Raw genomic sequence first — 55,579 nt, 5'->3', positions numbered from 1 at the left:
TGCGTCGGCCGGCGGCGAAAGCACAGAGCCCGGGTGCGAACCGGGTGGTTCCACGACAAACCGTCCGGGGTGCGACCCGGGGGGTTCGACGACTGCCCGTCCGGGGTGCGACCGGAGTGGGACCGGCAAGGGAACGGCCCGGGGTGCGCCGGGCGGCACGACCGGCAGCGAGGGCCGGGTGGCGGATCAGAGGAACGCCCGGCCCTCACCCCGGTACGTGGGCACGGTGGCGACCACCACGTCCCCGTCCACCAGGTGCAGCGCGTTGACGTGCTCACAGAGCTCGCCGGCCTTGGCGTGCCGGAACCAGACCCGGTCGCCGACCCGCAGGCTGGCCGCCGCGGCGCCGGTCAGCGGGGTCTGCACCTCGCCGGCCCCCTCGGGGCCGAGCAACTTCAACCCGGCGGGCAGCCACGGACGGGGCAGCCGGCTGTCGGCGGCGGGGCCGGAGGCGATCCAGCCGCCGCCGAGGACCGTCGCCAGGCCGGGCGCCGGCCGGCGGACCACCGCGCAGGCGAAGAAGGCCGCCGGGACGGGCCGCCAGGCGCGGTAGGCGTCGAACAGCGTCGGCCCGTACAGGCCCGATCCCGCGGTGACCTCGGTGACCGCGGGATCGGCGCTGGTCGCGGCCACGCTGCCGGTGCCGCCGCCGTTGACGAATTCCAGGTCGGCGTGGTCGCGTACCGCGGCGACCGCCGCCGCCCGCCGGGCCAGCAGCTCGCGGTACGACCCGCGCTGGGCCACCCGGATCGCCGTACCCAGCAGGGCCTGTCCGGGGGGCGCGTCGCCGAGCCCGGCGATCTGTGCCTCGTACGACATCAGGCCGACCAGCCGGAAGCCCGGCCGGTTGGCGACGGCGGCGGCGAGGGCGCCGGCGGCCCGGGCGCTGTGCACCGGGGACCGGCGGACGCCGACGTGCACCCGGCCGCCCAGCGGTCGCCAGGAGGCGTCCAGGTCGAGGCAGACCCGCAGGGCCGGCCGGCGGCCGGGCGGGCACACCTCGTCGGCCAGGTCGAGCTGGTCGGTGCCGTCCACCATCAGCGTCACCGCGTCGGCGAGCGCCGGGTCGGCCGCCAGTTCGGCGAGGCCGCCCCGGTCCGCGGTGGGGTACGCCACCAGCACGTCGGTCGAGACGCCGGCCCGGGCCAGCCAGATCGCCTCGGGCAGGGTGAAGGCCATCACCCCCCGCCAGCCGGGCCGGTCCAGCGCCCGGGTCAGCAGCTCCCGGGACCGCACGGACTTGCTGGCGACCCGGACCGGTTTGCCGCCGGCCAGGCCGGCCAGCGCGGTCGCGTTGGCGTCGAAGGCGGCGAGGTCGACCACGGCGTACGGCGGGTCGAGGTGGGCGGTCGCCCGGTCCAGGCGATCGCGAAGTCTGTCACTTTCGGTGGCCACGTCTGCACGCTAACTGTCTGGGCGTCAATGCGAAATACCCTCGCGTCTGTCCGGGCTGCGGCCGGCGGTGCCGGCGGCCTACGCTCGGCGAGCAGGCGAATGTCGCGGGTGGGGCCGCTCCCCACCGGGACTAGAGTGTTCCACCGGGGATGCCCAGCTCTGGGCCGGCACGTGGAGGTACGGCCATCGAAAGCCAGAAGAACGGCGAGTCGTCCGGCGTGTCGTCGCCCGGTAGCCAGACCGACCGGTCCGGCGCCGCCGCGATCCGCTCGGTGCTGCGCATCCGGCCGTTCCGCCGGCTGTGGATCGTGCTCGGCGCGGCCTCCTTCGGCGACTGGCTCGGCCTGCTCGCCACGTCGGTCTTCGCCGCCGCGCAGGTCTCCGGCAGCACGGCGAAGGGCGCCGCCTTCGGCAGCCTGATCGCCGTCCGGCTGCTGCCGGCGCTGCTGCTCGGCCCGGTGGCCGGCGTCTTCGCCGACCGGTTCGACCGGCGCTGGACGATGGTCATCTGCGACCTGCTGCGCTTCGTGCTCTTCGCCTCGATCCCGCTGCTCGCGCTCACCGGCGCCAGCGGCGGGGTGGTGGTCAGCTGGGCGGCGGTCGCCACCTTCCTGATCGAGACGGTCACCCTGCTGTGGATCCCGGCCAAGGAGGCCGCGGTCCCGAACCTGATCCCGCGGGCCCGGCTGGAGACCGCCAACCAGCTCACCCTGATCACCACGTACGGCCTGACCCCGATCGCCGCCGCGATCGGCCTGGCGGCGCTCGACCGCAGCGTGCGGGGCCTCACCGGCGGGGAGATGCCCGGCTGGGCGGAACCGGCCCAGCTGGCCCTCTGGTTCAACGCCTTCTCCCGGCTGGCCACCGCGCTGGTGGTGGCGTTCGGCATCAAGGAGATCAGCCAGACCCAGGCCGGCGAGCGGGAACGCACCGAGCACAGCATGATGAGCCAGTTCACCGAGGGCTGGCAGTTCATCAGGCAGACGCCGCTGGTCCGCGGCCTGGTGCTCGGCATCTTCGGCGCGTTCGCCGGCGGCGGCATCGTCATCGGCACGGCCAAGTTCTTCGCCGCCTCGCTCGGCGCCGGTGACGCCGCCTTCTACATGCTCTTCGGCGCCATCTTCATCGGGCTGGCCATCGGCATCGGGGCCGGGCCGATGATCGTCCGGGACATGTCCCGGCGCCGGTGGTTCGGCATGAGCATCGTGCTGGCCAGCGCCTCCGTGCTGGTGCTCGCCTTCGCCATCCACCTCTCCATGGCGATCCTCGGCGCGATCCTGGTCGGCGCGGGCGCCGGCATGGCCTTCCTCGCCGGCACCACGCTGCTCGGCGGCGAGGTCGCCGACGAGGTACGCGGCCGGGTCTTCGCCGTGGTGCAGATCGGCACCCGGCTGGTGCTGATCCTGGCCATCGCGCTGAGCAGCCTGCTGGTCGGCGTCGGCGGGTCGCGCCAGCTGACCATCGCCGACCTGGGCGTCTCCGTCTCCTCGACCCGGCTGCTGCTGCTCGCCGCCGGCGCCGCCGGCATCTTCGCCGGGATCAGCGCCTTCGGCCAGATGGACGACAAGAAGGGCGTGCCGGTCCTGGCGGACCTCTGGGGCTCGATCCGGGGCCGTCCGCTGATGCCCGCCGAGCCCTTCGTCTCCAACGGGCTCTTCGTGGTCTTCGAGGGCGGCGAGGGCGCCGGCAAGTCCACCCAGCTCCTCGCGCTCGCCGAGCGGCTGCGCGAGCAGGGCCGGGACGTGGTGGTGACCCGGGAGCCGGGCGCCACCGGGGTCGGCGAGCGGATCCGCTCGCTGGTGCTGGACAACGCCGGCGCGGAGGCGCCGTCGCCGCGCGCCGAGGCGCTGCTCTACGCCGCGGACCGGGCGCACCACGTCGCCACCGTGGTCCGCCCGGCGCTGGTCCGGGGCGCGGTGGTGATCAGCGACCGGTACGTCGACTCCTCCCTGGCGTACCAGGGCGCCGGTCGTACGCTGCCGGTGCAGGAGGTCTCCTGGCTCTCCTCGTGGGCCACCGGCGGCCTCAAGCCCGACCTGGTGGTGCTCCTCGACGTCGACCCGCACACCGGGCTGGCCCGGGTCGAGGCGCGCAGCGAGGGCGCCGACCGGCTGGAGGCCGAGTCGATCGCCTTCCACGAGCGGGTCCGGTACGCCTTCCTCGACCTGGCCGCCGCCGACCCGAAGCGCTACCTGGTGCTCGACGCCTCCCGTCCGGTCGAGGAGATCGCCGACGCGGTGGCCCGGCGGGTGGAGGAGTTCCTGGTCGACCCGGCCGCCATCGTGCACCCGCGCCCGGCGCACGGCCCGGACACCACGGTGCAGCCGGAGTTATCCGACGCGGAGCTGGTGACGATGGAGCCCCCCAGCTGATGCCGGACGCCTTCGCCGACCTGGTCGGGCAGGACGAGGCCGTCGACACGCTGCGCCGCGCCGCCGCCTCGGCCGCCGCCCTGCTGCGCGCCTCCGCCGCCGGCCCTGCCGCCGCGGCCGAGCCCGACGAGCTGGACGCGCTCGCCGAGGCCGCCGCGGAACCGGCCGCGCCCGGGCGGGAACCGGGGGCGGGGATGACCCACGCCTGGATCTTCACCGGGCCGCCCGGCTCCGGCCGCTCGGTGGCCGCGCGGGCGTTCGCCGCAGCGTTGCAGTGCGTGCACGGCACCGGCTGCGGCGCCTGCCCCGGCTGCCACACCACGCTGACCGGCACCCACGCCGACGTGCGGCTGGTGGTCCCGGAGGGGTTGTCCATCGGCGTCAACGAGATGCGCGCGCTGGTGCTCCGGGCGGCCAGCACCCCGTCCGGCGGGCGGTGGCAGGTGGTCATCGTCGAGGACGCCGACCGGCTCACCGAGGCGGCCGGGAACGCCCTGCTCAAGGCCATCGAGGAGCCGCCGCCGCGGACGGTCTTCCTGCTCTGCGCCCCGTCCACCCACCCGGACGACATCTCGGTGACCATCCGGTCGCGCTGCCGGGTCGTACCGCTGCGGCAGCCGTCGGCGGCGGCGGTCGCCGAGGTCCTCGTACGCCGGGACGGGATCGCGCCCGACGTGGCGGAATGGGCCGCGGCGGCCGCGCAGGGGCACGTGGGCCGGGCCCGGCGGCTGGCCCGCGACCCGGAGGCGCGACAGCGGCGCGACGCGGTGCTCGCGGTGCCGCGCCGGCTGACCGGGGTGGGCGCCGCGTTCGACGCGGCCTCCGCACTGATCGAGGCGGCCGAGGCGGAGGCCGCGGCGTCGGTCACCGAGATCGACGAGGCGGAACGGGCGGCGTTGCAGACCGCGCTCGGCGCGGGTGGCACCGGCCGGGGCGCGGCCGGTGCGATGCGCGGCGCCGCCGGCCAGCTCAAGGACCTGGAGAAGCGGCAGAAGTCGCGGGCCACCCGGGCCCAGCGGGACGCCCTGGACCGGGCGCTGGTCGACCTGGCCGGCTTCTACCGGGACGCGCTCACCATGGCGCTGCGGGCGCCGGTCGCGCCGGTGCACACCGACACCGCCGCGCTGGCCGGGGCGGGCGCGCAGAAGTGGGACGCCGAGGGGGCGCTGCGCCGGCTGGAGGCCGTGCTGGAGTGCCGGGCGGCGATCGAGGCGAACGTGAAGCCGCGGATCGCGGTGGAGGCGATGATGCTCGCCCTCTGGAAGGGTTGACACCCCTCCCGTTCATCCACAGGTCATCGACAGGCGCGATTGAGGTGCGGTACGGTCCGGTGTGCCGTGGTGACCGTGGCGGCACGCTCAGTGAGGGGTCTGCCGGGAGGAGTCCGCCGATGCCGCGCGGGGAGATCGACGAGGCCTGGATCGAGGAGGCGGTGCGGCGCTACCGGCGCATCGAGTCCCTGCAGGCCGAGTTCGACCAGGCGGTGGCCACGGTCGAGGTCACCGTCCGCTCGCCCGACGGGCTGGTCGAGGTGGTGGTGACCGCCGGCGGGCGGATCACCGACGTGCGCTTCCTCGGCCCGCTGCACGCCCGCAGCCCGCGGGACGTCGCCGGCTCGGTGCAGGCCGCGGTGACCGCCGCCGCCGACGCCGCCCGGTGGGCGCGGGAGAAGCTGCACAACGAGACCTTCGCGGCGTACCGGCCGCTCGCGGGGGCGTGACATGGAGACCCTGCACGCCCTCGCCGCCCGGCTGGACGAGGCGAGCGCCACCCTGGCCGGCCTGTCCCACGCCGTCACCGCCAGCGACCCGGCCCACCCGGCCTTCGGCGCGCAGGCGGCCGGCCGCCCCGGCGAGATCGGCCGCGCCCTGCACCGGCGGTGGACCGCGGCCACCGACGACCGGGCCCGGGAGGCCAACGCCGCCGCCGCCCGGCTGGCCGCCGCCGCGGCCGCGCTGCGGAGCGCCGCCGACCGGTACGCCGCCGTCGACGACACCGCCCGGCGGCGGCTCGCCGGGGAGGGCTGATGGACGCCCTGGACCGCCTCGCCGAACCGGGCCTCGACCTGCTCGCCCGGGTGGACACGCTGCTCGCCGCCGGCGCGCCGGAGGGGCACCGGCTCTGGCCGCTGCTGCGCCGCATGCAGGTGCTCCCCGGCGACGCCGTGCGCGAGTTCCTCGACCTGCATCCCGCGCCGCTGGCGACCGCCGGCCACGTGGTGCGCCGGCTCGTCCGGGCGTACGACGACGCCTGCGCCACGCTCACCGACCCGGTCGCCTGGTCCGGGCCGGCCGCCTCGGCGTACGACGAGGCGCGCGGCGCCCTGCTCCGGCATCTCGACGAGGGGCCGGAGAGCCTGGTGGGGCGGCTGGAGTCGACCGCCGGCTACGCCGACGCGCTCGCCGACTGGGTGGAGGGCAGCCGGCTCGCCCTGGCCCGGGCGCTGGCCGACGTGCTGCGGTCCGCCGAGGCGGTCACCGTGCTCGCGGCCACCCGCTCGCCGGGCGACGCCGGCCCGGTCGGTGCGTACGTGGCGGCCGAGATCGCGGCCCGGGTGCTGGGGGTGCTCGGGGTGGCGTACGACGGCGCGGAGACGCTGCTGCGTCAGTGGTCGCCGAGCCTGGTCGAGACGACCTGGCGGGAGCATGCGGTCGCCACGCCCCGGTACGGCGGGACGACCCGGATCGGGCGCTGAGCCGGCTCGACGACGGACGCAGCACGGGCCACGGCGCCGCGCGCCGGCCGGCGTGACCGGGCTCCGGCGGCGACGCCGTGGCCTTCCCCTGCACCCCCCGCAGGTCTGCCTTCACTCAACGCCGTCGGTCGCCGTTTGTCCCGGGTGTCGGTCGGGATTCAGCCGTCCGGGCGAGGATCAACGGCCCGGCGGGGTGGGGGCCCGTCGGTCGAGTCGACGATCGTGGATCGCTGCGCGCCGTGACCGTCCGGCGACGCCCGGCCGGGCCGGACCGGCCGCCGCATCGTAGGGTGAGGGGCATGGGCATGCTCTGTGCGGTCAGCTTCAACCGGTACGGGCGCCTCTACTACCTGGACCCGGGCGAGCTGCGTCCGCAGGTGGGCGACCGGGTGCTGGTGCCCACCGACGACGGGCCTGAGGTGGCCGAGTGCGTCTGGGCCGCGCAGTGGGTCAGCGAGGACACCGACGGGTTCCCCAGGCTGGCCGGGCTCGCCCAGGAGGAGGACCTGCACCGCGACGAGCTGCTGCGCCGGCGCAAGGCCGAGGCGAAGGTCGCCGCGAAGCGGCTCATCCGGGAGCACGGCCTGCCGATGAAGGTGGTGGCGATCGACCACGTGCTCGGCGAGCCGGAGACCGGCAGCGACCGGACCACCGTCTACTTCACCGCGCCACACCGGGTCGACTTCCGTTCCCTGGTCCGCGACCTCGGGGCCACCCTGCGCTGCCGGGTGGAGCTGCGGCAGCTCTCCGCCCGGGACTCGGCGCGGGTGCAGGGCGGGATCGGCTCCTGCGGCCGTGACCTGTGCTGCGCGACCTTCCTCAACGACTTCGAGCCGGTCACCATCCGGATGGCCAAGGACCAGGACCTGCCGCTCAACCCGCTGCGGATCTCCGGCGCCTGCGGCCGGCTGATGTGCTGCCTCAAGTACGAGCACCCGCTCTACCAGCGGTTCCAGGAGTCAGCCCCGGCGATCGGCAGCCGCGTCACCACCCCGGAGGGCGACGGCAAGGTCGTCGGCCACAGCGTCCCGAAGGACTCGGTGACGGTCCGCCTGGACGCCGACGGCTCCCGCTGCTCCTGCAGCCGAGCCGCCGTCTGCGCCCCCCGCCAAGCCCACGACCAGCAATACACCCCCTAACCCCACCCCTCCCCGCCCGCTCCGCCCCACCCCCTGCCTCGGTGATCATGAAGTTGTTGTCGCCCGCGTCGGCGTGTCGCAGCAACAACTTCATGATCAACGCTGTGGGGATGGCGGGGTGGCGTGGTGTCAGGTGAGGGTGATGGGGGGTTCGGCCAGGCGGTAACGGAGGGGGGTCTTGGGGGTCAGCCAGGAGGCGGTGGGGGAGTCGTCGGGGTTGAGTTGCCAGGCGTGGGAGACCTTGTCCACGGCGATCGGGTAGAGGGTCAGGGTGCCGTCGGGGTCGATGCGCATGCGCAGGAAGGACTTCGAGTCCTCGATGCCCTGGCCGGCGAAGAGCTCGTTGACGTTCACCCCGAACGCCCCCGCGACCAGCAGGTACAGCGCCACCACCTGGCTGGACACCAGACCGATCACCGGACCGTAGACGACCGCCGCGGCGACCGCGGGCAGCGGCCACGGCCAGTCGTACAGGGGCAGTTCCAGCCAGGCCCAGGTGGCCGCGGCGGCCAGCGCGACGTGCGCCAGACCGTGGCCGACGCCGAGGATCCAGTGCCGGGCGTGCCGTTTCCCGCCCGCGCTGGGCGGCTTGGCGAAGAACGCCGCGCTCAGCAGCGTCACCACCAGCATGAACACCAGCGGTACGCTGAGCAGCCGCTGCTCGGTGGTGCCCACCCGGTTCGCCGTGACCCCGGCCATCGCCAGCATCAGCAGCGTGTGCAAGGTGCCGAGCAGGGTAGTGAAGCCCGGGTTGCGGAACGGCAGCCGGGCGAAGATGCCCCAGCCGTAGCGCCGGGAACGGTCCTTGTCGGGATAGCGGGCCACCAGGTCGTACGGGCGGGTGCGGCTGGCGCGGCGGGAGAGCGTGTCCCGCGGCGGCACCTCCAGCTGCTCCGGCAGCTTGTGGGTCGGGTAGAGGTAGGCGCCCCCGCCACCGCAGGTGATCAGCTGCCGGTCCGGGCCGGTGTAGCGGGCGTAGTGGTGCAGGTCGCCGGAGACCAGCAGCCGCACCTGGGCCCCGGTCGGCGCGATGATCGTACGGATGAAGTAGTCGATCGAGTCGTACGCCGTGGGGTGGTCCGCGGCCTTGACCCAGGTCGGCGCCGGCACCGCCAGGATCACCCGGGACCGCGGGGTGAGCTTGCGGGCCACCTCATCGAAGTAGGTGAGCTGCGGGTCGTCCAGGTACGACCCGGACTGGTCGTCGAGGCCGAGCAGCCACCAGCCCGCAGGGAGCTCCAAGGCGAAGTACGACCGGGACTGGCCGGTGCCCCAGCCGGCGAAGTGCCGGTCCCGGGAGCGGACGAAGAGCCGCAGGAAGGCGGTCAGGCCGTCGTACCAGTCATGGTTGCCCGGGACCGCGAAGAGCGTGGGGCGCTCGGCCGGCGCCACCGGCAGCGCCGCCTGGTAGGGCCCCTTGCACCGGTCCTCGTACGCCTCGTAGGACGCCGACGGATAGACCTGGTCGCCGCCCATCACCAGGGTCTGCGCCCGGGGCAGCCGGTGCCCGTCCACCGTCAGCTCCGGCTGGGCGAGCAGGTAGGCCACCGAGTAGGTCGCGTCGAAGCCGTCGCCCAGGTCGGCCACGTAGTCCAGCCAGAGCCCGCCGTCCGGACCGACCTGCCGGAAGATCCCGTCGCCGAACGCGTTCTGCAACTCCCGTTTGTCCAGGTACGCCCCGAAGAGCATCGCCAGCAGCGTACGGATGCCGGTGCTGATCAGCAGGAACGGCGCGAGCCACGGCACCGGCTTGCGCGGGGTGAAGCCCAGCTCCAGCGGGTCGGTGCTGAGCGGGCGCCGGACGGCCCGCTCGCCCGGATGCGCCTCGGGGATCGGCTGCTGCTCCGGTACGTGATCGTCGCTCACCCGCCGCAGGGTAGTCCTGCCCGTCGGCGAGCGCTGTCCGGCGAACGACCGAACGTGCCTCGATGTCCGGCTCCGGTTCCCGGGGATCCCGTTCGGCCCGGGGCGGGGGTGTGCCGTACACTTGACGATCGTTGCCGCCTTAGCTCAGTCGGCTAGAGCGACGCACTCGTAATGCGTAGGTCGACGGTTCGATTCCGTCAGGCGGCTCGGAACAGAAGCCCAGGTCAACGGCCTGGGCTTCGCCGTTTCCCGAGGTCGATCACTCCTCCGCCAGCGGTACCGGTCCGCAAATCGTCCGCATCCCGCGCGGCGAACGCCTCGTCCAGCCGGTTGGCGACCGCGTCCAGGTCGTCACCGAACAGACCTGCGTACACGTCCAGCGTCATCGACGCCGAGGCGTGCCCCAGCATCCGCTGCACCGCCTTGACGTTGGCGCCCGCAGCCACCGCCAGACTCGCCGCCGTGTGCCGAAGATCGTGCGGAGTCAGCCCAGCCAGCCCAACCGACGCCGCCGCCGGCGCGAAGACCCGCGACCGGAAGTTGGTGTTGCGCAGCGGCCCGCCGTTCGGCGCGGTGAACACCAGCGCGTCCCGACGCTTCCCGGCGACGTGTGCGGCCAGCTCGTCGACGAGGAAGCGCGGGATCGGCACGGACCGGCGCTGGTGGTTCTTCGGCGTCCCCTCGACCAACTCCCCGCGGATCTCCTCGCCGGGCACCCAAGGGCTACCAGCCTTCTCGGACGGGGACCAGGTCGTTCGTCCGGTAGGGCGCTCCACCTGGTCCCCGTCCGAGAAGGCTGGACGGTCTGCGACTGCCCGACGAGGAGATCCGCTCTCTTGCTCAGCTGGGCGCCCACAAACGTCGACCGATCGGCGCAGGTGTCATCCGTGCCCGGCTCGCGCCAGCCTTTACCGCCGTCACCGCCGGTCGATGAAACGGGCGAATCGGTGCACGCAAGCCGATCCTCCCGCGACCATGGGCGGATGGGGCGACCATCGGAGCCGGCGCAGACCGGGGGCATCATGCGCGGCGAGGAGGACGCCCAGCAGGCCAGCTTCCTGGAGCTGTTCTTCGACCTGGTGTTGGTCTTCGCCCTGGTCGGGGTCGTCAGCCGGATGGGGCCGGACCTTCTCTCCGACAACGTGGGCGTGCGCTGGCTGTCGCTGCTGTACACGGTCGTTCTTGCCCTGCCGTTGCTGTGGCTGTGGACGACCACCGCGTACCTCACCAGCCGGTTCGACTACCGCAACGGCTGGATTCAGCTGCTGGTCCTGGTCAGCGCGTTCGGCCTGCTGATCATGGCGACGTCCCTGTACGAGTTCGAGCAACGCGGCGCCACCTTCGCCATTGTGTACGTGGTGCTGCACATCGGACGCCCCTTGGTGCTCCGGCCGTTGTTACGGGAGCACGAGAACGTACGGGCGCTCTACACCCGCCTGGCCATCTGGGCCAGCATCTCCGGCGTCATCTGGCTCGCCGGGGCGGCGATGCGCGGAAACCACCGGCTGGCCCTGTGGTTGATCGCCATCACCGTGGACATGGTCGTGGCGCGGGTCAGATGGCCGGTACCCGGCATGGGCCGACCACCGACCAGCGCGTGGGCGATGTCCAGCAGCCGATACCTCCCCGAGCGCTACCAGCAACTGTTGTTGATCGCGCTCGGCGAGACGGTGCTGTCCATCGGCCTCACCTACGCCAACCACCCCGCCACGCTCGCCGCAAAGGCGGCCCTGGTGGTCACGTTCCTGTCGTCCGTGCTGATGTGGCGGATCTACTTCTATCGCGCTGGCCAGGTGCTGGCCGAGGCCGTCGAGATGTCGTCGAACCGGGCAGCTGCCGGCGGGATCGTCGGCGTGGCCCATCTGCTCATGGTGCTCGGCATCACCTTGGCCGCGGCTGGCTCGGAAATCGTGTTGGCGCATCCCGCCGGGCCCTCCGTGCCGGCCTGGCTCGTGGTCATCCTCGGCGGGCCGGCGCTCTTCCTGTTCGGCCGCAGTCGGCTGGAACGGGTCGTCTTCAACCGGCTCGCCGTGCGCCGGTTCGTCGGCATCGGCGTTCTGGTCCTGCTGGCGCCGCCGCTGTTCTTCGGCCCGCCGCTGCTCGCCGCCATCGCCGCTGCGGTCGTGCTGTTCGGGGTCGCCGTCGCGGACGCTCGACGCGCCGCCGGCCGCCCACTGGAGGCCCCGTCCCCGTCCGCCTAGCAGAGGCGGTCCGCATCCAGTCCGCAAGAGGTCCACAGACGATGGGGAGGCGTTGAGGGATGTCGGAAGGATTTCCGCTGCCAGACCCCCATGCGCCCAGGTCGGCGGCACGGGCAGTTTGATCTCGTAATGCGTAGGTCGACGGTTCGATTCCGTCAGGCGGCTCCAGAGGAAGGCCCAGGTCACCGGCTAGATCGCCGATCATGACCTGGGCCTTTTCCGTGGCGTTGGAGAGCCGAGCAGCCAAACGAGCAGCCAACATGTCACTCACTCGACCACAGCGCCCCCTCCAGCCGTGCCGCCGCTTCCCGCGCGATCTCGGGGGCGACATGTGCGTAGATGTTGAGCGTCACGCTGATCTGCGAGTGGCCGAGGATTTCCATGACCACGCGGGCGGGCACGCCCTGGGCGAGGAGGACGCTCGCCGCCGTGTGCCGTAGGTCGTGCAGCCGAACCTGCCGCAGACAGGCCTGTCGGATGATCTCCCGGAACGAGCGGTAGTCGTTGCGTGGGTGGATCGGGGTGCCGACGCTGGTCGCGAAGACCAGGCCAGGGTCGGCCCAACTGTCGGCGTCGAGACGTTCCTCCGCCTGGCGCTCATGATGGCGGCGTAGGGCCGCCAACACTGTGGGCGGCAGCGGCAATGTCCGACGGGACCGCGCGGTTTTCGTCTCGACGAAGGCCAAGCCGCCCGTGTCGGGATCGCGTTGCAGCTGCCCCCGCACCCGGAGCGTGCCGGCGACTAGGTCGACGTCATCCCAACGCAAGCCAAGAACCTCGCCCTGCCGAAGCCCGAGCGCGATCCCGATGAGCCAACGGGCCTCCAGTCGCAAGCCTTCGACGGCCTTGAGGAACTTCCGGGCCTCGCCGAGGGAGTAGGGGCGGACTTCTACGTGAGGTAACGAGGGGGGCTCGACCAGCGAAGCCGGGTTGACGTGGATCAGTTGCCATCGGACGGCGACATTAAGCGCCCGTCGGAGATTGGCGTGCAGCCGCCGGACGCTGCCGACCGACACCTGACCCGGGCAACCGGCGGCGGTCGTCGCCCGGAAGGCCGGCCGGACTGCCGGCGATGTCGGGTCTCAGGACCTCCGCGACCGATCAGTCTCGGGACGTGCGTGACACGACCGGCTAAACGATCTTGTGGTCCTCGTAATCCGTGCGGTCAGGTGCCCGGGGCGGACTGCGCGCTGGCCGGCGGCAGCGGCAGGTCGATCTTTACGGGCGTTCCGCTTGGAGGCGAGAAGCGAAGCGTCAGGAGACGCGCTTCCACAGGCGGGGTCGGCAAGAACGACCAGTGCACTTCCCACTCTGTCCCGGACCCGCCAGCCTGTCCTGAGGCGAGGCGGTAGGGCGTATCGATGTCGTCGGATACCCCAGGAATCAGGCGCGTGAACGCCTCCGCGGGCCACTGGGGCGGCGGCGACTCGGGGTCGGCTCGCTGCCCCCAATTTTCGTAGCGATCCAAGAAGTCGCTCAACCCTGCCTGGCGCGATGGGCCTTGCTCGGCGTCGAGCGTTACCTCGATGTGGTTGGCCAAAGCGACCTGCACAAGCTGTGCCCGTACCCCGCCGACCTCGCCCACCGCCAACGGGCGCTGAAGCGGCAAGCGGATTCGCGGGACCTGGCTGACGGTAACAAGGTAGACATGATCAGGGTCGTGGTAGTCGACGTGGAGAGCCCCGTCGCCAAGCCGCTCGACGCTACTGGCAGGCGGCGGCTCCGGTTGATGCCGGAATAGCAGCGATCTGATCACGCCCTCAAGGTCCGTCATGCTCGACACTTAACCACCGCCTCTGCCAACCTGCGCCGCCCTCAACTGCACCAGCCCTCGGCGGAGTGTCACGTAGGTCCAGATATCGATTTGTCACGCAGGTCCCGAGACCGGACACCGGACTGCCGGCGATGCCGGGCATCAGTTGATAGGTGACGGATCGATGTCACATGATCCGTGACACTGCCGGCTAGACGATCTTGAGGGAGAGCTCGGGACTTGTCCACAGGAGCGAAAGCGGACGGATACGCTAATACCGATCCAAGATCGGTAGGAGCGGGACCAGCCGGTGACGACGAATGGCACAAACGGACTGCTTCGCAAGCTCGAGGACGTCGCGCGGGCGTCGTTTCTGGAGCTGTTCTTCGATGTCGTGTTCATCTTTGCGCTCCGCGCGCTCGCCCAGCAGCTGCTCAACAACCTGACCTGGTCCGGCGCGTTCCAGGCACTGGTGCTGCTGCTGGCCATCGGATTGGTGTGGTCCCTCACCGCGCGGGCAACCGCACAGTTGAACCCGCGGCGGCCGCCGGTACAACTGCTGGTCCTCGCCACCATGGTGGGTGCCCTGGTGCTCTCCGCGGCGGTCCCCGAAGCGTTCGGCAAGACCGGCCTGATCTTCGCGGTCACCTACCTTGCCATCCAGATCGGCCGCAATCTGTTCGTCGTGCTCCTGTTGCGAGGCCACGAGCTGCAAAATTTTGTTGGGCGGGCGGCGATCTGGCACGCCGCCACCGCGGTGCCCTGGCTGGCCGGGGCGGTCGCCTCGGGCACAGCACGTACGGCGCTGTGGACGCTCGCGGTTGCCCTCATCTACGTCGCACGGTGGTTCAGCTACCCCCTGCCAGGACTCAGGCGCCTGGCCGGTGCGCAGTTGCCGGCCGGCGAGTATCTGGCCGACCGCTACCGGGCACTGTTCGTCATCGCCCTCGGCGAAGTCGTTCTGGCCATCGGATCGACCCTCACCGGTCGCGGCTTTGCTACCGACGAGACCGTGGCGTTCGTGGTGACATTCGCCGTCACAGCGTTGATATGGCGGATCTACATTTTTCGCGCCGGAGAAGACATCGGGCCGGCCATCAAGGCCTCAGCCAACCCCGACCTTCTCGGCACCCTGGTGTCCTACGCACACCTGGTCATGCTCGCCAGCCTCGTCGCCGCGTCGGTCGGCGCCGAACTGGTCATCGACGACCCGCTAGGCCGTCCACGAGCGACCGCGACCGTCACCATCCTCGGCGGTACCGCGCTGTTCCTCGCCGGTCGGACCCTCCTGGATTACCTGGTGTTCGGCCGCGTTTATAGAAGTTGTGTCATCGGGCTACTCGCCCTCGCCTGCCTCCTGCCGCCGATGCTGCTCCTGCCACCGCTCGTCAACGGCTTCGCTGCCGGCACGGTCCTCACCGGCATCGTCATCGCCGACAATATTCGTGTACGACGGCACCCCGCACCGATCTCCCCACCAGGTCCCCACCGCCCCAGCGACACGTGACCGCCCAGCACCGGTGAGCACAACCCGTACCTCCCCTCCGCCGACGCCACCAACACGCGGCGGAGCGTCACCCATCAACTGAAGCCACCGTGTCACGAATCAACCGGAGTCGGACAGCGGGCTGCCGGCGATGTTGTGCAAAGTTTCTGTACGTCTCAAGGCGGCCCTGAACGGGCCGCACGCGCCGCCGCCAGGGCGCGCGGCCTGCACTCCGCTGCCGCTCCGCTCCGGCCACGCAGAACGCCCGGCGGCTGGCGCGTGCACCGCGGCTGGCGCCGCCGGATGCGTCAAGGCCAGGCCGCCGTCCAGGACAGCTACAACCAGTTCGTCGCCGAGTCACGCCTGATCCGGCACTTCGAGACCGTGTACGTACCAGGGCTGCTCCAGACCGCCGACTACGCCCGCCGCGTCCTGGCCGAGATGGTCGAGCTGCACAACCTCGACACCGCCGACGTCGACGCCGCCGTAGCCACCCGCATGCAGCGCCAGCACCTCCTCTACGACACCAGCAAACGGTTCGAATTCCTGCTCGCCGAACCTGTACTGCGGTGGCTACTGCCCCCGCCCGACGCCATGCGCGGCCAGCTCGACCGGCTGCAAACCGTCGTTGGCGTACCGAACATCCGCTTCGGCATCCTGCCTCTCGGCGTCCCCCTCGCCACCACCCCGCAGAACTCCTTCCAGATGTACGACGACGTCGCCATCGTGGAAACCTTCATCGGCGAGACCACCTACCGCGACGACGAAGCCGCCACCTACGCCAAGGCCATCGAGCGACTCTGGAACGAAGCCGTCACCGGTGAAGACGCCCGGCGACTCATCGTCCGCGCCGCCCAGGACCTCCCGAGCTAGGTACACCCAGACGGCACCGACCGCGAATCAAGTCCTTCAGCTCAGGGGCATTCTGACCGCCCGGGCATGCCTGCGGGCACTGCTTCTAGCTGATCGAGACCGGCTGCCTCGCGGCGTCGAGGTCGGATCGGCAGCCGGCGTGGCACTGCGCCGCGGTGCCCGGGGCGTGCCCTGTGCACCTGTAGGGCAGCCACGGACGACAGGACGAGCAGGCCACCCGTTATCTGCACGGGGGTGAGGATCTCGTCGAGCGTGAGCGCCGCCAGCGCCGTGGTGACGACCGGTTCGAACGTCGACAGGATGGCTGCAGTCGAAGGGCCCGTCCGCCGCAGGCCGGCGAAGAAGGTCAGCATCGCCAAGACGGTGGAGACGACCGCGATGCACGCGAGCCAGAACCATCCCTGCAGCCCGAAGCTGAGGTCGACCCCGCCCCTCACGAGGGCGCGTGCGCCCAGGGTGAGGGCGGCCCCTGCCATCACCAGCGCGGACAGCATCACCGGTGGCAGCCGGTGCACGACGGTGTCAGCAACGAGGATGTAGACGGTGTAGGTGACAGCGGCGCCGAACGCCAGGGTCGCCCCGAGCGGGTGGAAGTCCACACCGCCGGTACCGAGGAGGACGAGCAGCGTCCCGCAGGAGGCGGCCACCAGTGCGACGCAGCGGCCGGGTGTCAGGCGGTCCCGGCCCAGCAGAACGGCCGTGAGGGTGACCAGCAGCGGGTAGGTGTAGAAGACCAGGGACAGCAGCGAGGCGTCCATCAGCTCCAAGGCCGCGAAATACAAGGATGCCTGGGTGGCGTACCCGACGGCGCCCAGGCCGAGGGCTGTCACCAGCAGACCCAGGGTCACTCGAGCGGGACCCGTCCTTCGGTCTGGGCTCGCAGGGTCGCGCCGCAGACCCGGTCGCAGGAGCAGCAGCATCGCCAGCATGCTGGCGGCAAAGCCGAAGCGCACCAAGAGCAGCGCTTCAGGCGAGACGCCCGCGGCATACGCGAGCTTCCCGAAGATCGCCATGGCGCCGAAGCACACGGCTGACAGAAGGCACAGTGCGGGACCCATGTCCTAGAGGATCGGCGCCCGCACACTCCAGGTCCAGTGACGATATGTGGACCTGATTCGTTAGTATTTCTGCATGGTAACGCTGGATCTTCGTCGGCTCCGTCTGCTCCGCGAGCTCGAGGAACGAGGGACCCTGGGCGCGGTGGCCTTGGCTCTCGGCTACAGCCCTTCCTCGGTGTCCCAGCAGTTGAGCGTTCTGGAGAAGGAGGTAGGCGCGCGCCTGCTCGAGAAGGCCGGCCGTGGTGTACGGCTCACCGACGCCGGGCGTCTGCTCGCACAGCACGCCCGAGTCCTGCTGACAGCAGCCGAGGCGGCGTCAGCGGACCTGGCCGCACTGACCGGTGAGGTGCGGGGCACCGTGCGCGCCGGCGGTCTGCAGTCAGCGGCTCGTCGCCTGCTGGTTCCCGCAGTGGCACGCATGATGGTCGAGCACCCCCAGGTACGCACCGAGGTCTCCGAGCTCGAACTCGAACAGGCATTACCAGGACTGCGGCTCGGAGCGGTCGACCTGGTGATCAGCGACGAGTACGACGGTCACCCACGCCCCCGGCCGGCAGGGCTACGGTTCACGCTACTGCACGAGGAGCCACTGAAATTGGTCCTGTCACCCGGGCATCGGCTGGCCAAGCATGGAGGACCCATCGCATTGTCCACGCTGCGGCAAGAGGTCTGGGTGGCCTCCGACGCGGGCACCGGCCATCACGACATGGTCGTGGGAAGCTGCCGGTCCATCGGCGGCTACGAGCCCGACGTGCGGCACCGGTCCAGCGACGCGGACGTCCAGCTCGAACTCGTGCGCACCACCGGAGCCGTCGCGCTGCTGCCGGCGCTGACACTGCCCGCGGCAGACCCAGCCCTTGCGATTCGTGACGTCGCCGAGGAGAAGCTCGGACGTCGACTGGTCGTTGTCCTCCGAGACGGCCCCCCAGCTCCCGCGCTCGCGGCCTTCCTAGCCGTCGTTACCGACCAGGCTCGCAATCTCAAACAGAACCCGAAGACCAAAAGGCGTGAAGGGGCTGTGTAGCTCGCAAAGCCGAGTTGGTAACGACGACGGTCGTCCCCAACCGACACCACCCACGAACGCACGCACATGCCGTGATGCACGCACCTGTCGCGGACCGTGAGGGCCCCGCGGACGCGTCTTCAGGATCATGTCAAACATCAAGTTTCTGCCCCAGGGGCTGGCGACGGAACGCCATCGCCTTCTGGTAGCCGAGAGCACCATAGGTCAGGTCGTCGGCTACGCGTGGGTCGGGCTGGAGGAGCCACGAACCAAGACGACCGACACAGCGTGGCTCTACGACATCAGCGTGGAAGAGCCCTACCGACGATCCGGCTACGGGAGAGCGATCCTCGCGGCCGTAGAGGCGGTGGCACGGGAGGCGGGTGCTACTCAGCTTGGGCTTAACGTGTTTGGTCACAACGAGCCCGCGATCTCGCTGTACCAGACATGCGGCTACGAGGTCTCGACCCAACAGATGGCGAAACGCCTGTAACGGGTGAGGCAGCGCAGGCGGGCCGTGCCGTCCACAGGCCACTAGACGATCTATTCCAAGGGGTGCGGGGCAGCGAACAAGAGCGAGGGTGTCCATGATCGACGTTGCTGAGCAACGATGACCATGGAGGCCACGTGCACGTCGATCGGGACACCCTCGCCACCGCACTCTACGTGAAGATCGACGATGAGTTGAAGGCGTCACCCCAGCTCAACCGGTGGCGGCCAGCGGTCGGTATCGGTCCGAAGATCACCGACGCGGAGTTGATCACCCTTGCGGTGTTGCAGTCCGTGCTGGGGTACCACAAGGAAGCCCGGTGGATCCGCTACGCCCGCAACAACCTGCTCCACCTGTTTCCCGACCTGCCCAAACAGCCCGGATACAACAAGCGACTACGTACCCTGACCTCGCAGATCACCCACTTCATCCGGCTGCTGACCTTGGACACCGACCTGTGGCAGCACCCGGTGCGCATCGCCGACTCCACCCCGGTGGAGTGCGGACGCTCCCGCGAGACCGTGAAACGCTCTGACCTGGCCGGCTGGGCCAGCTACGGCTACTGCGCCTCCCACTCCCGCCGCTTCTGGGGACTGCGCCTACACCTGGTCACCACCGTGCACGGCCTGCCCGTCGCGTTCGCCCTGACCACCGCCAAGACCGACGAACGCGAGGTCCTGGTCGACCTGTTCGACCTGGACAACGGCCTGTTGACCCACCCCGACGGGCTGATCCTGATCGTCGACAAGGGCTACCGCGACGCCGCCATCGAACAGCAGCTGACCGAACGCGGCGTCACCATGATCCGCCCCGCCTACCGCACCGAACCGCCACGCCCCGGACGGGCACTGCTACGCGCCCTGCGCCAGAGCATCGAGTCGGTCAACCAAACCTTCAAAGGCCAACTCGACCTCGAACGACACGGCGGACGGACCCCCGCCGGCGTGGCCGTACGCGTCTTGCAACGCATCCTCGCACTCACCGCCGTGATCTGGCACAACTGGCACACCGGCCAGCCAGTCCTACGGTCCCTGACCGCATACGACCACTGACCCCTTGGAATAGATCGTCTAGGAACGTGCTGAATTTCGGTGTTCCTCGGGGTATGCCCTGCGTGGATGCTTGGTCGGGTTGCCAGCGGCTGGAAAGCGGTCGGGTCGAGGTGGTGACGTTGTAGGGGGTCTGGGCGTTGGTGGACTGGTGGATGAGGTCGTGCTGGTGTCTTTCGGCTCTGGTGTTAGCCGGTTCAGCAGGTGGTCAGGGCCCATCCGTTGGTGTAGTGCAGGCCGCGGTTGATCAGGTTGCGGAGGTTGAGCGCTGCGGTGCGTCGTTTGAGCCAGGCGTTGTTGGGTTCCACGCCGCGGTAGCGCAGTTTCAGCCGGCGTCCGCCGCGGCTGGCGACCTGCGCGATGACCCGTTCGATGTTGGGCCGGTGCCGGCGGTACCGCTCCCGCAGGGTCGGGTCGGTTGTCCAGTCCCGGCGGGCTTGGCGCAGCAGGGCGTCGTGTTCGTGCAGCACGATCTTGCGGCCGGTCTTGGATTTGGTGCACCGGTCCCGCAGCGGGCAGGTACGGCACAGCGCGCCGAAGGCGGCGGTGCGGGTGGTCGGGCTGATCGGCCGGGTGTGCCCGGCCGGGCAGGTGACCGTCTGGCCGTCCTCGTCCACGGCGAAGTCGTCGATGGTGAACCCGCCGGCGACCGGGGACTGCACCGGCTTGGGTTTGATGATCGCGGTGTGGCCGGCCTGGCCGAGGGCATCGCGTAGGTCCCCGGTGCCGTAGGCGGAATCGCCGTACCATTCCCGGCCGGGCACGTCCTCGGCGTCACTGTGCTCCGCGCCGCTGGCGGTGTGGGTGCCGACTGCACTGGTGGTGTTGGGTCCGCCGTCGCCGTCGCCGTCGCCGTCGCCGTCGCCGTCGCTGGTGGCGAGGTCGTTGGCGAGGAACCGGGCCGCCACGGCCGGATCGGAGTTGTCGCTACCGGCGGCTTTGGTCAACTGCTCGTCGGTGACGATGCCGGTATCCGGGTCGGCGGCCACGTGGGCGCGGTAGCCGTCGCGGCGAGCCTCAGGCGATTTGCGGGTGTGCCGGGCCTCGGGGTCCACGGTGGAGACGATCCGGTCCTCGGCCACCTTACGGGCGATGCGCCACCGCCCGTCGGTGCCGTCGGAGCCCTCGGCCGGTTCCACGTCTTGGCCGGCCACCAACGCCAGCAGCGCGAGGGCCTGCGCGGCCGGCTCGTCCAGCGTCGCCCCGGCCAGCGCGCCGAGCAGGGCGGTGGCGTCGTTGACCAGCGCCGAAACGAGGGCGTCCTTGGCCGTCGGGTCGTCCCAGTCGATGTCCGGCTTACCCGGCCGGGTGTAGTCATGCCCGGTACACGCCGCCGCGACCTGCTCCGCGGCGCCGGGCACCACCCGGGCCACCCGGCGGATCTGGCTGATCAACTGGGTGATGGTGTCCTGGGTAGCCACCGCGTCGGCCAGGATCGTGGAATCCACCGCCCGGCGACGCCGTCCCCGCAGCACCCCGGTCGCCTCGACCACCTGCCGGACCGCGTCAGTGATCCGGTGTGGGCGATCCGAACGGGCCAGCCGGCGCCGCCAGTACGTCAACGTCGAGGGGTGGAACCCCTTGTCGTCCAACGCCAACCCGCAGGCCACCTTCCACCGCAGGTCACACCGGGCGGCCTCGGCGGTCTCCGCATCCGAGTAGTCCAACAGCGTCTGCAACGTCAGGATCGACGCCGCCACCGGCGCCGGGATCGACGGGCGGCCCTTGGCCGACGGGAACAGATCCGCGAACAACTCGTCCGGGAACACCCGACCCCGATGCTCGGCCAGGAACGCATACGTACTGCCCGCCGGCACCAGATGCCCCACCAGGGCCGCCGCGTCCAGCAACTCCCGGTCAGCACGCTCCACACCCTGCACGCAAAGATTATCTCACATCAATACAAACAGGTACAGAAGCCACGCCATAATTCAGCGCGTTCCTAGGTGGTGTCATCGGGGCCAAACCAGGCCACCTGTGAGAGCACCGAGCAGGCGCAGCATGGCAGATCTAATCCGATCTTGTGCGATCCCCAACCTGACGCTGCGCCAGGCGAGCGGTCCGCATCTAGCTCGCCGTTAACGACCAGGATGAGGCGGTAGGCGCTCGGGTCGGCGTTGGAGATACCAGTGACGCTGATGTCGCTGGGCCCGGTGCTCCCGTTGGCCGGCGACGTGATCGTCACCGACAGGTCTTCCGCCTGGGCGGGCGCGGGCCCAACCAGCGCACCGACCAGCGTGGACAGCAAAACGGCGATCCCGATACGCAGCCTCATCGCTGCCCCCTCCGCGTGGTTCCCGCTCGGTTCGGATGAATCGGCCGAGCTGAAGCGGCGCAGCCAGCCTCAGCGGCGGCGTCCACCCCTGTCGGTTTGAGACCCGGCGATCAGCCACCGGCTGGCGGGTGTGGGCAGCAGGCCTTCCGCGATGGTGTGGCGGGTACGTCCGGGCAGATGCCTGCGGTTGGGCAGGCTGCCGTCGGCGGCGCAACAGATCGGGGATCTCGGGCAACCGATCTTCACGGCGTACGACGATTGTCGGAGAGCCGATGGAGGGTCGGAGGTGAGAGGTGCGCAGCCGACTTCGGGGTGTTCCGCGGGGGAGTGTGCGGCGAGAAGGCCAGGATGCCTACGAGCGACTTCGCACGTACCTCATCGTCGCGGCGCAGGCGGGCTTGGCCGCCGGGCTGGCCTTGTTCATCGCGCGCGACGTGCTGCACACTCAGCAGCCGCTGGTCGCGCCTGCCACCGCCGTCGGCACGATCGCGGCAGCCATCGGTAATCGGGCCAGGCGAACGCTTGAAGTCATCGCCGGGGTGATCCTGGGGGTGTTGGTCGGGAGGGGGCTCATCGAGGTCATCGGGGGAGGGCCGGTACAAACCGGGCTGGTCGTGGCATTGGCCATCTCGGCGGCAGCCTTGTTTCGGGGCACCGGCGCCGGCATGGTGCAGGCAGCAAGCGCCGCCATGCTGCTGGGAACGGTGTCTCCGGGACATGCGAACCTGGCTGTGCCGCGGACGGCGAATGCCCTGGTCGGTGGAGTGGTGGCCCTCGCCGTGGTGTTCCTGATCATGCCGCTCAACCCGCTGCGCGTGGTACATCGCGCCGCCGGCCCGACGTTGGATGTCTTCGCCCGTGAACTGACCGCAACTGCCAAGGCACTGACCGAGCGTGACGTTCAGCAGGCCGAGAACGCCCTGCAGCGCCTGTGCACGGAAGAGGCGGAAAGGCGGAAGACGACCGAGATGGTCGCCGCAGCGCGGGAGGTCGCGGTTCTGTCCCCGTGGCGGAGACGACGGTTGGGCATTATGCGCCGGTACGAGCACGCCGCCGAGCACGTCGAACTCGCCTACACCAACAGCCGCGAGATGGTGCACTGGGCCGTGTCGACCATACGCGCCCGTGAGCCGGTGCCGGCCGGACTTCCAGCAGCGATCGAGCCCGTCGGCCAAGCGCTCAGGCTCCTGCATCGTGACTTCCTCGCCGGCCGGGAGCCGGATCGTGCCCGGGCGCGGGCGCTGCAGGCCATCAAAGAAGTCAACGAGGCGTGCGCCGAGGGTCTCGAGTTCTCCGGGACCGTCGTCGTCTCGCAGCTGCGCGTTGTCGTCAGTGAGCTGCTACAAGCCTCCGGACTGCCGAAGACAGAGGCGAATCAGCAGGCGGGTTTGACCGCCGAGGACTAGCTGATGCGTCGACGGGTGGACTCCAGCCGGACCGCTTCTGTGAGATCCCAGGTAACGCGCGGCACGGAGATGCATGCCAACCCGCCAGCGATTGACGCCCAGGTGAAGGCGGGTTACTTGAGCAGATCGGACACGACGATTGCCACGAAGATCAGGATGACCGCCTCGCTGATCAGCCACGAGTGTGCGTTGGCCCAGTCCCGGACCTTCGGGAGCACCGCCGCCACGCGCTGACCGAACGCGAGCAGGGCGAGTAGCGGCAACGCCAGCAGCAGCAGCGTCAGAACCAGGAAGGGCAGCAGGTGCCACCAGGGCTTGCCCTGGCCGGCCAGGCTTCCAGCGACCGCCAGCATGGTGGCTTCGTCGCTGGGCATGGCGATGAAGAGCAGAAAGCCCAACCCGAAAGCGAAGCGCGGGCTGGCCACCTCCAACTTGCTCATCCACTTCGGCGGCTGGCTCCGCTTACGGCGGGCGAAGACCATCACCATCAGCGCCAACAGCACGGCCGACACCACCCAGTCGATCAGGTGACGAGTACCGTCATTCTTGCCGTGCCCGCCGCCCGTACCCCGTACGGCGTGGAAGACGAAGTACCAGACGGTCAGCCCGATGAGCACGGCGAGCCCGGCCCCAACCAGGTAGGCGAGCGAGCTGCGCTTCGCCACCCGGCTGGAGGCGAGGAAGACGGCACCGATGATCTGCGGACCGGCGATCATCACCACCGTAAGCGGCAGGACGCTCAGCAAGTTCACGGTTAACCCCCTTCCGACATCATTATTTCCACGCGGATCCCTCTCAGGCCGTCGTTTGCGCGTTCCGGTCCGGTGGCCAACTTCGTGCCGTCCGCGAGCGCCGACCGACGACGGCTCAGACAGCGGCGCTGCGGCCTCGAACGGCCAAGCTGGCAGTCGTCGAGGGTTGTTGGCAGCTGCTCGTTTCGCCCCTTCACCAAGCACCGGTCGTCCGGCGTGCCCGAGTACAGGACTGCCGTGGTTGATCTCTCGCGTCTACGCTTTCCCGCCGGTGCCGGTATCGAGGGTTATGTCCGCAGGTTACGACCCGCGAGGTGTGTCCCGCCCGGCTTGGGGTAGTCGCCGCCGTCGGTGAGATGAGGGCGGGAGGACGGGTGGATTCGTACCCTGCGGTGGAGTCCCACGGCTTGATCGGTGACCTGCAGACCGCGGCGCTGGTGGCGACGGATGGGACGTTGGACTGGTTCTGCGCCCCACGCTTCGATTCGCCGAGCGTGTTCGGCGGCCTGCTCGATCGACACAAGGGTGGGCATTTCCGGGTCTCGCCCGAGGGCGTCGACTACACGAGTAAGCAGTTGTACCTGCCCGGCACGCCGATCCTGATCACCCGCTTTCTCAGCGCGGACGGCGTGGGTGAGCTCATGGATTTCATGCCCGTCGCGGGAGACGTCGCGACCGACCGCCACCGCCTGGTCCGCATGATCCGGATCGTCCGAGGCAGCATGCGGTTCCGTGTCGAATGCCGACCCCGGTTCAATTACGGTCGGGATCCGCACGAGCTCGACACGTACCCAGAGGGGGACGTCTTTCGCAGTCCCAGCCTCACCCTCACCCTGAATCCCGTCGGCTTCGACGAGCTCAGGCGCGAGGCGGAGATCCGACGTAGCAAGGAGGGCGTATGCATAGTCGGCACGTTCCATGAGGGCGACTACGGCGGGGCTGTCCTGGAAACGGCGTCGCCCGGTCAGCCGCGGGTGATTGGTACGGGCGAGGTGCGCAACCTGCTCGAGCAGACCCGCGACTTCTGGCGGCGCTGGCTCGGCCGCTCCCGGTACACCGGCCGCTGGCGGGAGATGGTCGAGCGGTCCGCGATGACGCTCAAACTCATGACGTACGCGCCGACCGGCGCGCTGGTCGCCGCTCCCACCGCCGGGCTGCCGGAGCAGATCGGCGAGGAACGCAACTGGGACTACCGCTACACCTGGATCCGCGACGCGTCACTCTCGGTGTACGCGCTGCTCGGCCTGGGCTTCACCGACGAAGCGTCGCAGTTGATGCACTGGGTGGACGACCGGATCCGGGAGGCCAAGGAACGGGAGACGCCGCTGCAGATCATGTACCGCGTCGACGGCTCACCAGATATCACCGAGGAGACGCTCGACCACTTCGAGGGTTACCGCGGATCAGCACCCGTACGGGTGGGTAACGGCGCCGCCAACCAACTGCAACTCGACATCTACGGCGAGGGACTCGACGCCCTCCACGTCGCCGACAGTCACGGTCTGCAGACCACCCACGAGGGGTGGATGAACACGGCAGGAATGGTGGACTGGCTCTGCGACAACTGGGACCAGCCCGAAGACGGGATCTGGGAAACCCGCGGCGGCCGCCAGGACTTCACCTACGGGCGCCTGATGTCCTGGGTGGCCCTCGACCGAGCTGTCCGCCTCGCTCGCCGACGCGGACGACCCGGCGACACCAACCGGTGGGTGAGCACCCGAGACCAGATCTACGACCAGATCATGGCGCGTGGCTTCCACCCCGGCATCGGTGCCTTCGTGCAGCACTACGCGTCCGACGTCCTCGACGCGTCCCTGCTCGTCATGCCCACGGTCGGATTCGTGTCGCCAACCGACCCGATGTGGCAGTCGACGTTGCGGGCCATGGACGCGAAACTCGTCTCCGACAGCCTCGTCTACCGCTACGACCCGAACGCCTCACCCGACGGCCTGCCCGGCAAGGAAAGCACCTTCACCATGTGCACGTTCTGGTACGTCCAGGCCCTCGCACAGTCGGGACGGCTCGACGATGCCAGGCTGACCTTCGAGAAGATGCTCACCTATAGCAGCCCCCTCGGCCTCTACTCCGAGGAAATCGCGCCCACCGGCGAGCAGGTCGGCAACTTCCCGCAAGCATTCAGCCACCTCTCATTGATCAGCGCCGCCGTGAACCTCGACCAACTACTAGACGCCCGCCACTGAGCCGACACGAAAGCGACAGCCCGGCCGGGTCGGATTGAAGGGCGGTTCGCGCACCGAGGCGACCACCCACAGGCCGAGCCTCATCAGAAGCGGCAAGGCAGCCGGTGCGCAGGCACACACGATGACACCCATCGACAGTGTCTGACGACCAGGACCAGGCTCCCACCGGCGGGGGTCGTCCCTGTCCGCCTCTACCGCTTCGCAACGGGTAGCAGTTCATCGCCGTCCTCGTCGAGGTCACTTTCCGAGTGCGCTTCGCGGGTCGACGCAGCAGAGAGGCAGCCCACGACCTCGCATGAGTCGGCTGCATGGAGCATGATCCCTCGAGTGGGAGTTCTTTACGACTACTTCGCGGCCGCGTCCGATGAACAGGCCGCCGCGACGATCGACCTTGAGGGTGGTCCGGGAGGAGCCCTGCCCTCTTCGCCCGAGCTGCAAGCCGCCATCCGTGCGGGGGATCGAGAGGCGATGAAGCGCCTCATGCTGCCGAGCGTCCGGATCTCGGAGCATGGTCTGCCGGTGTTATCCGTCAAGGGCATCGACCCGGTTGTGCAGCTGGGAACCTTGGAAGGACTGCTCACCGGTGTCAGCACCGAGGTCATCTTCGCTCGTCCACGATCCGGTATGGCCGTGGCCGTCCGAGATGAAGGCGAGAGACTGGTGCTGTCGCTCACCGCCGAACTACAGCAGGTTTTGGCCGACCAAGCCCCCGAGCGGTTAGCGGCAGTTGCTGGCCCTTGGTCTCAGACGGAGGAGTTCTGGGGTCACGGTGACGCAACAGTCCTGGCCCATTTCCTGCGTGAGTTCTCCCTGCTCGCACGTGACGCCGGCGGTCGAAACCACCGCTTGTACTGCTGGGTTTGTGTGTAGTCGAACACGTCAAGCGGCGCACAGGCGGTGGACCAGCAGCCCGGAACGGACTCGTAACGCGTAGGTCGACGGGTCGATTCCGTCCGGCGGCGCGGTACGGAAGCCCAGGTCAACGGCCTGGGCTTCGCCGTTTCCCGAGGTCGGTCACGCCGACGTTGCCGAGCCTACGGATCGGGCGTTCCGAGCAGCCGGGGTCAGCCGACCCGGTCGAGGAAGTCGCGCGAGCGCTGCACCACCAGCGCCGTCGCGTCCGCGTCGTACGACGGCAGCGAGCTGTCGGTGAACAGGTGCTGGTCGCCCGGGTAGACGAACAGCGTGGCCAGGTCGGACCCGACGATCTCCACCAGCTCGCGGGCGGCGTCGATGTCGCCCTCCAGCGCGAAGAACGGGTCCTTGTCCATGCCGTGGATCTGTACCGGGACCCCGTCGGGCCACGGCCCGAGGGCCCACTCGCCGGTGATGGGGAGGCAGGACTCGTAGAGCAGGGCGCCGCGGGCGCCGGGCCGGGTCTGGGCGAGCCGCTGCGCCCTGGCAGCACCCCAGGAGACGCCCGCGTACACCAGGCCCACCGGGAGGTCGGCCACGGCTCGGTCGGCGCGCTCGTCGAGCACCTCGGCCCCGATGCGCTTCGTGAGCGCGACACCATCGTCGATGGTCGCCGGTCGCTCGCCGTCGAACAGGTCCGGCGTGTGCACGGTGTGCCCGCCGGCGCGCAACTGTCCGGCGAGCGCGCGCACCCCGTCGGTGAGCCCCTGGAGGTGGTGGAACAGGACGACGTCGGCCATCTCTACACTCCTGTCATCGGACGACAACGGTCGAATGATCCAGAATCTTAGAACGGTCGAGATATGTCGGTCAATCAGCAGATCCCGGACTACGACCTCGACGAGATGGTCGTGGTCACCGCGCCCGAGCAGCTGCGTGCGCTGGCCGACCCGCTGCGCGCCACGCTCCTGGAGCTGCTCCTGGAGCGGGCCGCCACGGTCGGTGAGATGGCGCAGGCGGTCGACCGTCCCAAGAGCAGCGTCGCCTACCACGTGAACCTTCTCGTCAACGCCGGCCTGATCCGCGTGGTGCGTACGCGGCGGGTGCGGGCGATCGAGGAGCGGTTCTACGGCCGGGTCGCCCGCACGCTCTACATCGGTGTGCTCAACCGCCCCGAGGACAAGCAGGTCGTAGCCGCCATCAACGGGCTCGCGGAGGCGGCCGCCGAGTCCGCCTGGGCGCACGCTGCCGACGAGCTACGGTGCACCCTCGTCCACGCACGCATCCCGGTCGAGGAGGTGCGGAACTTCTGGACGCAGGTCCAGGAACTCGCCCGCCGCTTCGCCCAGATCCCCCGGGCCGGCGACCAGGTCTACGGGTTCGTCGCCGGCCTCTACCCCACCGACGCTCCCACCCTCCCGGACGCCGAGCGCGCCCCGACCGATTGACGCGGCCGGCGGCCCACCGCCGCCCCTGCGTGAGGCGATGGCGGCGCCGGGCCTCACGGCGGCCCTCAACGGGCCGCACCGCCGCCGCCAGGGCGTACAAGGTCGACCACGCCGCCGTCCGTGGTGCCAGTCCGCAACTGGTCCGCATCCTGCGCAGCCGTCGAGCTGGCCCGGTCGGTGCACGCCGTCTGACCAGACCGACGGGCTGGACTCCTCGTCGGGGTTCAAATGGCCCGCGTCGTCTGCCGTGTCGATCCGCGGCTGCCCCGTTCGACCGGGGAGTGAGAGGGTCGAGAGGCGGCCCCGAGATCAAGGAGATCGAAGATGGCGAAGTACATGCTGATCATGCGAGGCACGGACGATTCGGTCGCGAAGATGATGGAGACGCCCTTCGAGCAGATGCTCGAGACGGTGGGTCGCTTCAATGAGGAGATGATCCGGGCCGGCGTGCTCGTCGCCGCCGAGGGCCTGGACGACCCGGCCCAGGGCGTGGTGGTCGACTTCAGCGGCGAGACGCCGGTGGTCACCGACGGTCCGTACGGCGAGACGAAGGAGCTGTTCGGCGGCTTCTACGTGATCGACGTGGCTTCGAAGGAGGAGGCGGTCGAGTGGGCCAAGCGACTCCCGGCAGTTGCGGGCACGAAGTGCGAGATCCGCCGCGTGCCGAGCATCGACGAGTTTCCGCAGGACAACGAGTGGATCATCAAGGAGCTGGCGTGGCGCGAGCGGACCGGCCAGCGGTGACGCCCGCGGCCACCGGCGGCCCGCCGAGCACCGAGTCGGCGCGGCGGGCCGTCGAGGCCGTCTGGCGGATCGAGTCCGCGCGGATCGTCGGTGCGCTGGCCCGCTACACCGGGGACTTCGAGCTCGCCGAGGACGTCGCGCAGGAGGCGGTGGCGGAGGCGCTCGTCACCTGGTCGCGCGACGGTGCGCCGGCGAACCCGGTGGGCTGGCTGCTCACGACCGCGCGGCGGCGCGCCATCGACAGCTTCCGCCGCCGGGCGGCACTCGACGAGCGGTACGCCATGCTCGCCGGCCAGCTCGCCGAGGGTGAGGCGAGCTCGGGCGCGGTGGCTCCGCGGGACCGGCCGGACGACCTGCCCTGGGATCCCGACCGGGTCGACGACGACGTCCTCGCGCTGATGTTCGTGGCCTGCCATCCGGTGCTCTCGCCCGAGGCCCGCGTGGCCCTGACGCTACGCGCGGTCGGCGGCCTGGCGAGCGAGGAGATCGCCCGGGCGTTCCTCGTGCCCGTGCCGACGGTCCAGGCGCGGATCACGCGGGCGAAGAAGACGATCGCCGCGGCCGGAGTGCCGTTCGAGCTGCCGCCGTCCGAGGAACGGCGCGAACGGCTCGGCGGTGTCCTGAGCGTGCTGTACGTGATTTTCACGGAGGGCTCGACGGCGACGACCGGTGACCGCCTGCTGCGCCCCGATCTCGCGTACGAGGCGATCCGGCTGGCCCGGATGCTGGCGGCATTGCTGCCCGATGAGCCGGAGGCGTACGGGCTGCTCGCCCTGTTCGAGCTCACGGCCGCGCGCTTTCCCGCACGCACCCGGCCTGATGGCGAGGCGGTGCTCTTGGAGGATCAGGACCGGCGCCTGTGGGACCGGTCGGCGATCCGTCGCGGTCTGGCCGCGATCGGCCGGGCCTCGGCTGTCGGGCGCGGCCTCGGAGCGTACGGGCTGCAGGCAGCGATCGCCGCCTGCCACGCGTCGGCGTCCTCGGTGCCGGAGACCGACTGGGAGCGTGTCGTGCTCCTCTATGAGGCGCTCGGCCGTGTGGCTCCGTCACCCGTCGTCGAGCTCAACCGGGCCGTCGCCGTCGCGATGGCGAATGGACCACAGCAGGCGCTGTCCATCGTGGATGAGCTCGTCGCGTCCGACCGCCTGTCGGGGTCGTACCTGCTCCCGAGCGTGCGTGGCGAATTGCTCGTGCGGCTCGGCCGGACCGCCGAGGCCCGGGCCGAGCTGGAGCTCGCCGCCCGACTGTGCCGCAACGCCCGCGAGCGGTCGGTGCTGCTGCGCAAGGCGGCTGCCCTGGCGTGATACCCGTCCGCCTCCCGCGGTCCGTGGCTGCGCCGCCGACGGCGGGATCGGCGGTTTGTCCGCCATGTGGACGTGGCCTTGGCATACGTGGAGAGCTGGCTAAACTGCTGCCCACCCAGCTCGCCCATGGATCAGGGCCGCCGGGTGGAGGGGGCGAGGATGCTGGAGGTGGTCGGCGTCGAACCCGGTGAGGAACAGGTGTACCTGGCGTTGACCGCCAGCCCGGCGGTCGATGCGGAGGAGCTGTCGGAACGGACGGGGCTGTCCCACCCGGAGGTCCGCCGGGCGCTGGCGGGGCTGGAGGGCAAGGGACTCTTGGATGTCCCGGCCGGTCCGCTCCGTCAGGGCGGAGGTTTCCGGTCGCGGGAACGGCGGACGCCCCTGGTCCGGTGCGCCGGGCGTGTGTAGGGTGACGCCTGTCAGCGATGAGGGGAGGTGAGCCCGGTGAAGACCCGATGTCACGTCTGGGCGCTCCTTCCGGCCATTCCTTTCAGCTGACCTCGCGTCGGGGAGCGCCCTCCTTACCGGAGGAACAATGAACTTCACCCCGTTCCGCATCGACGTATCCGACGAGGTACTCGACGATCTGCGGGCCCGTCTGGCCCGTACCCGCTTTACCGGCCGCAGCGGCGACCTGCCTTGGCAGGCCGGCGCCGATCCCGACTACCTGCGGCACCTGGTGTCGTACTGGACCGACGGGTTCGACTGGCGGGCTCGCGAAGCCGAACTCAATGCGCTGCCCCACCACCTGGCCGAGATCGACGGCCGACGGCTGCACTTCCTTCGGGTGGTCGGGAAGCGTCCGGCGGGCACGCCGGCGCCGCTGCCGCTGATCCTGAGTCACGGCTGGCCCAGCAGCTTCGTGGAGATGCTGCCACTGGTCGACCGCCTGACCGATCCCGCCCGCTACGGGGGCGACCCCGCCGGGGCGTTCGACGTGGTGGTGCCCTCGCTGCCCGGTTTCCTCTGGTCGGAGCTGCCGAAGGGGCCGCTGACCCGCGCCACCATGGCCCGGACGCTGCACACCTTGATGACCGAGGTCCTCGGCCATGAACGGTACGGCGCGTTCGGGGGTGACGTGGGCGGCGTGGTCACGGGATGGCTCGGTGCCCTGTATCCCGGGCAGGTGGCCGGCATCCACATGATCCATCCACCGTTCCCGGCCAGCTTCGACTCCCACCCGCTGTCCCCGGCCGAGCAGGCGTATCTCGATGCCGAGGCGGCGTACGACCTGACCGACGGGGGTTACAGCGCCATCATGGGCACCCGTCCGGACACCATCGCCGCGGCGCTGGCCGACTCCCCGGTCGGGCTGGCCGCCTGGCTTGTCGACAAGTACCGGGACTGGAGCGACAACCACGGTGACCTGGAGAGCCGGTTCGACCGGGACACCCTGCTGACGATCATCACCCTGTACTGGGCGAGCGGCGCGATCGGCTCGTCGTTCCGGCAGTACTTCGACTTCGACCACAACAGCCCACGACCCGACATCACCGTGCCCGCCGCGTTCACGGTGAGCACCGAACCCTCGCAGGCCGGCTTCCCCCGGGAGATCGCCGAGCGCGCCTGCACCGACATCCGGCACTGGAGCGAGCCGGGCCGGGGCGGGCATTTCATGCCGTTGGAGGAACCGGACCTGCTCGCCGGTGAACTGAGGCAGTTCTTCACCTCGCTCCGCCAACACTGATCCGCGGTTCACCAGGTGGTGGACCGGGATTGAACGGGGAAGCGCCGCGGCGGGCCGCTAAACGGCCCGCCGCGGTGCGGCGCTCAGCCTGCGGCGGGCAGCCGCTCGGCCAGGAAGTTCTCCCAGGTCCGCGCGCCCACGTCGGCGCCGTCGAGCGTCAGGTTCTCGCCTGCCCGGTACGCCCGGCCGGCCTTCCCCGGCAGCCGGACCGGCAGCATCGGGCGGCGCTTGCCCTGTCCCCGCAGGTAGCTGCGGGTCAGCTCGGCCAGGCCGTACACCCCGGGGCCGGCCAGGTCGGGCACCAGGCCGGCGGGCTCGCCGAGCGTCAACTCCACGAGCCGTTCCGCCACGTCGCGCGCGTCGACCGGCTGCAACCGGAGTCCCCCGGGCGCCGGCACCACCGGCAGCTTCGCCATCTTCTCCACCATGGTGAAGACCAGGTTGTGGAACTGGGCGGCCCGCAGCGTCGTCCACGCCAGGCCGGAGTCGGCGATGGCCCGCTCCGCGTCCAGCTTGGACCGGAGCCAGCTCAGCGGGACCCGGTCCGCGCCGATGACGGAGATGTACACCAGATGCCGCACCCCGGCCCGCGACGCGGCCCGGACCAGGTTGCGGGTCGCCTCGTCGTCGCCCTTGGGGCCGCCCGCGAGGTGCAGGACGGTCTCGACCCCGGCTACCGCCGACTCGACTCCGGCGCCGGTGAGCAGGTCGCCGGTGCCGTGCTCAACGCCGTTGCCGGGCTGCTGGCGGCCCCGGCTCAGCACCCGCACGTCACGGCCGGCGTCCCGCAGCAGCGGTACGACGAGGCGGCCGAGGGTGCCGGTGCCACCGGTGACCAGAATGGGTGACGTCATGGCTGCTCCAAGCTTGTTCGGTCCGGGAGTCGATCTCCCGGTCACATCGGCGGTGTTTCGTGGGTCTACCGCTGTGACACCCGGTGAGAAGGGAATGTGACCGGTGGACGAGCAGGAATTTCTGACCGAGCGTTTCGAGGAGCAGCGGAGCAGGCTGCGGGCGGTGGCGTACCGGATGCTCGGTTCGGTGAGCGAGGCGGACGACGCCGTTCAGGACGCCTGGCTGCGGGTCAGCCGCGCCGACACCAGCGGTGTGGAGAACCTCGGTGGCTGGCTGACCACGGTGGTGGCCCGGGTATGCCTGAACATGCTGCGGGCGCGGGCGCACCGGCAGGAGGAGCCGCTCGGCGTGCGGGTGCCCGATCTGATCATCAGCCCGGAGTCCGGTGCCGACCCCGAGCGGGAGGTGCTGCTCGCCGACTCGGTCGGGCTGGCGCTGCTGGTGGTGCTGGAGACGCTGACGCCGGCCGAGCGGCTCGCGTTCGTGCTGCATGACATGTTCGCCGTGCCGTTCGAGGAGATCGCCCCGATGATCGAGCGGACCCCGACCGCGGCCCGGCAGTTGGCGAGCCGGGCCCGCCGCCGGGTACGCGGGCAGGCCCCCGACCCGGATCCGGACGCGAGCCGTCGCCGGGAGGTCGTCTCGGCGTTCTTCGCCGCCGCCCACGACGGGGACTTCGACGCGCTCGTCGCGGTGCTCCACCCCGACGTGGTGCTGCGGGCCGACGGCGGGCTCACCCGGGCCCGGCACAGCGTCGTGCTCACCGGCGCGAACACGGTGGCCGGGCAGGCGCTCACCTTCGGGCGGCTCTCCCCGTTCGCGCGTCCCGCGCTGGTCAACGGTGCCGCCGGGGTCGTGGTCGTCGTGCAGGGCCGGCCGGTCTCGGTGATGGGCTTCACCGTCACGGCCGGGAAGATCGTCGCGATCGACGTACTCACCGACCCGGAGCGGCTGGGCCGGCTGGACCTGTCGATCCTCGACGGCTGAGCGCCCACCGCCGGGCGGCGAGGTGTGCAGCGGGATCCGGGGGCGCCGGTCAGAGCCCGCGGCGCGCCTCGCGCTCGGCGCGCTTGCGCTCGCGCTGCTCCCGGCTCCACTGCTTACGCCGCTCCAGGTCCCGCTTCCACTGCTCCCGTGCCTCCTGAGAGCCGCCGTGGACGGCGTTGTCGACCGTCGCGGGGCCGGCAAGGTTCCGGTAGACCCAGTCAAGGATCCGGCCGCCCTTGCCCTGGTCCGGAGTCTTGTGCTCCTCCGCCATGTGTCCCACCCCTCACCATTGGTGCTCCAACGATTGGCACCCCAACTATTGGTACGGTAACAGCGAGAGGGAGGGGCTGACCGGATGGGTGACCTGAGCGACATCGACGATCCGCTGGCGTTGGAACAGCAGGTCTGCTTCGCCCTCTCCGTCGCGGCCCGCGGCGTGGTGGCCGTCTACCGCCCGCTGCTCGAACCGATGGGACTCACGCACCCGCAGTACCTGGTGATGCTGGCCCTCTGGCAGCACGCGCCGCTCTCCGTACGCGAGCTGAGCCGCCTCCTGCAACTCGACCCGGGCACCCTGTCGCCCCTGCTCAAGCGGCTGGAGGCGATCGGCTACCTGCGGCGCGAGCGCGACCCGGCCGACGAGCGCAGCCTCGCCGTCACGCTCACCGCCAGCGGTCTGGCGCTGCGCGGTCAGGCCGAGCGCATCCCGCCGGCCATCGTCGAGCGGCTGGGCATGCCGCTCGAGGACCTCAAGCGCCTGCACGCGACGCTGACCGAGGTCATCGAGGCGGCCCGGCAGGCGTCGAAGGCACCTCCCGCCGACGACGGCGTGGGTTGAGTCCGGCGGCTGGTGAAACCCGTTGCCGTGGCTGCGGCCCCCGCACAGAATGTGGCGTGCTGATCGACCACTGGCCCCTGCTCGGGCTGCGCGTCCGGACCGACCGGCTGGAACTGCGTCCGCCGACCGACGAGGAGTTGGCCGAACTGGCTGATCTCGCCGCGCGGGGGGTCCACGAGCCTGGCCAGCGGCCGTTCCTCACGCCGTGGACCGATCTGCCGCCCGTCGAGCGGGCCCGCCACCTGGTGCAGTCCCACTGGCACTGTCGCGGCTCCTGGACGCCACAGGACTGGGCGCTGGAGCTGGCGGTGTTCTCGGCCGGCCGCCCGGTGGGCGTACAGAGCATGCGGGCCCGGGATTTCGCGACCACGCGGGAGGTGCGGAGCGGGTCGTGGGTGGGAATCGACCACCAGGGGCGGGGCGTCGGCCGAGAGATGCGCGCGGCGATGCTGCACCTGGCCTTCGCCGGCCTCGGCGCCGCGCACGCCACGACGCCTGCCTGCCGCTCTTCGGTCTCGCCGCGGCGCAGTGAGCCGGCCGGGCCGGACCGGGTAGCTGTCCGGAACCGGCTCGGTCGATCGTCACCCCGGTGAAGCCGAGCGGTGGTGCCGTCACCCCGCTCTCGACACCGGAGGACGAGATGCCACCACCATCCGCGGGTGCGGAGACCGAGGCGCTGCTGGCCTGTCTGAAGGCTCAGCGCGAGCACGTGCTGGGCATTCTGGCGGGCCTGGACGAGGACGCCCTGCGACGGCCGGTGCTGCCGTCCGGGTGGAGCTGCCTCGGCCTGGTACGACACCTCGCCCACTGCGAGCGGTTCTGGTTCCGCTGTGTCATTGCCGGCGAGCCGGACGCGATCAGCGGCCTCGGCGACGTCGGGAACGCCTGGCGGGTCGCCGCCGACGTGCCGGCCGGGGCGGTGCTGGACCTGTACCGGCGGGAGGCCGAACGGGCGGACGCGATCATCGCGGCCACCCGCCCGGACGCCGGACCGGCCTGGTGGCCCACCGACCTGTTCGGGGACTGGCGCCTCGACGATGTGCGGGAGGTCGTCCTCCACATGATCACCGAGACCGCCTGCCACGCGGGCCACCTCGACGCGGCCCGCGAGCTCATCGACGGCCGGACCTGGCTAGTCCTGCCGGTGCAGCCGACCGGTCCGCCGCGACGGAGGAGCCCGGCGGGCTCGGCTCGGGGCCGGCCCGCCGGGCTCCGTCCGGCAGGGAGTTGACGTGCGTCAGAGGTTGCGGCGCGGATCGGCCGGGTCGGCCGGGAAGCTGCTCGTCCGGGGCGACGGGACATCGGTCACCACGTACTCGGTCTCGGTCTCCGGCGTGGTGGTGTCGTCGTCGCTCGACCGGTGCTTCACCAGCGCCGCCGCGCCGGCCGCGGCCGCGCCCGCGGCGGCGGCGCCGGCCGCCACGGCCTTGCCGGAGACGCCGGCCTTGCCGTCGTCACCCCACGAGGACGCCGCGTGCTCCACGCCGGGGGTGCCGAGGTTGCGACCCTCGTCGATCGTGCCGCGCCAGGCGCCGGTCTCGGCGCCCCGGCCCTCGATGTACGACTTGAACTTCTCCAGGTCCGCCTCCGCCCGCTTCTCGACGATGTGCAGCTTGTCGCCGGCCTTCTCGACCAGCCCCTCGGGCTCGTACTCCAGGGAGAGCCGGACCTGGGTGCGGTCGGTGCCGACCGGCTGGAAGTAGACGGCGCCGGCGTTGGTCGCGCCCTCGGTGGCCGCCCAGGCGACCTTGCGGTCCGGGACCTGCTCCAGGACCTTGGCGTCCCACTCACGCTTCACGCCGGCGATCTCGGCGACCCAGTGCATCCGCTTGTCGTCGAGCTGGCGTACCTCCTGGATACCCCCCATGAAGCGGGGGAACTCCTCGAACTGCGTCCACTGGTTGTACGCGGTGCTGACCGGCACGTTGACTTCGATGGACTTCTCGACCTTCGTGGTCATGGGCACTCCTTCCGGATTCAGTCGTCTACACCGGAATCCGTACCCCGGTGAAGGGCGCTCAATCGGATCCGGCGCGCAAGCCGCGACGACCCGATCCCTGCTCGGTGGCTCCCCCGCCCGCTCCGTGCCCAGCCCGGCGGTGGGATCAGGCGGCGGTGCCGCCGGAGTTCGCTGCCAGGACGAACACGAAGACGATCCAGAGGATGCCGAGGATCGTGAAGATTTAGCTCAGCACGAGACCGGCGGTGGCGAGGCCGCCGCCCTGCTCGCCGGTGCGCGCGATCACGCCGCCACCTGCCGAAACATGGGGCTCGATGGCCGCCGGTCCTGCCGGGAGCGCGTCAGGAGTAGATGGACTTCGCGTACTCCGGGCCGTAGTGGCGCTCCAGGTCGGCGAGGCTCTCCACCGGGGCCTCCACCTCCTTGATCAGCCGGGGCCGGGACGGCAGCGCGTCCGGCCGCCAGGTCTCCGGTCGCCACAGCTCCGAGCGGAGGAACGCCTTCGCGCAGTGGTAGAAGATCTGCTCGATCTCCACCACCACGGCCAGCACCGGGCGGTGCCCCTTGACCACCATGTCGTCGAAGAACGGCGCATCGCGGACCAGCCGGGCCCGGCCGTTGATCCGCAGCGTGTCGGTGCGCCCGGGGATCAGGTAGACCAGCCCGACGTGCGGGTTGTCCAGGATGTTGCGGTAGCCGTCCGCCCGGCGGTTCCCCGGCCGCTCCGGGATCGCGATCGTCGTCTCGTCCAGCACCAGCGTGAAGCCGGGCGGGTCGCCCTTCGGCGACACGTCACAGCTGCCGTCCGCGCCGGCCGTGGCGACCAGGCAGAACGGCGAGGCGGCCAGCCACTGCCGGTCCCGCTCGTGCAGCACCGTCCGCTCCTTGGTCACGGCCCGGGGCATCGGCGCCCCCAGCAGCTCGCGCAGCTCCTCGTGCGAAGTGATCTCCACCGTCACGTGCGCCTCCCCCGTGCGTTGACCCGGTTGGTGGGCGTGCGGCAACCGCCGTCCCTACCGCTGACAGCCTAGACGAGCGCGTCGAACGCGAGGTTTGCCCGGGAACCCCACGGGTACCGCCTAACCCGCAGCGCGCTCGGACGCGACCGATGGAGGCCCCATGGAGAGCCGACTGAAGGTGCTCGGCCATCCCGTGCACCCGATGCTGGTGATGTTCCCGGTGGCGCTCCTGGTCACGGCAGTGATCTTCGACGTGGTCGACACCGTCGGCGGGCCCGACTTCCTCGGCGAGGTGGCGTACTGGAACATCACCGTCGGCCTGGTCGGCGGCCTGCTCGCTGCGGCGGCCGGCAGCGTCGACCTGCTCGCCCTCCCCGCCAACACCCGGGCCAAGCGGGTCGGCCTCACCCACGCCGCCGCCAACGTCGCGGTGATCCTGCTCTTCGCCGCGGTCTGGGCGGTCCGGCTCAACGCCGACTCCCGCGCCGCCGGGGGCGCCCTGATCGCCATCGAGGTGGTGGCCGTGGCGATCCTCGGCATCAGCGCCTGGCTCGGCGGCGAACTGGTCGACCGGCTCGGCGTCGGCGTCGACCCGCAGGCCGACCTGAACGCCCCGAGCTCGCTGCGACCCCCCACGGCCAACCAGCGGATCGGAGACGTGCGATGACGGAACAGCCGAGCGGACGGAGCTGGCGCGGCCGGCAGCAGGGGTGGGACCCGATGGGCGAGTTGCAGTCGCTGCGTTCCGAGCTGAGCCGCCTGGTCGGCGGCCGGTCCGGCCCACCCGACGTCGAGCTGGGCGAGACCGCCGACGGCTGGGAGGTCGTCGTCCGGCTGCCCGGCGTGGCGCCGGAGGAGGTGGCCGTCGAGCTGGACGACCAGCAGCTCTGCGTCCGGGCCCGCTCCGAGGCCGAGGTCAACGCCGACCAGGGCATCCCGGGCGGCTTCGAGACGCGCGGCTTCGAGTACCGGGTCGACCTGCCGTCCCGGGTGGACCCGGACCGGATCGACGCGGTGATGGACCACGGCCTGCTCCGGGTCCGGCTGCCCCGGGCATCCCGGCCCACCCCGCGCACCATCACCGTCGGCCGCACCGGCCGTCGGCCCGCCCGCACCGGTACGAGCGCCCTGGCCGATCCGGCCGCGGACCGGGAGATGCACCACCCGGACACCACGGTCGACGAGATCGACCGGCCGTAACGGCGCGCGTGGACACCCCGTCCCTGCTCGGGCCGGTCGGCGAGCGGGTGCCCGACGTCGAGCGGATCGCCGTGCTCCGGGCCAACGCGCTCGGCGACTTCATCTTCACCCTGCCCGCGCTGGAGGCGCTGCGGGCCGCGTACCCGTCGGCGGAGATCGTGCTGCTCGGCGCGCCCTGGCACGCGCAGCTCTGGCGCGACCGGCCCGGCCCGGTGGACCGGGTGCTGGTGGTCCCGCCCGCGGCCGGCATCCGCGACCCCGGCCCCGACGAGACCGGGTCCGGCATGGACGACTTCCTCGCCGCGGCCCGCAAGGAACGCTTCGACCTGGCGTTGCAGCTGCACGGCGGCGGCGGCAACTCCAACCCGGTCGTGTCCGCGCTGGGCGCCCGGGTCACCGCCGGGCTGCGCGCCGAGGGCGCCCCGCCGCTGGACCGCTGGATCCGGTACGTCTACTACCAGCACGAGGTGATCCGCTACCTGGAGGTCGTCGCCCTGGTCGGGGCGCCGGCCACCACGATCATCCCGGCCCTCGCGGTGACCGACGCGGACCGGGCGGAGGCCCGGCAGGTGCTCGGCGAGCCGCGGCAGCCCCGGGTCGCGCTGCATCCGGGGGCCACCGACAGTCGCCGGCGCTGGCCCCCGGAGCGGTTCGGCGAAGTCGGCCGCGCCCTGGCCGGCGACGGCTGCGAGGTGCTGGTCACCGGCACGCCGGCCGAGCGGGAGGTGGTCGAGGCGGTGGTCGCGGCGGCCGGGGTGCCGGTCCGCCCGCAGGTCGGCACGCTCAGTCTCGGCGGTCTGGCGGCCTGCTACGCGGGCTGCGCGCTGGTGGTCTCCAACGACACCGGTCCGCTGCACCTGGCCGCCGCTGTCGGCGCCCCGACGGTGGGCGTCTACTGGATCGGGAACCTGATCAACGGGGCGACGCCGCTGCGCGCCCGGCACCGGCCGATCGCCTCCTGGACGACCCACTGCCCGGTCTGCGGCGTCGACTGCACCCCCGGGATCTACCCGCACCGCCCCGGCGACGGCGACTGCCCGCACCGGAACTCCTTCGTCGCCGACGTGCCCACGGTCGAGGTGGTCGAGGCCGCCCGCGAACTGCTCGGCGGCTGACCGGGAGCTCAGGCGGGCTGCGGGGTGTCGGACTCGGCGAGGACGACCTCCCACGCCTCCACGTCCCGCTCGGTCACCGTCGTCGGCGACTCCAGGTGGTAGGCGCCGCTGGGCAGGACGCCCGCGCCGCCGTGCCGGGCCATCACCGCGAGCTGCGCGGCGACGTCCTCGCCCTGGTGCCGCTCGTGCAGCCGGCGCCAGAACTCGAAGCCGCCGGCGTCGACCAGCTTCGCCCGGTCGTACAGCACGCACCCGCCGATCCAGGAGACCTTGTACGCTCGCCAGGCGCCCGCCGGCAGCCGGAGCTTCTCGGTGACGTGCAGCAGGTTCGCCGCCGGGTGGATCCGCGCCCGGTCCCAGGCCGGCGTGCCGGGGCGGACCCGCTCGGGAGTCGGCGGGCCCGGCCACTCCTCGTAGTGTCCGTGCGTCTCCGGCCGGACGTCGTCGGTGTACGACAGCCCGTGCACCGCGTTGCCGACGAACCCGCAGCCCAGCTCGCGGATCGCGGTGACCAGCCGGGACAGGGTGCCCGGTTCCAGCCAGACGTCGTCGTCGAGGCAGAGGACGTACCGGGCGACGGAGTGGTCCAGCAGGTAGGCCCGGTGTTCGGCCAGGCCGCGCCGGGGCAGCCGGCGGGTCAGCAGCACCGGGTGCCCCCGGTGGCGCAGCGCCCGGACCATGGTGGCGGCCGCCGGGTCGAGGTACGCCGGCTCGTCGTCGGACTGGTCGCTGACCACCACCCCGAAGTCGGGTACGCCCTCCTGGGCGGCCAGCCCGGAGAGGGTGACGGCCAGCTCGGTCGGGCGGTTGCGGGTCGGGATCAGCACGTCGAGCTGCCGCGGCCGGCGGAACTGCTCCGGCGTGCCGAGGTCGAGCGGTCGGTTCACGCCGGCCTGCCGGGTGCGCCGTCGCTGACGGTCGAGGGGCGCGGGGCGGCGCCGTTGCCGGCGACCGACTGCGCCCGGATCCGGTCGATGATCGCCGAGGTGGACCGGTCCGGCACGTAGCCGAGGGTGCGCACCTGGCCACCCAGCCGGCGGACCAGCGGCGCCTCCGGCACCATCTCCGGCGGGTAGTCGCCGCCCTTGACGTAGACGTCCGGGCGGACCGCCTCGATCAGCGGCGCCGGGGAGTCCTCCTCGAAGACCACCACGTGGTCGACGCACTCCAGCGCGGCGAGCAGGGTCGTCCGGTCCTCGACCGGGTTCACCGGCCGGTCCGGGCCCTTGAGCCGGCGTACGCTGCCGTCCGAGTTGACCGCCACCACCAGCAGGTCGCCGAGCGCGCGGGCCTGGGTGAGGTAGCGGACGTGTCCCGGGTGCAGCACGTCGAAGCAGCCGTTGGTGAAGACCACCGAGCGGCCGGAGCGACGGTGGTCCGCGACGATCGAGGTCAGCTCGTCGGCGTCGACCAGGGTCGGGTGGCCGGTCTCGTCCGCCCCGGTGCCCAGCGCCTCCAGCAGGTCCTCCCGCCGGCACACGCAGGTGCCGGTGTCGGAGACCGTGATGGTCGCGGCGAGCTGGGCGAGCTGGGCGGCGGTGGGCAGCGTCGCCTCGGCCGCCAGGGCCAGCGTCATCGCCGCCAGGTACGCGTCCCCGGCGCCGACCGCGTGGCTGGCCGGCACCGGGGTGCTGTGGCTGCGCCGGGGCTCCCCGTCCGCCCCGCCGACCACCGCCCCGTCGGTGTCCAGGGTCACCGCCACCACGTCGGCGCCGGTGTGCGCGCGCAGCTCGGCCAGGCGCGACTCGGCCAGCACCGCCCGGTCGACCCCCTCGCCGGCTGCCGCGTTCACGGTGACGCCGGTGCCGGTCACGCTGAGCCCGTCGCCGGTCATCGCCACCCGGTCCTCGCCGGGCGTCGGCTCCCCGGTCGGCCCGCGGCCGGCTCCGGTCGGCCCGAAGTTCGCCCCCGGGCCCGTCGCGCGCGGGTGGGACTCGGGCGACCCGGCGCCGGTCGGGCGCTCGCCCGCCCCGCCAGGGGCCGCGCCGACGCTGAGCTCGGAGGGACCGTCCGCCGGGTCGGCGACCGGGTGGTCCAGGTGCAGGTCGGGGCCGGCGTGCTCGCGGGGGACGGGACGCGGGTCGGCGTTGAAGCCGGCCGCCGCGCGGGCCAGCAGCCGGGCCGCCTCGGCGAAGCTCGGCGTCACCACCGTCGGGTTGAGACCGCGCCAGTCGGCCAGGTCGTGCGCGTCAAGAGCCACCGTGGCGTAGCGGTCCCGGTTGGCCACCAGCCAGGCGCGTACCGCCGCGGGCAGCGCGCCCAGGCCGTAGTCGCAGACCACCAGGGTCGGCGGTTGCCCGCCCGCGGCGGCCTTCAACTCCTCGGTCGCGCAGTTCAGCGCGGTGAGCAGCCGCGCCACGCCGTCGTCGTCGAGCGCGTCCTCCGGGTCGCCGGAGTCCTCGCGCAGCAGGATCTGGTTCCCGGCGAGCATCCGCCGCTTCACCGGGGTCGGCCGGCCGGGCTGGTTGACCGTCCGGTCCCAGACGCCCGCGCGGTCGAGGCAGTCGTGCAGCTCGTCGCCGGCCACGTCGGCGCCGACCGGGGCGACCAGCACGGCCCGGCCGCCGAGGGTGGCGACGTTGACCGCGGTGTTCGCCGCCCCACCGGCGGCGGAGATGCGCCGCCGCAGGGTGAGGACCGGGGCGGGGGCCTCGCGGCAGAGCCGCTCCGACTCCGCGAACCGCCACTCGTCCAGCATGGCGTCGCCGACGACCAGCACGGGACGCCCCTGCCAGCCCGCCACGACGGTGGCGAGCCGGCGCTCATGCGCTGCTGCTCCTGCCATACCTTCCGGGGTCCCCCCAGCCATGCCGGTCAAACCTGGGGCGGGAGCGCGCCGAGGCGTCCCTCCGGCGTCGGCCACGCGGTGTGCCGGGCCACGGCGGGGGCCGCGTTTCGGGCATCCGGCCCCGGGAAGGGACTCCAGATACCCCGAGAGGAGAACCCGAAATGGCAGGGACACTGCAGGGCAAGCGGATCGCCTTCCTGGCCGCCGACGGCGTCGAGGAGGTCGAGTACGTCAAGCCGCGCGAGGCGGTCGAGAACGCCGGCGCCCGGGTCGAGCTGGTCTCGACCAAGCCCGGCTCGATCCAGTCCTTCAACCACCTCGACCACGGCAGGACGTACGACGTGGACGTGACGTCGGCCGAGGCGGACGTCGGGGCGTACGACGCGCTGGTGCTGCCCGGCGGGGTGGCCAACCCGGACTTCCTGCGCACCGACGCGGACGCGGTGCGGTTCGTGCGGGCGTTCTTCGACGCCGGCAAGCCGGTCGGCGTGATCTGCCACGGCCCGTGGACGTTGATCGAGGCGGACGTGGTGCGCGGACGCCGGATGACCTCCTGGCCCAGCCTGCGCACCGACCTGACCAACGCCGGGGCCACCTGGGTCGACGAGCAGGTGGTGACCGACAACGGCCTGGTCAGCAGCCGCAGGCCCGCCGACATCCCGGCCTTCGCCGCGAAGATCGTCGAAGAGTTCGCCGAAGGCCGGCACTGACCCGCTGATTTCCCCCGCCGTCCGGGCATGTTCCGGGAGGCGGGGGAAAGAAGGCGGGATGACCACGGAAGCTGACGCCCGGCCGGTACTGCACGCCCGCCAGATCCGCCTGCTGATGTTCGGCCTGATGACCGGGATGCTGCTGGCCGCGCTGGACCAGACGATCGTCGGTACGGCTCTGCCCACCATCGTCGGCGAGTTGGGCGGCATCAACCACTACTCGTGGGTGGTGACCGCCTACCTGCTCGCCTCCACCGCGTCGACCCCGCTCTACGGCAAGATGGCCGACCTGTACGGGCGCCGGCCGGTCTTCCTCTTCTCGATCGGCACCTTCCTGCTGGGCTCGCTGCTGGCCGGCCTGTCGCAGAACATGACCCAGCTGATCGTCACCCGGGGCGTGCAGGGGCTGGGCGCGGGTGGCCTGATGACGCTGGCGTTCACCATCATCTCGGACGTGGTCACGCCCCGGGAGCGTGGCCGATACCAGGGGCTCTTCGGCGCGGTCTTCGGGTTGTCGTCGGTGGCCGGGCCGTTGGTCGGTGGGTACTTCGCGGAGACCAACTGGCGGTGGATCTTCTACATCAACGTGCCGCTGGCGATCCTGGCGATCGTGGTCTGCTACCACGTCATGCGGCTGATCCCGTTCCAGCGGCGGGAGCACGCCATCGACTGGCTCGGCGCGGCGCTGCTGGTCGCCGGGGTGAGCTGCCTGCTGCTCGCGCTGAGCTGGGGCGGCAGCCAGTACGCCTGGGACTCGGGCGTGATCATCGGGCTCTTCGTGGCCGGCGCGGTGCTCGGCGTGCTCTTCGTGCTCCAGGAGGCCCGGGTCGCCGAGCCGATCCTGCCGCTGCGACTGTTCCGCACACCCACGTTCGCGCTGGCCAACTCGGCGGGTTTCGTGCTCGGTCTGGTGATGTTCGGGTCGATCATCTTCATCCCGCTCTACCTGCAGATCGTCAAGGGCGCCTCGCCGACCCGCAGCGGTCTGCTGATGCTGCCGATGATGGCGGGCATCATCGTCACCTCGGTGCTGACCGGCCGGGCGATGAGCCGGATCGGCCGGTACAAGTGGTTCCCGGTGGCGGGCTCGGCGGTGCTGCTCACCGGCATGCTGCTGTTCACCCGGCTGCAGGTGGACACGTCGCTCTGGGTGGCGTTCGGGTTCATGGTGGTGATCGGCGTCGGGCTGGGCCTGTGCATGCAGTCGCTGATCCTGGCCGTGCAGAACGCGGTGGACGTCCGGGACCTGGGGGCCGGCACCTCCTCGGCGACGTTCTTCCGGTCGCTGGGCGGGTCGTTCGGGGTGGCCATCCTCGGGGCGGTGCTGTCGTCGCAGCTCACCCGTCAGCTCGCCGACCGGCTGCCGGGCGCGATCGCGCAGCTTCCGCCCGATCAGCGGGCCGCGGTGGCGGCCAGCGGCGGCGCCAACATCTCGATCAACGCCCCGGCGACCATCCTCGCCCTGCCCGGCCCGGTCCGCGCCGCGATCCAGGCCGCCTTCGTCGAGTCGCTGCACCTGGTCTTCCTGACCACCGGCCTGATCGCCATCGCGGCGGTGCTGGTCACCCTGGCCCTGCCCGACGACCAGCTGCGCGGCGCCGGCCCGCAGGGCGCCACCGGCGGCGCCGACCCGCTGGGTGGGAAGGCGCCCGCCCCGGGCGGCAAGCCCCTGACCAGGGAGTCGAAGGAGGAGGCGGCCGCCGACATGGAGGCCAAGTCCCAGACCATGCTCTGACCCGGTCCGGTCCGGTCCGGTCCGGCCCGCTGCCGGCATCCGGGCGGCGGGTGCGCGCCGTGGACGAGACCCGCGCAGCCGAACTCCTCCGTGAGCGTTATACCTCTGAGTCATATTTATGCCTCTGAGGCATGACGACCACCGGACACATGCCCCCGCGGCCGCCGACAACGCGCGGGGCCCGTCGGATCAGGCGACCGATGCCGTACAGCGGGCGGCGGGGGTCACTTGAGGATGAGGCGGTTGGTCTGTTCGAAGACGTCGAGGTCGGCGAGGGTTTCGGGGACGCTGGCGGAGAGCGGGGCGGGGAACTCCTCCGGGTGGAAGAAGCCCGCCTCGGTGGTCTCGTCGGTGACCCGGAGCAGCTCGCCGTCCCACTCGTCGACCCGGAACGCGGTGGTGAAGATCTGGTACGTGTGGCCGTACATGTTGGTGTGGGTGCGGTCCGGGCCGGTGTAGAGGGCGAACGCGCTGACCCGCAGGGCGCGCAGCCCGGTCTCCTCGCGTACCTCGCGGACGGCGCAGTCGGCGATCGACTCGCCCAGCTCCATCGCACCGGCCGGCAACGCCCACTGGCCGTTGTCCGAGCGCTGGATCAGCAGTACCCGGGCGGCGTTGTCGCGGACGACCGCGCGGGCGCCGACGAACATCAGGGTGCGGTCACCGGCCAGGGCACGCAGCTGCCCCACGTACGAATCGGCCCAGGAGATGCTCACCTGCGACAATTTACGGGGCTTCCCAACGTGTGACCGCCGACACTAGCTTGTTACCCATGCGTAGCACGATGATGGACGCCCCCCTTCAGGTCGCCCGGATCCTCGAACACGGCGCCACCGTGCACGGCACGGCGGAGGTCGTCACCTGGACCGGCGCCGAGCCCCGCCGGATGTCGTACGCCGAGGTCGGGCGGACCGCCGCCCGGCTCGCCCACGCGCTGCGCGACGAGTGCGGGGTGACCGGTGACGAGCGGGTCGCCACGTTCATGTGGAACAACAACGAGCATCTGGTGGCGTACTTCGCCGTGCCGAGCATGGGCGCGGTGCTGCACACCCTCAACATCCGGCTTTTCCCCGACCAGGTCACCTACATCGCCAACCACGCCGAGGACCGGGTGGTGCTGGTCGACTCGACGCTGATCCCGCTGCTGGCCCGGGTGATCGGGGAGATGACCACGGTCGCGCACGTGGTGGTGGTCGGCGGGGGTGACCCGGCGCCGCTGGTCGCCGCGGCCGGCGACCGGATCGCGGTGCACCACTGGGACGCCCTGCTGGCCGGCCGGCCGGACACGTTCGACTGGCCCGAGGTGGACGAGCGGGACGCCGCCGCCCTCTGTTACACCTCGGGGACCACCGGCAACCCCAAGGGGGTCGCCTACTCGCACCGCTCGATCTACCTGCACTCGTTGCAGGTCTGCATGCCGGAGGGGTTCGGCCTCGGGCCGACCGACCGCGAGCTGGCCATCGTGCCGATGTTCCACGCGATGTCCTGGGGCCTGCCGTACGCGGCGTTCCTCTCCGGCGCCTCGCTGATCATGCCGGACCGGTTCCTCCAGGCCGCCCCGATCGCCGAGATGATCGCCGCCGAGCGGCCCACCCTGGCCGGCGCGGTGCCGACCATCTGGAACGATCTGCTGGCCTACCTGGACAGCCACGACGTGGACACCTCCGCGCTGAAGGAGGTGATCGTCGGTGGCTCGGCCTGCCCGCCGGCGCTGATGCACGCGTTCCACGACCGGCACCGCATCGACGTGATCCACGCCTGGGGGATGACCGAGATGTCCCCGCTCGGTTCGGTGTCCCGGCCGCCGGCCGGGGCGACCGGCGACGAGGCCTGGCGCTACCGCTACACCCAGGGCCGGGTGCCGGCCGGGGTCGCCGCCCGGATCGTCGGGCCGCTGGGCGAGCCGCTGCCCGCCGACGGGGCCTCCGTCGGCGAGTTGGAGGTCCGCGGGCCGTGGGTGACCGCCCGGTACGTCGGGGACGAGATCCCGGACGAGGAGAAGTTCCGCGACGGCTGGCTGCGCACGGGTGACGTCGGCACGCTCTCGCCGGACGGCTACATCACCCTCACCGACCGGGCCAAGGACGTGATCAAGTCGGGCGGGGAGTGGATCTCCTCGGTCGAGCTGGAGAACGCCCTGATGGCACACCCGGCGGTGCTGGAGGCGTGCGTGGTGGGCGTGCCGGACCAGCGCTGGGACGAGCGACCGCTGGCCACCGTGGTGGTCCGCGAGGGCGCCTCGGTGACCGCGGAGGAGCTGCGGGACTTCCTGGCGAAGTCGGTGGCGCGCTGGCAGTTGCCGGAGCGGTGGGCGTTCATCGACGCGGTGCCGAAGACCAGCGTCGGCAAATTCGACAAGAAGGTGGTCCGCTCCCGGTACGCCGACGGCGGCCTGGAGGTACGCGAACTGACCGCGCCGTAACACTTTCCGGCGTACCGTCGCCTGCACGGGTAGGGGCGTGATTCTCCTGAAGGCATCCCTCCCCAGGGGCGGCCCCGGCGTTCGCACCGCGCCGGGGCCGCCCGTCCTTGGGGGCGGCCCGCAGGTCAATTGTCGCGAAACTTGTTCGCCTCTGTCTCGATGACAGAGAAATCCGTTTCGTGGTCCTACGTCTCGCTCGTGGTGATGAGTACCTTACCGACCATCGAGCTCTCGACGGCCTTGTGCGCCGCCGCCGTCGCCGCCAACGAATAATGGTGCAGCGGCAGGCCGGCCTCCTCGCCCACCCGGACCGCGCCCTGGGCCACCGCCGCCGACACGTCGACCACCGCCTGCGCCTTGGCCGCCTTCGGCGCGGTGTAGATCAGCACGAACTGCCACCGCGCGTTCGGCAGCATCAACGGCCGGATCGGCAGGGTCACCTCGTCGCCGCCGTCGTCGGCGTACACGCAGACCGCGCCGCCGGCACGCAGGAGCTGGACGTCGTCGGCGGCGTTGCGCGCGGCGGAGACCTCGACGATCGTGTGCACCCCGTCGGGGGCGATCTTGCGGACCTCCTCGACCACGTCCTGCTCCCGGTAGTTGATCACATGTGATGCGCCGGCCGCCGCCGCGAGCTGCGCCTTCTCCGGGCCGCTCACCGTGGCGATCACGCAGGCGTCCGCCCACCGGGCGAGCTGGATCGCCGCGTTGCCCACCGCGCCCGCCCCGCCCTGCACCAGCACCACGTGGCCGCTCAGCGCGCCGGCGTGCAGCTTGTCCGGCATGAACTCGCCGGCGGTCAGGCACCGGTGCGCGGTCATGAACGGGATGCCCAGCGCGGCGCCCAGGTCGAAGGAGGCGGAGCCGAGGCGTACCGCGTGCCGGACCGGGACCACTGTGTACTCGGCGGCGGTGCCCCAGGGGCGTTGCCAGGCGGCCTCCCAGAGCCAGACCCGCGCACCGATCAGGATCTGGTCGACCCCCTCGCCGACCGCCTCGATCACCCCGGCGCCGTCCTGGTGGGGAATCTGCCAGCCGGCCGGCAGCGGCCGCACGTGGCGCGCCTTCCAGTCCGTCGGGTTGACCCCGGACACGGCCATCCGCACCAGCACCTCACCGGGGCCCGGCTCTGGTATCGGCCGCTCGACCAGTTGGAGCACCGAGGCGTCCCCGTTGCGTTCGTACACGATCGCCTTCATCGCCGTCTCCTCACCGCCGGACGCCGGCACCGCGGCCTGCCCTACCCGGCCGAACCCTGATCATTCCGATCCGGCCCGCCCCGGAAACCGTACAACCGGGTAGTCGGTGGCAGGAGGGGTGGTATGTGGGACGTACCGGTGGCGGATCGGCCACCTGCGCCGACGCGGGCCGGGGCGGAGGCCGCCGGCCCGGAGCGGCCGGCGGCCGACCCGGCGCCGGCCCGACCGCCCGGCCCGGGGCCCCGGCGGTTCCTGCCGAGGTCGAGCCGGAGCCGGGCGATCTGAGCGCGGGGCGCGGGTGCCGGCCGGGTCCCGTCGCGGCCGGCACCGGACGGCTCACCCCGCCGCGACCGACCGCTTGACGTAGTCGATCAGCTCCGGCGTCGGGCCGCCGTACTGCTGGCTGATCCGCTCGGCGTTCTCCGCCTGCATCCGGTACAGCGAGTCGCGCAGCCCCGGGTCACCGCCGTGGAACGCCTCCAGCAGCTCCATCCAGCGCCGGGCCAGCGCCCGCACCCGCGGGTCGGCCGGGTCGGTCTCCGCGTCCAGCTCCGCCCGCACCCGGGCGATCAGCCCCGGCCACTCGTCCTGCGTTCCCCGGATGGCCTCCTCGCCCAGTCGCGCCCGCCGCTCGTCGAGCGCGGCGAGCTGCTCCTCGGTGAAGTAGTTCCGGATCGTCTCGTCCACCCTGGTCACCTCCTCGATCACCGCGAGCAGGTCGACGGGCGCGGCGCCCCCGGCGGACCGGACCAGCGGCAACAGCGCGGCCAGCCGGTCCCGCAGGCCGCCCAGCGCGGCGAGCTGCCGGTCCACGTGCGCCAACTGGTCCCGCAGCAGCTCGGCCAGCGCCGGCCCGTCCGCACGGTCGTCCAGCAGGGTGCCGATGGTCTCCAGCGGCAGGCCCAGCTCGCGCAGCGCGACGATCCGGTACAGCCGGTCCACGTCCCGCTCGTCGTAGAGCCGGTGCCCCGAGGACGTCCGCGCGGACGGCCGCAGCAGCCCCACGTGGTCCCAGTGATGCAGCGTCCGGACGGTCAGCCCGGTACGCCGGCACAGCTCGCCGATCCGCCAGGTCGACGCCACGTCCCACTCCCTCTCGCGTCACCGCAACCTGCGGTGACACGACCGACGCTAGGACCTGACGTCGCGTCAGGAGCAAGAGAGTCGGGCCGGGACCCCGCGGGTGGCGGATCAGCCGAGCCGCTCCACCACCTCCGGGGTGAGCGCGTCGACCGAGGGCAGCAGCACGGCCGCGAGCGCCGCCGCGTCCGGATCGAGGGGGTACGACCCGTGCGGGATCGCCACCACGCGCATCCCCGCGGCGGCCGCGGAACGCACCCCGTTCGACGAGTCCTCGACCGCCACGCAGCGGGCCGGGTCGACGTCGAGCCGCGCGGCGACGGCGAGCCACACGTCCGGCGCCGGCTTGCCCCGGGCGGTCTCCTCGGTCGACAGGGTCGCGCCGAAGGCGTCGGCCAGGCCGGTGGCGGCCAGCGCCGCCGCGATCAGCCGGGTGGGGGAGGAGCTCGCCAGCCCCAGCGGCCACCGCGCGGCCATCCGGCGGACCACCGCGTCGGCGTGGTCGATCAGCGGTACGCGCTCCGCGTACCGCCGGGTCATCTCCGCGACCACCTCGGTGGCGACCTGCTCGGGCGTCCGGTCGACGCCCAGCTCGCCGCTGAGGTGGTCGGCCCACTCCCCGGTGCTCATCCCCATCAGCCGGCGCTGGGTGTCGGGCTGCCAGGTGCCGCCGTGCGCGGCCACGTACGCCCGCCGGACCTCCTCCCAGACCGGCTCGGAGTCCACGATCACGCCGTCCAGGTCGAAGAGCACCGCGTCCACCATGCGCCCATCCTGCCCGAACCGGCGGCTGCCCTGCCGCCGGCGGGCCGGCTCAGGTCAGGAAGGGCGCCCACTCCCGGATCTTGACGATCTCCACGCCGGGGGTGGTGAAGTACGGGTCGGCGGCCAGCAGCCGGTCCAACGCCGGCCGGTCCGGCACGTCGAAGACCAGCACCGCGCCCGAGTCGTCGGCCAGCGGGCCGGTGATCCGTACCGTGCCCTCGGCGTGCAGGGCGGTGAGCCGCTCCCGGTGGGCCGGTCGGGCGGCGAGCCGCTCCGGCGCGTCGGTGAAGGCGAGTTCCACGATCCACATGCCGGGGAGGCTACGCCGTCCGCCGCCGGCCGTCCGTCGGGTTACCGCCGTCAGGACCGCCGGGTCGCCGGCAGGCCGATCGGGCTCTGCCGGGGGATGATCGTGCGGCAGCGGCGGGCGATCGGTTCGAGCAGTTCGCGCAGCCGCTCCGTACGCTCGGCGCCCAGCGCCCGCCACGGGCCGACAGCGGCCCGGTCGGTGGCCTCCTCGACCGCGCGGAACGTGTCGCTGCCGTACGCGGTCGGCTCCCGGTCGACGGTCAGCCAGCCCTTGTCGACCAGCCGCTCCTCGGCGGCGGCCCACTCCTCGTCCGTCCACCCCCGGGCCGGCTGGTGGAACTCCCGGGACTGGTCGACCCGGCAGCGCCAGGCCAGCACCTCGACCGGGTCCAGCCCGGTGGTGACCAGGGCGGCGACGTGCCCGTCGCCCCGGTGCTCGCGCAGCGTGGTGGCGGCCTGCCAGAGCCGGGCCAGCGGGTACTCGCCGGCCGGCAGGGCGGCGTTGACCGCGCCGAGCACCCGGCCGGCGGTCTCCACCCGGCCGGCGGCCGCCTCCAGCAGCTCGGCGGCCTCGACGAGATGGGCCTCCGGCAGCTCGTAGGTGAACTCGGCGAGCGCCTGGACGGCGCCGGTGAGCCGGGCCCGCAGCGCCTCCTCCGGGGTGGCCAGCCGCCACACCGACGGCAGCGCCCGGGCCACCATCCGGGGCGCGAAGCTGAAGAACGCGGCGATCACCGGCGGGGCGCCGGTCGGGCCGAGCGGGGCGGCCCGGCCGGCGAAGTAGCCCCGCCAGTAGCCGCGCAACCCGACCGCCTCGTACGCGGCCCGGGCGCGCGGGTGGAAGTAGGTCACTGCGTGGACCGGCTCGAAGTGCGTCCACAGCACCCGGGCCAGGCCGGGGTCGTCCAGCGCCGCCACGTGCACCTCCGCGTCGGTGACAGGTCACCGCGGGCGGGTGGTGCCGCCCACGGTGACCATGAACCTACTGCCGGTAGGTGACCGGACGGAAGAGTGGTGTGACCTACTGCGCGGCGAGGACGTCGACGACGAAGCGCAGCGGCCCGCCCGGGCGGCCGCCCACCGACTCGTTGCCGTACGCCAGCTCGCCCGGGATGTCGAGCTGCACCCGGCTGCCCACCGGCACGCCGACCAGGCCCTGGTCCCAGCCCTTGATGACCTGCCCGACGCCGATCGGGAAGCTGGCCGGCTGCCCGTTGTTCCAGGACGCGTCGAACTCCTTGCCGTCCTTGTAGAAGACACCCACGTAGTTGGTGGTGATGGTCTGGCCGGCCTTGACCGCCGGGCCCTTGCCCTTGATCAGGGTGGTCAGGGTGAGCTTCTTCAGCTCGCCCTTGCCCGGGCCGACCGCCGGCTTGGTCTTCAGCGCCGGGTCCATGCCCTCGGGGAGCTGCGCGGCGGGGGGAGCGGTGGGCTCGACCGGGGCGGTGGCGCTGGCCGAGGGGGTGCCGGCGGCCTCCTTCTTGTCGTCGTCACCGTTGTTGACGACGACGAAGACGCCGATCAGCACCGCGACGACGGCGACACCGGCGAGCGCGCCGAGCAGCGACTGCCGGCGGCGCTTCGCCTCGGCCGCCTTCTTCGCCGCCAGCTGGGCGGCCAGCCGCCGCTCCGCCTTGGTGCCCGGGCCCTGGCCCGCCGACCGGTTCTGCACACGCTCGCTCACGTCGAACTCCCCTGCTGGGTGGTGGGTGCGGCCCGGCGGCCGCTGCCGAGACCAGCGCACACGGTACCCGCCGCGACGCCCTCGGTGCTCCCTCGCCCGGCTCCGGTTCCGACAGGTCAGCCCTCGGCGGGCAACACCATGAAGTCGGTGACGAACGACGCGATCCGGCCGTCGGTGGTCCGGCCGATCCAGGTGCCGTAGCAGCCGTCGCCCCAGCCCGACGAGACCGTCAGCACGTTCGCCCCGGTGGTCTCGTCGGTGACCGCACTGACCAGCCCCGGGATCGGGCCGCCCTCGGCGGCCGGGTCCTCCGCGAGGAAGACGTCCTCGATCCGCTCGTAGTCCCAGCCCTCCACGGCGGCGAGCGCCACCGGGTCGGCCAGGGTGCCGGTGCCGGCGTCAACGCCGTACCCGAAGAAATCGTCGGCGCCCAGCTCCGCCGGATCCTGGCCGGCGACCAGGGCCATCTCCCAGCCGGCCACCGGCTCGTCCCGGATCACCAACTCCAGGGCCACGACCCGGCGGTCAGTGCCGCCGGTCTCCTCCCGGATCGACGACACCCAGGCCCGAGCCGGGTACCGGCCGGGGTCGACGGAGGCGGTGTACGGGTCGCTCTCCGCGCCGGTCAGCGGGTCGCAGCCCACCACCCGGCCGGTCGGCAGGACGACCTCGCCGGCCGGGTGCATCTCCAGCACGTGCTCGCCGTACTCGTCGGTGAAGCGGGTGCCGGCGGTGAGCAGCCGGGCGAAGTCAGGGGTGTACGGCATCAGACGGTCCTCTCCGGCCGAGGGCGGTCGGCGGAGCGTACCGGTGGGGCCCGACACCGGCGTGGACGGGCGGGCGCGATACCCGGTGCGGGACATCTTCCGGCGGTAGGTTCTCGTCCATGGCGATCCTCACCGAAGAAGACGTGGCCCTGCTCTCCGAACCACAGCTCGCCCATGTGGCCACCGTCGAGGTCGACGGCAGCCCGCACGTGACGCCGGTGTGGGTGGACACCGACGGCGAGCACATCCTGTTCAACACCGCCAAGGGCCGGCAGAAGTACGTCAACATCGAGCGCAACCCGGTGGTCGCGGTCTCGGTGGTGGACAAGGCGAACGACTTCCGCACCCTCTGGGTGAAGGGCACGGCCGAGTTCGTGACCGAGGGCGCCGACCAGCACATCGACCGGATGGCGAAGAAGTACCTGGGCCAGGACACCTACCCGTTCCGCCAGGCGGGCGAGGAGCGGGTCATCGTCCGGATCACCCCGACCGACAAGCTCGGCCGGGGCTGACGGGTACGGGCCCTCGCCGCCGACCGCGGCGAGGGCCCCGGATCACGGTCAGGCGGTCTTGCGGGGGGCGGCCTTCTTCTCGGCGGCCTTCTTCGCGGGCGCCTTGGCCGCCTTCTTCTCCGCGGTCTTCTTCGCCGCCGCCTTCTTCGCCGGTTCCGCCTTCTTCGCGGCGGCCTTCTTCGCCGGTGCCTTCTGGGCGGCCGCCTTCTTGGCCGGGGCCTTGGCGGCCTTCTGCGCCGAGCGGGCGGCCGAGATCGGGGTCGGCTCCGCGGCCTTGCCGGCGGGCTCTTCGCCGCGGGCGGCCCGGGCCCGCTCCACCGACGCCTTCAGGGCGGCCATCAGGTCGACGGCGGCGGCCGGCGCGGCCTCTTCCTCCTCCGGCTGGACCACCTCGCGGCCCTCGACCTTCGCGTCGATGACCTCCTGCAACGCCGCCCGGTAGTCGTCGGTGAAGGCGTCCGGCTGGAACTCCCCGGCCATCGAGTCGATCAGCGAGCTGGCCATCGCCAGCTCCGGCGGCCGGACCTTGAGGTCCTCGTCCAGGAAACCGAAGTCCGGGGTACGCACCTCGTCCGGCCAGAGCATCGTGTTGAGCAGCAGCACGCCCTCGCGTACCCGCAGGGTGGCGAGCTGTTCGCGCTGGCGCAGCGCCACCTTGACGATCGCCACCCGCTCCGAGTCGGCGAGCGCGTCCCGCAGCAGCACGTACGGCTTGGTCGCCGTGCCCTCCGGCTCCAGGAAGTACGCCTTGTTGTAGAGGATCGGGTCGACCTGCTCGGCGGGGACGAACTCCAGCACGTCGATCGCGTGCGAGGTGGTCAGCGGCAGCTCGGCGAAGTCCTCGTCGGTCAGGATCACCATCTCGCCGCCGCCGAGGTCGTACCCCTTGGCGATGTCGTCGTAGGTGACCTCCTCGCCGCAGACCGAGCAGGTGCGCTTGTAGCGGATGCGGCCGCCGTCGTCGCGGTGCACCTGGTGGAAGCGGATGTCCTTCTCCTCGGTGGCCGAGTAGAGCTTCACCCCGATCGACACCAGCCCGAACGACACCGCTCCTTTCCAGATCGCCCGCATTCCGCGCTCCTCTCCCCGGTTCTGACCAGAATCGCAAACGATCGAACTCCACGCACGCTCTTCGCGGTGCAACTACAGTCAGAAGGTGCCCGGCGCGCCGTTGAAGCCGATGCTCGCGATGACCGGGCCGCTCCCGGCCGGTGCCGGCTGGGCGTACGAGTTCAAGTGGGACGGGGTCCGGGCGCTCGCCGACATCACCGCCACTGCCACCCGGCAGCACCTGTACGCCCGCTCCGGCGTGGAGATCACCGCCGCGTACCCCGAACTGATCACCCTCGCCGAGCAGGTCGACGACGCGCTGCTCGACGGTGAGGTGGTGCTCTTCAACGCCGCCGGGCAGCCCTCGTTCACCGCGCTGGCCGAGCGGATGCACGTCCGGGACCGGGCGAAGGCGGCCCGGCTGGCGGCGGCCGCGCCGGTGACGTACATGATCTTCGACCTGCTCCGGCTGCGCGGCGAGGACCTGACCGGCCGCACCTACCGGGAGCGGCGGGCGGCGCTGGAGTCGCTCGGGTTGGGGGCCGCACGGTGGGCCGTGCCGCCGGCCTTCGGCGACGGCCCGGCCACCTGG

54 protein-coding genes, 1 tRNA gene and 4 pseudogenes (1 of these 59 cut by a window edge) are annotated in these 55,579 nt (G+C 71.7%); 33 read left to right on the top strand and 26 right to left on the bottom strand.

Features of this window, described 5'->3' with window-relative positions:
• Positions 1–186 precede the first annotated feature (186 nt).
• A complete protein-coding gene (locus OG799_RS26800) occupies positions 187–1,395 on the bottom strand; it encodes an amino acid deaminase/aldolase (protein ID WP_406038714.1) in 1,209 nt (402 codons plus the stop codon).
• A 149-nt stretch (positions 1,396–1,544) separates the two neighbouring features.
• On the opposite strand from OG799_RS26800, the gene tmk reads away from it, so the two are divergent.
• From tmk to OG799_RS26770, 6 genes are all read left to right on the top strand, one after another.
• Positions 1,545–3,767, top strand: coding sequence for a dTMP kinase (gene tmk, locus OG799_RS26795; RefSeq protein ID WP_406038712.1), 2,223 nt, complete (start codon positions 1,545–1,547; stop codon positions 3,765–3,767).
• Positions 3,767–5,038: a DNA polymerase III subunit delta' gene (locus OG799_RS26790; RefSeq protein WP_406038710.1), complete on the top strand. Its 1,272-nt coding sequence runs from the start codon at positions 3,767–3,769 to the stop codon at positions 5,036–5,038. Before tmk ends, OG799_RS26790 begins: the two co-directional genes overlap by 1 nt.
• Before the next feature lie 119 nt (positions 5,039–5,157).
• The gene (locus tag OG799_RS26785; RefSeq protein ID WP_406038708.1) at positions 5,158–5,487 is read left to right on the top strand and encodes a YbaB/EbfC family nucleoid-associated protein; all 330 of its coding nucleotides are present in this window, start codon (positions 5,158–5,160) and stop codon (positions 5,485–5,487) included.
• A gap of 1 nt (position 5,488) precedes the next feature.
• On the top strand, positions 5,489–5,794 hold the full coding sequence (locus OG799_RS26780; protein WP_406038706.1) for a type VII secretion target: 306 nt from the start codon (positions 5,489–5,491) through the stop codon (positions 5,792–5,794).
• Positions 5,794–6,462 (top strand): hypothetical protein, encoded by a 669-nt coding sequence (locus tag OG799_RS26775; RefSeq protein ID WP_406038704.1) that lies wholly within the window; start codon positions 5,794–5,796, stop codon positions 6,460–6,462. The genes OG799_RS26780 and OG799_RS26775 overlap by 1 nt, the downstream gene beginning before the upstream one ends.
• A gap of 299 nt (positions 6,463–6,761) precedes the next feature.
• Positions 6,762–7,601, top strand: coding sequence for a stage 0 sporulation family protein (locus OG799_RS26770; protein ID WP_406038702.1), 840 nt, complete (start codon positions 6,762–6,764; stop codon positions 7,599–7,601).
• Between the two features lie 129 nt (positions 7,602–7,730).
• On the opposite strand, the gene OG799_RS26765 is transcribed toward OG799_RS26770, so the two are convergent.
• Entirely contained in the window at positions 7,731–9,434 is a 1,704-nt protein-coding gene (locus tag OG799_RS26765) for a metallophosphoesterase family protein (RefSeq protein WP_406046414.1), read from the bottom strand.
• A 166-nt stretch (positions 9,435–9,600) separates the two neighbouring features.
• On the opposite strand from OG799_RS26765, the gene OG799_RS26760 reads away from it, so the two are divergent.
• Positions 9,601–9,674: transfer RNA gene (locus tag OG799_RS26760), tRNA-Thr, on the top strand.
• Between the two features lie 17 nt (positions 9,675–9,691).
• On the opposite strand, the gene OG799_RS26755 is transcribed toward OG799_RS26760, so the two are convergent.
• Positions 9,692–10,183 carry a tyrosine-type recombinase/integrase gene (locus tag OG799_RS26755; protein WP_406038700.1) on the bottom strand — a complete coding sequence of 164 codons (492 nt, stop codon included), beginning with the start codon at positions 10,181–10,183 and terminating at the stop codon, positions 9,692–9,694.
• A gap of 267 nt (positions 10,184–10,450) precedes the next feature.
• Between OG799_RS26755 and OG799_RS26750 the strand changes: the two genes are divergently transcribed.
• Positions 10,451–11,668, top strand: a complete 1,218-nt coding sequence (locus OG799_RS26750; protein ID WP_406038698.1) for a low temperature requirement protein A — start codon at positions 10,451–10,453, stop codon at positions 11,666–11,668.
• 263 nt (positions 11,669–11,931) lie between these two features.
• Here the strand turns inward: OG799_RS26750 and OG799_RS26745 are convergent, their stop codons facing one another.
• The gene (locus tag OG799_RS26745; protein ID WP_406038696.1) at positions 11,932–12,684 is read right to left on the bottom strand and encodes a tyrosine-type recombinase/integrase; all 753 of its coding nucleotides are present in this window, start codon (positions 12,682–12,684) and stop codon (positions 11,932–11,934) included.
• Positions 12,685–12,833: 149 nt separating this feature from the next.
• Entirely contained in the window at positions 12,834–13,442 is a 609-nt protein-coding gene (locus OG799_RS26740) for a hypothetical protein (protein WP_406038695.1), read from the bottom strand.
• Positions 13,443–13,731: 289 nt separating this feature from the next.
• On the opposite strand from OG799_RS26740, the gene OG799_RS26735 reads away from it, so the two are divergent.
• Both OG799_RS26735 and OG799_RS26730 read left to right on the top strand, forming a co-directional pair.
• Positions 13,732–14,928 carry a low temperature requirement protein A gene (locus OG799_RS26735; RefSeq protein WP_406038693.1) on the top strand — a complete coding sequence of 399 codons (1,197 nt, stop codon included), beginning with the start codon at positions 13,732–13,734 and terminating at the stop codon, positions 14,926–14,928.
• A gap of 282 nt (positions 14,929–15,210) precedes the next feature.
• A complete protein-coding gene (locus tag OG799_RS26730) occupies positions 15,211–15,780 on the top strand; it encodes a DUF5753 domain-containing protein (RefSeq protein ID WP_406038691.1) in 570 nt (189 codons plus the stop codon).
• A gap of 41 nt (positions 15,781–15,821) precedes the next feature.
• Here the strand turns inward: OG799_RS26730 and OG799_RS26725 are convergent, their stop codons facing one another.
• The gene (locus OG799_RS26725; RefSeq protein ID WP_406038689.1) at positions 15,822–16,838 is read right to left on the bottom strand and encodes a DMT family transporter; all 1,017 of its coding nucleotides are present in this window, start codon (positions 16,836–16,838) and stop codon (positions 15,822–15,824) included.
• A 73-nt stretch (positions 16,839–16,911) separates the two neighbouring features.
• Here OG799_RS26725 and OG799_RS26720 point away from each other — a divergent pair, with 73 nt between their 5' ends.
• From OG799_RS26720 to OG799_RS26710, 3 genes and pseudogenes are all read left to right on the top strand, one after another.
• Positions 16,912–17,862: a LysR substrate-binding domain-containing protein gene (locus tag OG799_RS26720; RefSeq protein ID WP_406038687.1), complete on the top strand. Its 951-nt coding sequence runs from the start codon at positions 16,912–16,914 to the stop codon at positions 17,860–17,862.
• 139 nt (positions 17,863–18,001) lie between these two features.
• Positions 18,002–18,334: pseudogene (locus tag OG799_RS26715) on the top strand (GNAT family N-acetyltransferase); the annotation flags it as partial.
• 134 nt (positions 18,335–18,468) lie between these two features.
• Entirely contained in the window at positions 18,469–19,383 is a 915-nt protein-coding gene (locus tag OG799_RS26710; protein ID WP_406037067.1) for an IS982 family transposase, read from the top strand.
• A 194-nt stretch (positions 19,384–19,577) separates the two neighbouring features.
• Here OG799_RS26710 and OG799_RS26705 read toward each other — a convergent pair.
• From OG799_RS26705 to OG799_RS26695, 3 genes and pseudogenes are all read right to left on the bottom strand, one after another.
• Positions 19,578–19,961, bottom strand: a pseudogene (locus OG799_RS26705) (transposase); the annotation flags it as partial.
• Positions 19,962–20,261: 300 nt separating this feature from the next.
• Positions 20,262–21,260, bottom strand: a pseudogene (locus OG799_RS26700) (transposase); the annotation flags it as partial.
• 62 nt (positions 21,261–21,322) lie between these two features.
• On the bottom strand, positions 21,323–21,655 hold the full coding sequence (locus tag OG799_RS26695; protein WP_406038685.1) for a hypothetical protein: 333 nt from the start codon (positions 21,653–21,655) through the stop codon (positions 21,323–21,325).
• Between the two features lie 329 nt (positions 21,656–21,984).
• Here OG799_RS26695 and OG799_RS26690 point away from each other — a divergent pair, with 329 nt between their 5' ends.
• Positions 21,985–23,061: an FUSC family protein gene (locus OG799_RS26690; protein ID WP_406038683.1), complete on the top strand. Its 1,077-nt coding sequence runs from the start codon at positions 21,985–21,987 to the stop codon at positions 23,059–23,061.
• 113 nt (positions 23,062–23,174) lie between these two features.
• Here OG799_RS26690 and OG799_RS26685 read toward each other — a convergent pair whose 3' ends face one another.
• Positions 23,175–23,813, bottom strand: a complete 639-nt coding sequence (locus tag OG799_RS26685; protein WP_406038681.1) for a GAP family protein — start codon at positions 23,811–23,813, stop codon at positions 23,175–23,177.
• Positions 23,814–24,187: 374 nt separating this feature from the next.
• Here OG799_RS26685 and OG799_RS26680 point away from each other — a divergent pair, with 374 nt between their 5' ends.
• Together OG799_RS26680 and OG799_RS26675 are read left to right on the top strand one after the other, a co-directional pair.
• Positions 24,188–26,014: a glycoside hydrolase family 15 protein gene (locus OG799_RS26680; protein ID WP_406038679.1), complete on the top strand. Its 1,827-nt coding sequence runs from the start codon at positions 24,188–24,190 to the stop codon at positions 26,012–26,014.
• Between the two features lie 327 nt (positions 26,015–26,341).
• Complete coding sequence (locus OG799_RS26675; RefSeq protein ID WP_406038678.1) at positions 26,342–26,884, top strand: hypothetical protein; 543 nt, start codon at positions 26,342–26,344, stop codon at positions 26,882–26,884.
• Between the two features lie 194 nt (positions 26,885–27,078).
• On the opposite strand, the gene OG799_RS26670 is transcribed toward OG799_RS26675, so the two are convergent.
• The gene (locus OG799_RS26670; RefSeq protein WP_406038676.1) at positions 27,079–27,669 is read right to left on the bottom strand and encodes a dienelactone hydrolase family protein; all 591 of its coding nucleotides are present in this window, start codon (positions 27,667–27,669) and stop codon (positions 27,079–27,081) included.
• A 63-nt stretch (positions 27,670–27,732) separates the two neighbouring features.
• On the opposite strand from OG799_RS26670, the gene OG799_RS26665 reads away from it, so the two are divergent.
• The 5 genes from OG799_RS26665 (at position 27,733) to OG799_RS26645 (ending at position 32,052) form a co-directional block, all read left to right on the top strand.
• Positions 27,733–28,317, top strand: a complete 585-nt coding sequence (locus tag OG799_RS26665) for a helix-turn-helix domain-containing protein (protein WP_406038674.1) — start codon at positions 27,733–27,735, stop codon at positions 28,315–28,317.
• Positions 28,318–28,641: 324 nt separating this feature from the next.
• Positions 28,642–29,061: a YciI family protein gene (locus OG799_RS26660; protein WP_406038672.1), complete on the top strand. Its 420-nt coding sequence runs from the start codon at positions 28,642–28,644 to the stop codon at positions 29,059–29,061.
• Complete coding sequence (locus tag OG799_RS26655; RefSeq protein ID WP_406038670.1) at positions 29,034–30,365, top strand: RNA polymerase sigma factor; 1,332 nt, start codon at positions 29,034–29,036, stop codon at positions 30,363–30,365. Before OG799_RS26660 ends, OG799_RS26655 begins: the two co-directional genes overlap by 28 nt.
• A 126-nt stretch (positions 30,366–30,491) precedes the next feature.
• Positions 30,492–30,773, top strand: a complete 282-nt coding sequence (locus OG799_RS26650; protein WP_406038668.1) for a helix-turn-helix domain-containing protein — start codon at positions 30,492–30,494, stop codon at positions 30,771–30,773.
• Between the two features lie 127 nt (positions 30,774–30,900).
• Entirely contained in the window at positions 30,901–32,052 is a 1,152-nt protein-coding gene (locus tag OG799_RS26645) for an epoxide hydrolase family protein (RefSeq protein WP_406038666.1), read from the top strand.
• A gap of 83 nt (positions 32,053–32,135) precedes the next feature.
• Here the strand turns inward: OG799_RS26645 and OG799_RS26640 are convergent, their stop codons facing one another.
• Entirely contained in the window at positions 32,136–32,906 is a 771-nt protein-coding gene (locus OG799_RS26640) for an SDR family oxidoreductase (RefSeq protein WP_406038664.1), read from the bottom strand.
• Between the two features lie 103 nt (positions 32,907–33,009).
• Between OG799_RS26640 and OG799_RS26635 the strand changes: the two genes are divergently transcribed.
• A complete protein-coding gene (locus OG799_RS26635) occupies positions 33,010–33,894 on the top strand; it encodes a sigma-70 family RNA polymerase sigma factor (protein ID WP_406038662.1) in 885 nt (294 codons plus the stop codon).
• Positions 33,895–33,943: 49 nt separating this feature from the next.
• Here the strand turns inward: OG799_RS26635 and OG799_RS26630 are convergent, their stop codons facing one another.
• On the bottom strand, positions 33,944–34,165 hold the full coding sequence (locus tag OG799_RS26630) for a hypothetical protein (RefSeq protein WP_406038660.1): 222 nt from the start codon (positions 34,163–34,165) through the stop codon (positions 33,944–33,946).
• A gap of 84 nt (positions 34,166–34,249) precedes the next feature.
• Between OG799_RS26630 and OG799_RS26625 the strand changes: the two genes are divergently transcribed.
• The 3 genes from OG799_RS26625 to OG799_RS26615 are packed head-to-tail and all read left to right on the top strand — an operon-like array spanning position 34,250 to position 35,963.
• The gene (locus OG799_RS26625) at positions 34,250–34,732 is read left to right on the top strand and encodes a MarR family winged helix-turn-helix transcriptional regulator (protein WP_406038658.1); all 483 of its coding nucleotides are present in this window, start codon (positions 34,250–34,252) and stop codon (positions 34,730–34,732) included.
• 56 nt (positions 34,733–34,788) lie between these two features.
• Positions 34,789–35,325, top strand: a complete 537-nt coding sequence (locus OG799_RS26620) for a GNAT family N-acetyltransferase; N-acetyltransferase (protein ID WP_406038656.1) — start codon at positions 34,789–34,791, stop codon at positions 35,323–35,325.
• 47 nt (positions 35,326–35,372) lie between these two features.
• Complete coding sequence (locus OG799_RS26615; protein WP_406038654.1) at positions 35,373–35,963, top strand: DinB family protein; 591 nt, start codon at positions 35,373–35,375, stop codon at positions 35,961–35,963.
• A gap of 279 nt (positions 35,964–36,242) precedes the next feature.
• Here OG799_RS26615 and OG799_RS26610 read toward each other — a convergent pair.
• Positions 36,243–36,692, bottom strand: a pseudogene (locus OG799_RS26610) (SRPBCC family protein); the annotation flags it as partial.
• Between the two features lie 341 nt (positions 36,693–37,033).
• A complete protein-coding gene (locus OG799_RS26605) occupies positions 37,034–37,651 on the bottom strand; it encodes a pyridoxamine 5'-phosphate oxidase family protein (protein ID WP_406038652.1) in 618 nt (205 codons plus the stop codon).
• Positions 37,652–37,811: 160 nt separating this feature from the next.
• Between OG799_RS26605 and OG799_RS26600 the strand changes: the two genes are divergently transcribed.
• Genes OG799_RS26600 through OG799_RS26590 form a run of 3 tightly spaced genes read left to right on the top strand, consistent with a single transcriptional unit; the run spans position 37,812 to position 39,966 of the window.
• Positions 37,812–38,318: a DUF2231 domain-containing protein gene (locus tag OG799_RS26600; protein ID WP_406038650.1), complete on the top strand. Its 507-nt coding sequence runs from the start codon at positions 37,812–37,814 to the stop codon at positions 38,316–38,318.
• Entirely contained in the window at positions 38,315–38,851 is a 537-nt protein-coding gene (locus OG799_RS26595) for an Hsp20/alpha crystallin family protein (RefSeq protein WP_406038648.1), read from the top strand. Before OG799_RS26600 ends, OG799_RS26595 begins: the two co-directional genes overlap by 4 nt.
• Positions 38,852–38,859: 8 nt before the next feature.
• The gene (locus OG799_RS26590) at positions 38,860–39,966 is read left to right on the top strand and encodes a glycosyltransferase family 9 protein (RefSeq protein ID WP_406038646.1); all 1,107 of its coding nucleotides are present in this window, start codon (positions 38,860–38,862) and stop codon (positions 39,964–39,966) included.
• 8 nt (positions 39,967–39,974) lie between these two features.
• On the opposite strand, the gene OG799_RS26585 is transcribed toward OG799_RS26590, so the two are convergent.
• Both OG799_RS26585 and rfaE2 read right to left on the bottom strand, forming a co-directional pair.
• A complete protein-coding gene (locus tag OG799_RS26585) occupies positions 39,975–40,853 on the bottom strand; it encodes a glycosyltransferase (RefSeq protein ID WP_406038644.1) in 879 nt (292 codons plus the stop codon).
• Positions 40,850–42,751, bottom strand: a complete 1,902-nt coding sequence (gene rfaE2 / locus OG799_RS26580; protein WP_406038642.1) for a D-glycero-beta-D-manno-heptose 1-phosphate adenylyltransferase — start codon at positions 42,749–42,751, stop codon at positions 40,850–40,852. Before rfaE2 ends, OG799_RS26585 begins: the two co-directional genes overlap by 4 nt.
• A 164-nt stretch (positions 42,752–42,915) precedes the next feature.
• On the opposite strand from rfaE2, the gene OG799_RS26575 reads away from it, so the two are divergent.
• Together OG799_RS26575 and OG799_RS26570 are read left to right on the top strand one after the other, a co-directional pair.
• Complete coding sequence (locus OG799_RS26575) at positions 42,916–43,464, top strand: type 1 glutamine amidotransferase domain-containing protein (protein WP_406038640.1); 549 nt, start codon at positions 42,916–42,918, stop codon at positions 43,462–43,464.
• Positions 43,465–43,522: 58 nt separating this feature from the next.
• On the top strand, positions 43,523–45,199 hold the full coding sequence (locus OG799_RS26570) for a DHA2 family efflux MFS transporter permease subunit (RefSeq protein WP_406038638.1): 1,677 nt from the start codon (positions 43,523–43,525) through the stop codon (positions 45,197–45,199).
• 224 nt (positions 45,200–45,423) lie between these two features.
• Here the strand turns inward: OG799_RS26570 and OG799_RS26565 are convergent, their stop codons facing one another.
• Entirely contained in the window at positions 45,424–45,915 is a 492-nt protein-coding gene (locus tag OG799_RS26565; protein ID WP_406038636.1) for an NUDIX domain-containing protein, read from the bottom strand.
• A 71-nt stretch (positions 45,916–45,986) separates the two neighbouring features.
• On the opposite strand from OG799_RS26565, the gene OG799_RS26560 reads away from it, so the two are divergent.
• Positions 45,987–47,621, top strand: a complete 1,635-nt coding sequence (locus OG799_RS26560; RefSeq protein WP_406046413.1) for a fatty acid--CoA ligase — start codon at positions 45,987–45,989, stop codon at positions 47,619–47,621.
• A 185-nt stretch (positions 47,622–47,806) separates the two neighbouring features.
• Here the strand turns inward: OG799_RS26560 and OG799_RS26555 are convergent, their stop codons facing one another.
• The 7 genes from OG799_RS26555 to OG799_RS26525 form a co-directional block, all read right to left on the bottom strand.
• Positions 47,807–48,820, bottom strand: a complete 1,014-nt coding sequence (locus OG799_RS26555) for an NADPH:quinone reductase (protein WP_406038634.1) — start codon at positions 48,818–48,820, stop codon at positions 47,807–47,809.
• Between the two features lie 336 nt (positions 48,821–49,156).
• The gene (locus OG799_RS26550; RefSeq protein WP_406038632.1) at positions 49,157–49,903 is read right to left on the bottom strand and encodes a MerR family transcriptional regulator; all 747 of its coding nucleotides are present in this window, start codon (positions 49,901–49,903) and stop codon (positions 49,157–49,159) included.
• Between the two features lie 108 nt (positions 49,904–50,011).
• Entirely contained in the window at positions 50,012–50,665 is a 654-nt protein-coding gene (locus tag OG799_RS26545; RefSeq protein WP_406038630.1) for an HAD family hydrolase, read from the bottom strand.
• Positions 50,666–50,714: 49 nt separating this feature from the next.
• On the bottom strand, positions 50,715–50,975 hold the full coding sequence (locus OG799_RS26540; protein ID WP_406038628.1) for a YciI family protein: 261 nt from the start codon (positions 50,973–50,975) through the stop codon (positions 50,715–50,717).
• 50 nt (positions 50,976–51,025) lie between these two features.
• Positions 51,026–51,883 carry an SCO6745 family protein gene (locus tag OG799_RS26535; RefSeq protein WP_406046412.1) on the bottom strand — a complete coding sequence of 286 codons (858 nt, stop codon included), beginning with the start codon at positions 51,881–51,883 and terminating at the stop codon, positions 51,026–51,028.
• 112 nt (positions 51,884–51,995) lie between these two features.
• Entirely contained in the window at positions 51,996–52,658 is a 663-nt protein-coding gene (locus tag OG799_RS26530) for an FKBP-type peptidyl-prolyl cis-trans isomerase (RefSeq protein WP_406038626.1), read from the bottom strand.
• A 116-nt stretch (positions 52,659–52,774) separates the two neighbouring features.
• Positions 52,775–53,425: a DUF4241 domain-containing protein gene (locus tag OG799_RS26525; protein ID WP_406038624.1), complete on the bottom strand. Its 651-nt coding sequence runs from the start codon at positions 53,423–53,425 to the stop codon at positions 52,775–52,777.
• Between the two features lie 119 nt (positions 53,426–53,544).
• Here OG799_RS26525 and OG799_RS26520 point away from each other — a divergent pair, with 119 nt between their 5' ends.
• A complete protein-coding gene (locus OG799_RS26520) occupies positions 53,545–53,937 on the top strand; it encodes a PPOX class F420-dependent oxidoreductase (RefSeq protein WP_406038622.1) in 393 nt (130 codons plus the stop codon).
• 48 nt (positions 53,938–53,985) lie between these two features.
• Here the strand turns inward: OG799_RS26520 and OG799_RS26515 are convergent, their stop codons facing one another.
• Positions 53,986–55,008, bottom strand: a complete 1,023-nt coding sequence (locus tag OG799_RS26515) for a Ku protein (protein WP_406038620.1) — start codon at positions 55,006–55,008, stop codon at positions 53,986–53,988.
• An 85-nt stretch (positions 55,009–55,093) separates the two neighbouring features.
• Here OG799_RS26515 and ligD point away from each other — a divergent pair, with 85 nt between their 5' ends.
• Positions 55,094–55,579 carry the 5' portion of a non-homologous end-joining DNA ligase gene (gene ligD, locus OG799_RS26510; RefSeq protein WP_406038618.1) on the top strand. 462 nt of this gene lie beyond the right edge of the window, so the window shows 486 of its 948 coding nt (coding positions 1–486); the start codon lies at positions 55,094–55,096; its stop codon lies beyond the right edge, outside the window.

This window comes from Micromonospora sp. NBC_00898, from assembly GCF_045207895.1.
Classification (GTDB): Bacteria; Actinomycetota; Actinomycetes; order Mycobacteriales; family Micromonosporaceae; genus Micromonospora.
The sequence above is the reverse complement of the archived record's forward strand: the minus strand, read 5'-3'. Positions and strand labels throughout refer to the sequence as shown.

What these genes read in the sequence shown, in the direction of transcription:
- OG799_RS26790 (WP_406038710.1), top strand. Translation starts at nt 3,767, where the DNA reads ATGCCGGACGCCTTCGCCGACCTGGTCGGGCAGGACGAGGCCGTCGAC.
- OG799_RS26615 (WP_406038654.1), top strand. Translation starts at nt 35,373, where the DNA reads ATGCCACCACCATCCGCGGGTGCGGAGACCGAGGCGCTGCTGGCCTGT.
- OG799_RS26780 (WP_406038706.1), top strand. Translation starts at nt 5,489, where the DNA reads ATGGAGACCCTGCACGCCCTCGCCGCCCGGCTGGACGAGGCGAGCGCC.
- OG799_RS26630 (WP_406038660.1), bottom strand. Translation starts at nt 34,165, where the DNA reads ATGGCGGAGGAGCACAAGACTCCGGACCAGGGCAAGGGCGGCCGGATC.
- OG799_RS26540 (WP_406038628.1), bottom strand. Translation starts at nt 50,975, where the DNA reads ATGTGGATCGTGGAACTCGCCTTCACCGACGCGCCGGAGCGGCTCGCC.
- rfaE2 (WP_406038642.1), bottom strand. Translation starts at nt 42,751, where the DNA reads ATGGCAGGAGCAGCAGCGCATGAGCGCCGGCTCGCCACCGTCGTGGCG.
- OG799_RS26750 (WP_406038698.1), top strand. Translation starts at nt 10,451, where the DNA reads ATGGGGCGACCATCGGAGCCGGCGCAGACCGGGGGCATCATGCGCGGC.
- OG799_RS26525 (WP_406038624.1), bottom strand. Translation starts at nt 53,425, where the DNA reads ATGCCGTACACCCCTGACTTCGCCCGGCTGCTCACCGCCGGCACCCGC.
- OG799_RS26665 (WP_406038674.1), top strand. Translation starts at nt 27,733, where the DNA reads ATGTCGGTCAATCAGCAGATCCCGGACTACGACCTCGACGAGATGGTC.
- OG799_RS26515 (WP_406038620.1), bottom strand. Translation starts at nt 55,008, where the DNA reads ATGCGGGCGATCTGGAAAGGAGCGGTGTCGTTCGGGCTGGTGTCGATC.
- OG799_RS26730 (WP_406038691.1), top strand. Translation starts at nt 15,211, where the DNA reads ATGCGTCAAGGCCAGGCCGCCGTCCAGGACAGCTACAACCAGTTCGTC.
- OG799_RS26595 (WP_406038648.1), top strand. Translation starts at nt 38,315, where the DNA reads ATGACGGAACAGCCGAGCGGACGGAGCTGGCGCGGCCGGCAGCAGGGG.
- OG799_RS26545 (WP_406038630.1), bottom strand. Translation starts at nt 50,665, where the DNA reads ATGGTGGACGCGGTGCTCTTCGACCTGGACGGCGTGATCGTGGACTCC.
- OG799_RS26575 (WP_406038640.1), top strand. Translation starts at nt 42,916, where the DNA reads ATGGCAGGGACACTGCAGGGCAAGCGGATCGCCTTCCTGGCCGCCGAC.
- OG799_RS26555 (WP_406038634.1), bottom strand. Translation starts at nt 48,820, where the DNA reads ATGAAGGCGATCGTGTACGAACGCAACGGGGACGCCTCGGTGCTCCAA.
- OG799_RS26625 (WP_406038658.1), top strand. Translation starts at nt 34,250, where the DNA reads ATGGGTGACCTGAGCGACATCGACGATCCGCTGGCGTTGGAACAGCAG.
- OG799_RS26640 (WP_406038664.1), bottom strand. Translation starts at nt 32,906, where the DNA reads ATGACGTCACCCATTCTGGTCACCGGTGGCACCGGCACCCTCGGCCGC.
- OG799_RS26645 (WP_406038666.1), top strand. Translation starts at nt 30,901, where the DNA reads ATGAACTTCACCCCGTTCCGCATCGACGTATCCGACGAGGTACTCGAC.
- OG799_RS26775 (WP_406038704.1), top strand. Translation starts at nt 5,794, where the DNA reads ATGGACGCCCTGGACCGCCTCGCCGAACCGGGCCTCGACCTGCTCGCC.
- OG799_RS26725 (WP_406038689.1), bottom strand. Translation starts at nt 16,838, where the DNA reads ATGGGTCCCGCACTGTGCCTTCTGTCAGCCGTGTGCTTCGGCGCCATG.
- OG799_RS26785 (WP_406038708.1), top strand. Translation starts at nt 5,158, where the DNA reads ATGCCGCGCGGGGAGATCGACGAGGCCTGGATCGAGGAGGCGGTGCGG.
- OG799_RS26520 (WP_406038622.1), top strand. Translation starts at nt 53,545, where the DNA reads ATGGCGATCCTCACCGAAGAAGACGTGGCCCTGCTCTCCGAACCACAG.
- OG799_RS26670 (WP_406038676.1), bottom strand. Translation starts at nt 27,669, where the DNA reads ATGGCCGACGTCGTCCTGTTCCACCACCTCCAGGGGCTCACCGACGGG.
- OG799_RS26650 (WP_406038668.1), top strand. Translation starts at nt 30,492, where the DNA reads ATGGATCAGGGCCGCCGGGTGGAGGGGGCGAGGATGCTGGAGGTGGTC.
- OG799_RS26570 (WP_406038638.1), top strand. Translation starts at nt 43,523, where the DNA reads ATGACCACGGAAGCTGACGCCCGGCCGGTACTGCACGCCCGCCAGATC.
- OG799_RS26695 (WP_406038685.1), bottom strand. Translation starts at nt 21,655, where the DNA reads ATGAGGCTGCGTATCGGGATCGCCGTTTTGCTGTCCACGCTGGTCGGT.
- OG799_RS26770 (WP_406038702.1), top strand. Translation starts at nt 6,762, where the DNA reads ATGGGCATGCTCTGTGCGGTCAGCTTCAACCGGTACGGGCGCCTCTAC.
- OG799_RS26740 (WP_406038695.1), bottom strand. Translation starts at nt 13,442, where the DNA reads ATGACGGACCTTGAGGGCGTGATCAGATCGCTGCTATTCCGGCATCAA.
- tmk (WP_406038712.1), top strand. Translation starts at nt 1,545, where the DNA reads ATGCCCAGCTCTGGGCCGGCACGTGGAGGTACGGCCATCGAAAGCCAG.
- OG799_RS26560 (WP_406046413.1), top strand. Translation starts at nt 45,987, where the DNA reads ATGGACGCCCCCCTTCAGGTCGCCCGGATCCTCGAACACGGCGCCACC.
- OG799_RS26720 (WP_406038687.1), top strand. Translation starts at nt 16,912, where the DNA reads ATGGTAACGCTGGATCTTCGTCGGCTCCGTCTGCTCCGCGAGCTCGAG.
- OG799_RS26660 (WP_406038672.1), top strand. Translation starts at nt 28,642, where the DNA reads ATGGCGAAGTACATGCTGATCATGCGAGGCACGGACGATTCGGTCGCG.
- OG799_RS26600 (WP_406038650.1), top strand. Translation starts at nt 37,812, where the DNA reads ATGGAGAGCCGACTGAAGGTGCTCGGCCATCCCGTGCACCCGATGCTG.